The organism is Planomonospora corallina (assembly GCF_042650625.1).
Classification (GTDB): domain Bacteria; phylum Actinomycetota; class Actinomycetes; order Streptosporangiales; family Streptosporangiaceae; genus Planomonospora_B; species Planomonospora_B corallina.
In genome coordinates this window covers 1-44,694 of sequence record NZ_JBHSBM010000004.1, presented here as the reverse complement: position 1 = coordinate 44,694, position 44,694 = coordinate 1, and the positions used below count along the sequence as shown (strand labels likewise).

Annotated in this window: 36 protein-coding genes; 14 read left to right on the top strand and 22 right to left on the bottom strand. The window is 72.5% G+C overall.

Annotated features, from left to right (window positions below; translation table 11 throughout):
- The first annotated feature begins 597 nt into the window (after positions 1-597).
- The 3 genes from ACFOWE_RS00670 (at position 598) to ACFOWE_RS00660 (ending at position 10,776) form a co-directional block, all read left to right on the top strand.
- On the top strand, positions 598-3,933 hold the full coding sequence (locus tag ACFOWE_RS00670; protein ID WP_377284754.1) for a LamG-like jellyroll fold domain-containing protein: 3,336 nt from the start codon (positions 598-600) through the stop codon (positions 3,931-3,933).
- Between the two features lie 473 nt (positions 3,934-4,406).
- Positions 4,407-10,223 (top strand): RHS repeat domain-containing protein, encoded by a 5,817-nt coding sequence (locus tag ACFOWE_RS00665; RefSeq protein WP_377284753.1) that lies wholly within the window; start codon positions 4,407-4,409, stop codon positions 10,221-10,223.
- A 232-nt stretch (positions 10,224-10,455) separates the two neighbouring features.
- Positions 10,456-10,776 (top strand): hypothetical protein, encoded by a 321-nt coding sequence (locus ACFOWE_RS00660; protein ID WP_377284752.1) that lies wholly within the window; start codon positions 10,456-10,458, stop codon positions 10,774-10,776.
- A 66-nt stretch (positions 10,777-10,842) separates the two neighbouring features.
- On the opposite strand, the gene ACFOWE_RS00655 is transcribed toward ACFOWE_RS00660, so the two are convergent.
- Positions 10,843-11,499 carry a TetR/AcrR family transcriptional regulator gene (locus tag ACFOWE_RS00655; protein ID WP_377284755.1) on the bottom strand — a complete coding sequence of 219 codons (657 nt, stop codon included), beginning with the start codon at positions 11,497-11,499 and terminating at the stop codon, positions 10,843-10,845.
- A 176-nt stretch (positions 11,500-11,675) separates the two neighbouring features.
- On the opposite strand from ACFOWE_RS00655, the gene ACFOWE_RS00650 reads away from it, so the two are divergent.
- Positions 11,676-12,911, top strand: a complete 1,236-nt coding sequence (locus tag ACFOWE_RS00650; RefSeq protein ID WP_377284751.1) for an oxygenase MpaB family protein — start codon at positions 11,676-11,678, stop codon at positions 12,909-12,911.
- Between the two features lie 187 nt (positions 12,912-13,098).
- Positions 13,099-13,965: a hypothetical protein gene (locus tag ACFOWE_RS00645; protein WP_377284750.1), complete on the top strand. Its 867-nt coding sequence runs from the start codon at positions 13,099-13,101 to the stop codon at positions 13,963-13,965.
- A gap of 115 nt (positions 13,966-14,080) precedes the next feature.
- Here the strand turns inward: ACFOWE_RS00645 and ACFOWE_RS00640 are convergent, their stop codons facing one another.
- A complete protein-coding gene (locus ACFOWE_RS00640) occupies positions 14,081-14,482 on the bottom strand; it encodes a VOC family protein (RefSeq protein WP_377284749.1) in 402 nt (133 codons plus the stop codon).
- A gap of 141 nt (positions 14,483-14,623) precedes the next feature.
- Here ACFOWE_RS00640 and ACFOWE_RS00635 point away from each other — a divergent pair, with 141 nt between their 5' ends.
- Positions 14,624-15,016 carry a hypothetical protein gene (locus ACFOWE_RS00635; protein ID WP_377284748.1) on the top strand — a complete coding sequence of 131 codons (393 nt, stop codon included), beginning with the start codon at positions 14,624-14,626 and terminating at the stop codon, positions 15,014-15,016.
- A 141-nt stretch (positions 15,017-15,157) separates the two neighbouring features.
- Positions 15,158-17,266: a DUF4132 domain-containing protein gene (locus ACFOWE_RS00630; RefSeq protein ID WP_377284747.1), complete on the top strand. Its 2,109-nt coding sequence runs from the start codon at positions 15,158-15,160 to the stop codon at positions 17,264-17,266.
- A 202-nt stretch (positions 17,267-17,468) separates the two neighbouring features.
- Here the strand turns inward: ACFOWE_RS00630 and ACFOWE_RS00625 are convergent, their stop codons facing one another.
- Positions 17,469-17,894: a hypothetical protein gene (locus tag ACFOWE_RS00625; RefSeq protein WP_377284746.1), complete on the bottom strand. Its 426-nt coding sequence runs from the start codon at positions 17,892-17,894 to the stop codon at positions 17,469-17,471.
- 401 nt (positions 17,895-18,295) lie between these two features.
- Between ACFOWE_RS00625 and ACFOWE_RS00620 the strand changes: the two genes are divergently transcribed.
- A complete protein-coding gene (locus ACFOWE_RS00620; RefSeq protein ID WP_377284745.1) occupies positions 18,296-19,861 on the top strand; it encodes a pectate lyase family protein in 1,566 nt (521 codons plus the stop codon).
- Positions 19,862-20,138: 277 nt separating this feature from the next.
- On the opposite strand, the gene ACFOWE_RS00615 is transcribed toward ACFOWE_RS00620, so the two are convergent.
- From ACFOWE_RS00615 to ACFOWE_RS00590, 6 genes are all read right to left on the bottom strand, one after another.
- Complete coding sequence (locus ACFOWE_RS00615) at positions 20,139-21,389, bottom strand: AI-2E family transporter (protein ID WP_377284744.1); 1,251 nt, start codon at positions 21,387-21,389, stop codon at positions 20,139-20,141.
- Positions 21,390-21,574: 185 nt separating this feature from the next.
- Complete coding sequence (locus ACFOWE_RS00610; RefSeq protein WP_377284743.1) at positions 21,575-22,327, bottom strand: L-threonylcarbamoyladenylate synthase; 753 nt, start codon at positions 22,325-22,327, stop codon at positions 21,575-21,577.
- 185 nt (positions 22,328-22,512) lie between these two features.
- Positions 22,513-22,767: a hypothetical protein gene (locus ACFOWE_RS00605; protein ID WP_377284742.1), complete on the bottom strand. Its 255-nt coding sequence runs from the start codon at positions 22,765-22,767 to the stop codon at positions 22,513-22,515.
- 35 nt (positions 22,768-22,802) lie between these two features.
- Positions 22,803-23,921 (bottom strand): low temperature requirement protein A, encoded by a 1,119-nt coding sequence (locus tag ACFOWE_RS00600; RefSeq protein ID WP_377284741.1) that lies wholly within the window; start codon positions 23,919-23,921, stop codon positions 22,803-22,805.
- Between the two features lie 65 nt (positions 23,922-23,986).
- The gene (locus tag ACFOWE_RS00595; protein WP_377284740.1) at positions 23,987-24,748 is read right to left on the bottom strand and encodes a globin domain-containing protein; all 762 of its coding nucleotides are present in this window, start codon (positions 24,746-24,748) and stop codon (positions 23,987-23,989) included.
- Between the two features lie 145 nt (positions 24,749-24,893).
- Positions 24,894-25,067: a hypothetical protein gene (locus tag ACFOWE_RS00590; protein WP_377284739.1), complete on the bottom strand. Its 174-nt coding sequence runs from the start codon at positions 25,065-25,067 to the stop codon at positions 24,894-24,896.
- On the opposite strand from ACFOWE_RS00590, the gene ACFOWE_RS00585 reads away from it, so the two are divergent.
- Entirely contained in the window at positions 25,043-25,255 is a 213-nt protein-coding gene (locus ACFOWE_RS00585; RefSeq protein WP_377284738.1) for a hypothetical protein, read from the top strand. The two genes, ACFOWE_RS00590 and ACFOWE_RS00585, sit on opposite strands and share 25 nt — an antisense overlap.
- 40 nt (positions 25,256-25,295) lie before the next feature.
- Here ACFOWE_RS00585 and ACFOWE_RS00580 read toward each other — a convergent pair whose 3' ends face one another.
- Positions 25,296-25,637, bottom strand: coding sequence for a hypothetical protein (locus ACFOWE_RS00580; RefSeq protein ID WP_377284737.1), 342 nt, complete (start codon positions 25,635-25,637; stop codon positions 25,296-25,298).
- Positions 25,638-25,651: 14 nt separating this feature from the next.
- Here ACFOWE_RS00580 and ACFOWE_RS00575 point away from each other — a divergent pair, with 14 nt between their 5' ends.
- Positions 25,652-26,164 (top strand): hypothetical protein, encoded by a 513-nt coding sequence (locus tag ACFOWE_RS00575; protein ID WP_377284736.1) that lies wholly within the window; start codon positions 25,652-25,654, stop codon positions 26,162-26,164.
- A gap of 133 nt (positions 26,165-26,297) precedes the next feature.
- On the opposite strand, the gene ACFOWE_RS00570 is transcribed toward ACFOWE_RS00575, so the two are convergent.
- Together ACFOWE_RS00570 and ACFOWE_RS00565 are read right to left on the bottom strand one after the other, a co-directional pair.
- Positions 26,298-26,969, bottom strand: coding sequence for a response regulator (locus ACFOWE_RS00570; RefSeq protein WP_377284735.1), 672 nt, complete (start codon positions 26,967-26,969; stop codon positions 26,298-26,300).
- Positions 26,970-26,978: 9 nt separating this feature from the next.
- Complete coding sequence (locus tag ACFOWE_RS00565) at positions 26,979-28,175, bottom strand: sensor histidine kinase (RefSeq protein ID WP_377284734.1); 1,197 nt, start codon at positions 28,173-28,175, stop codon at positions 26,979-26,981.
- A 254-nt stretch (positions 28,176-28,429) separates the two neighbouring features.
- Here ACFOWE_RS00565 and ACFOWE_RS00560 point away from each other — a divergent pair, with 254 nt between their 5' ends.
- Positions 28,430-29,128 (top strand): hypothetical protein, encoded by a 699-nt coding sequence (locus ACFOWE_RS00560; protein ID WP_377284733.1) that lies wholly within the window; start codon positions 28,430-28,432, stop codon positions 29,126-29,128.
- A 127-nt stretch (positions 29,129-29,255) separates the two neighbouring features.
- Here the strand turns inward: ACFOWE_RS00560 and ACFOWE_RS00555 are convergent, their stop codons facing one another.
- The 7 genes from ACFOWE_RS00555 to ACFOWE_RS00525 all read right to left on the bottom strand — a co-directional run bounded on the left by ACFOWE_RS00555 (position 29,256) and on the right by ACFOWE_RS00525 (position 37,262).
- Positions 29,256-29,822 (bottom strand): NADAR family protein, encoded by a 567-nt coding sequence (locus ACFOWE_RS00555; protein WP_377284732.1) that lies wholly within the window; start codon positions 29,820-29,822, stop codon positions 29,256-29,258.
- 158 nt (positions 29,823-29,980) lie between these two features.
- Positions 29,981-30,988 (bottom strand): sugar phosphate isomerase/epimerase family protein, encoded by a 1,008-nt coding sequence (locus ACFOWE_RS00550; protein ID WP_377284731.1) that lies wholly within the window; start codon positions 30,986-30,988, stop codon positions 29,981-29,983.
- 31 nt (positions 30,989-31,019) lie between these two features.
- Entirely contained in the window at positions 31,020-32,192 is a 1,173-nt protein-coding gene (locus tag ACFOWE_RS00545) for a Gfo/Idh/MocA family protein (RefSeq protein ID WP_377284730.1), read from the bottom strand.
- A 15-nt stretch (positions 32,193-32,207) separates the two neighbouring features.
- Positions 32,208-33,266: an ABC transporter substrate-binding protein gene (locus ACFOWE_RS00540; protein ID WP_377284729.1), complete on the bottom strand. Its 1,059-nt coding sequence runs from the start codon at positions 33,264-33,266 to the stop codon at positions 32,208-32,210.
- Positions 33,267-33,395: 129 nt separating this feature from the next.
- A complete protein-coding gene (locus tag ACFOWE_RS00535) occupies positions 33,396-34,436 on the bottom strand; it encodes an ABC transporter permease (protein ID WP_377284728.1) in 1,041 nt (346 codons plus the stop codon).
- A complete protein-coding gene (locus tag ACFOWE_RS00530; RefSeq protein WP_377284727.1) occupies positions 34,433-35,959 on the bottom strand; it encodes a sugar ABC transporter ATP-binding protein in 1,527 nt (508 codons plus the stop codon). The genes ACFOWE_RS00535 and ACFOWE_RS00530 overlap by 4 nt, the downstream gene beginning before the upstream one ends.
- 121 nt (positions 35,960-36,080) lie before the next feature.
- Complete coding sequence (locus tag ACFOWE_RS00525; RefSeq protein WP_377284726.1) at positions 36,081-37,262, bottom strand: ROK family protein; 1,182 nt, start codon at positions 37,260-37,262, stop codon at positions 36,081-36,083.
- 208 nt (positions 37,263-37,470) lie between these two features.
- On the opposite strand from ACFOWE_RS00525, the gene ACFOWE_RS00520 reads away from it, so the two are divergent.
- On the top strand, positions 37,471-38,679 hold the full coding sequence (locus tag ACFOWE_RS00520; RefSeq protein ID WP_377284725.1) for a cytochrome P450: 1,209 nt from the start codon (positions 37,471-37,473) through the stop codon (positions 38,677-38,679).
- Here the strand turns inward: ACFOWE_RS00520 and ACFOWE_RS00515 are convergent.
- Genes ACFOWE_RS00515 through ACFOWE_RS00505 form a run of 3 tightly spaced genes read right to left on the bottom strand, consistent with a single transcriptional unit; the run spans position 38,646 to position 42,476 of the window.
- Positions 38,646-40,190, bottom strand: a complete 1,545-nt coding sequence (locus ACFOWE_RS00515; RefSeq protein WP_377284724.1) for an MFS transporter — start codon at positions 40,188-40,190, stop codon at positions 38,646-38,648. The genes ACFOWE_RS00520 and ACFOWE_RS00515 overlap by 34 nt on opposite strands.
- On the bottom strand, positions 40,187-41,050 hold the full coding sequence (locus ACFOWE_RS00510) for an SDR family NAD(P)-dependent oxidoreductase (RefSeq protein WP_377284723.1): 864 nt from the start codon (positions 41,048-41,050) through the stop codon (positions 40,187-40,189). The genes ACFOWE_RS00515 and ACFOWE_RS00510 overlap by 4 nt, the downstream gene beginning before the upstream one ends.
- Positions 41,051-41,099: 49 nt before the next feature.
- The gene (locus tag ACFOWE_RS00505) at positions 41,100-42,476 is read right to left on the bottom strand and encodes a flavin-containing monooxygenase (RefSeq protein WP_377284722.1); all 1,377 of its coding nucleotides are present in this window, start codon (positions 42,474-42,476) and stop codon (positions 41,100-41,102) included.
- Positions 42,477-42,680: 204 nt separating this feature from the next.
- On the opposite strand from ACFOWE_RS00505, the gene ACFOWE_RS00500 reads away from it, so the two are divergent.
- Both ACFOWE_RS00500 and ACFOWE_RS00495 read left to right on the top strand, forming a co-directional pair.
- Complete coding sequence (locus ACFOWE_RS00500) at positions 42,681-43,922, top strand: PucR family transcriptional regulator (protein WP_377284721.1); 1,242 nt, start codon at positions 42,681-42,683, stop codon at positions 43,920-43,922.
- A gap of 287 nt (positions 43,923-44,209) precedes the next feature.
- Positions 44,210-44,694 (top strand): hypothetical protein (locus ACFOWE_RS00495; protein WP_377284720.1); only part of this gene is annotated, 485 nt, incomplete at its 3' end.

Below are 44,694 nucleotides of genomic sequence, written 5' to 3'. Positions count from 1 at the left end.
ACGGGGGTCGGCTGCGTCAGCCGGGTCTACACCGACCACGCCGTGTTCGAGATCGCTTCCGGCGGCGTCCGCGTGCTCGAGACGTTCGGCACCTCCGTCGAGGAGCTCCGCGCCCGGCTGGAGGTCCCGCTCACGACCGGCGACCGCTGACCGTTCCCGCCCGCCGCCGGCGAGGGGCCGTACGGAAACACCGAAAAGCCCTGGTAACACAACTTCCCCAATTGCTTCGTCACGGCACGCGTTGTCAACGCTACGGTCTGACGACATTCTCGTAGGGCCTCGGCATCGCGTATGCGAGGCATACCGCACGGGTTTACCACCGAATTGCGAGTACCGCTGTCGTTGCACTTGGAATCAACCCAGCGCCGAATGTTCTTCTGCCAAATCGCCCTCTAATTTCTGATCAATTAAGCAAACGTGTGGCGGAGTGGGGTCGCGATGCTGATGGTGCTCAGCGGCAGGAACAGGCGGCGTTTGAGACGCGCGGCGGCGATGGGCACGGCGGTCCTCACCGTGGCGACCTGCTTGGGCGCCGGAGGGCCCGGCGCGAGAGCCTCCTCGATCACCGAACCTTCCACCAGGTCCGCCGATGACGGTGTGGCGACCGCAGCCGAGGCCTCGGCGCTGGCCCGGTCGTCGGGCCGGCCGGTGGAGGTGCTGTCGCAGCGGGCGGAGGCCCGGGAGGTACGGGCTCTGCCCTCGGGTGCCTTCGAAGTGGTGGAGCACCTGCGTCCGGTCCGCACCCGTAAGCACGGAGCATGGACGGAGGTGGATCCGACGCTGACCCCGCTCCCCGGCGGGGGGTACGCGCCGGCGGCCTCGACCGTCGATCTGCGCCTGTCCGCCGGAGGCGACGAGCCGTTCGTCACGATGGGCAGAGCGGGACGGGCGTTCAGCCTCTCCTGGCCGAAGACGTTGCCCGCCCCCGAGGTGAGCGGTGACACGGCGACCTACTCCGAGGTGCTGCCCGGAGTGGATCTGCAGGTGCGCGCCGATGTGGACGGATTCGCCCAGCTCCTGGTGGTCAAGACGCCGCAGGCGGCCCGCGACCCCGCTCTCGCCCGCCTCCGCCTGCAGATCAAGACCGAAGGGCTGACTCTGGGCGCCGACACGTCCGGTGTGCTGCGGGCCCGTGACGCCGTGTCGAAGAGCGAGGTGTTCGAGGCTCCCACGCCGCTCATGTGGGATTCCGGGCCTTCTCCGGTTGCCGGGAGAAGCATCGCCCAGAGCGCCACGCAGGACGCGGCCGAAGGGCCCCTGGAGGGCTCGCGGTTGGCCCGGATCGGGGTGGAGCTGGCGCCCAGCGAACTCGGGCTGGTGCCCGACCGCAAGATGCTCACGGCAGCCGGCACCCGTTTCCCGGTCTACATCGATCCTGTGTGGAAGACCGTCACCAGGTCCGCCCGCCTGATGGTCTCCAGCGGATATCCGACAACCTCCTACTACAACTTCGACGGCGCCCAAGGCGTCGGGCTCTGTGACGTCCAGTTCGACGGGGCCTGTGTCAAGGACCAGAAGAAGCGGCTCTTCTTCCGCATGCCGATCGGATCCGTCGCCGGCAAACATGTCATCTCCGCCGAGTTCGTCGCCTACGAGACGCACGCCTACGACTGCAAGAACCCGACGGTGGTTCAGCTGTGGCACGCCAGCGGCTTCGGCTCCTCCTCCACCTGGAACAGCACCGACGACAACTGGGTCAAGCAACTGGCCTCGCGTGATGTGGCGTACTGCTCCCGTACGCCCGTCGAGTTCGGCGGGACCGCCCTGCGCGATGCCGTGAAGGCGGCGGTGAGCCGCAAGGACGCCAACATCAACTTCGGGCTGCGTGCCTACTCGGAGTCGACGATGAGCTGGTGGAAGCGCTTCGCCAACGACGCGTACCTGCGCATCGAGTACAACACCCCGCCTCCGCAGCCGCTGATGAAGAACCTGTCGATGAGCCCGGGCGGGCCGTGCGTCTACTCGGCGCCCCCCACGGTCAACCGGCCGCCGACCATGTACGCGGTCCTGACCGACCCCGACTCCGGGTCGGCCGCCAAGCTGCAGGCGCAGTTCCGCATCCTCTGGGACGACAACACCGGGATCTGGACCGCGCCGCTGACGGCGGCCAAGACGACCGGCTCGACCTTCCAGACGACCGCTCCCGCAACCATCCCGCAGAACAAGACGCTGAGCTGGATCGTGCGCACCTGGGACGGCCACCAGTGGAGCCCGTGGAGCTCGGCGGGCGACGCGACGGGCTGCTACTTCTCCTACGACGCAGCCGCCCCGCCGGCGCCGTCGCTGACCTCGGCCGACTATCCGCCGTCCGATCCGGAGAACCCCGGCGACCCGTGGCACGACGGCGTCGGCCGCTACGGCTCCTTCACCGTCAGCACGACGCAGAGCGACGTCAACCGCTACTGGGTCGGGGTCAACGCCACGCCCACGGCGGCGGGCGAGTACCGCCCGGCCACCCCCGGCGGCCCGGTCACCGTGAAGGTCGCGCCGACCAGGGCCGGGGTGAACTTCCTGTACGTCAAGGCGCTCGACGCGGCGGGCAACGCCAGCGCGCCCACCACGTACATGTTCCGGGTCAGCGCGGGCACCGCCCCCCGGGCGCGCTGGACGCTGGACGAGCCGGCCGGGGCCACCTCGCTCTCGGCCGCCGTGCGACCGGGCACCGCCGCGGTCTCCACGCGCGTCTCCGGCGGCGTGACACTGGGCGTGGACGGCCAGGTGGGCACCGCGATGCGCGGCGACGGCTCGACGGGCCACGCCGAGACGTCCGGGCCGGTCGTCGACACCTCCAGGACGTACTCGGTGGGCGCCTGGGTCAGGCTCGCCGACACCGACGGCTTCGCCACGGTCGTCAACCAGGACGGCAACGTCGTCAGCGGCTTCTACCTGCAATACGTCCACGACGACAACCGCTGGTCCTTCAGCCTGAGCAACGCCGACGCGGTGCAGGGCGGGGTGCGGGTGCTGTCCACCACACCGCCGGAGGTCGGCGAGTGGACCCACCTGCTGGGCGTGTACGACGCGGTCGCCAAGACCGCCCGCCTGTACGTCAACGGCGCGCTGCAGCAGGAGAAGCGGTTCACCGTGACCTGGAACGCCACCGGCCCGATGGCCATCGGCCGCGCCAAGCACAGCGGCAACAAGGTGGACTTCTTCCCCGGTGAGATCGACGACGTCCAGGTCTTCGACCGCCTGGTCAGCGCCGAGGAGGCCGTCGACCTGCACAGCCGGCACCCCGTGCTCTCCGGCCGCTGGACGCTCAACACCGGCGGCCAGGACGGCTCCGGCCGCGGCAGACCGCTGACGTTCGGTGACCAGGCGCACGTCTCCCAGAGCGCGGGCTGGCTGGGCGACCCGATGGGGGGCCTCGTCCTCGACGGCTCCGGCGACTACGCGGCGACCTCGGGCCCCGTCGTGGGAACCGACCGCAGCTTCACGGTCGCCGGTTGGGTGACCTCCGCCGGACGGCCGTCGGCGAAGGCGACGGTCTTCTCCCAGGCCGGCGCGGCCAACAGCGGTTTCATCCTGCGCTACAACCCGGCCGCGGCAGGCGGCGCGGGTGGCTGGCAGGTGGACATGCCCGGCTCCGACGCCGCCGGCGCGGGCAGCCAGGCCGCTGAGCACTCCGCGTACCAGCTCCAGCTGGAGTGGGACCACGTGGCCATCGTGTACGACTCCTTCGCCGACGTCCTGCGCCTGTACGTCAACGGCTGGCTGGAGGAGACCGAGACCGCCGTCTCGGCCCGCTGGCACACCATCGGTTTCAACGCGACCAGCGCGCTGCAGCTCGGCCGCTCCAAGACCGCGGGCACATGGGGCGAATACTGGCCCGGCGTGATCGACGACGTGTGGGCCTTCTCCGGGGTGCTCAGCGAGGAGCAGATCCAGACCCTCGCCGGATACACCGAGATCCCCTCCGACTCTCCCTTCTGACCACAACCCACCCCGAACCGACGAAGGGAGCCGCAGTGCTGACCGTCACGGCACGGACGATCGCGGGGGCGACGGCATCGGCGATCATGGCCGCGCACCTGTACGGCGCACCGGCACAGGCGCAGACGGCCACTCCTCCGGGAAACAGCCGGCCTGATGTCGTCGACACCACCCGCGCGGTGCGCGGCGCACCGGTGCCACCCCGGACACGCAAGCCCGACCCCGCCGCGGTGACACGGGCCGAGCCGCCGAAGTGGCCGACCGGTTCCGCGGACGTCACGCTGACTGCCGACGCGATCACGGCTCAGCGCGTCGGCAGTCTGCCTGTCTGGCTGCGACCGGCGGCCGAGAACGGGCATGGCGGCACCATCCGGGTTCGCATGCTGAACCCCACCGAGGACGGCGCCTTGCTGACATTGGATCCCGCGACGGCACCCGCACGGGCCGGCACGGGACAGCCCGATACGAAACAGATGGACGCGGAACGGAACGACGGGGAACAGACCGGGCCAGGCCATGTGTCGATCGAGATCGGCTACGACGGCTTCGCCGCCGCGTACGGCGGCGGATACGGCTCGCGGTTGCGGCTCGCCCGCCTGCCGTCCTGCGCGCTGGACACCCCGGAGCGGCCCGAATGCCAGGTCCTCACGCCGCTGCCGACCCGCAACGACGGCGAGCGGCGCACACTCGGCGCCGAGGTCACGATGGAGAGCGGCCAGGCGACGGTGCTGACCGCCACGGCGGCTCCGCAGGGCGACAAGGGCGACTTCACCGCGACCGCGCTGTCCCCCTCCGCGACCTGGCGGGCCGGCGGCCAGTCCGGTGACTTCACCTGGTCCTATCCGCTGCGGGTCCCGCCGGTGCCCGGTGGTCTGGACCCCGACCTGGCCATCGGTTATTCCTCGGCCTCCGTGGACGGCCGCACCTCCAGCACCAACAACCAGCCGTCCTGGATCGGCGAGGGCTTCGACCTGTGGCCCGGATTCGTCGAGCGCAGCTACAAGCCCTGCTCCGAGGACGGCGCGCCGAAGTCCAACGGCGTCAGCCCCGGCGACCAGTGCTGGTCCTACGACAACGCCACGGTCACGTGGAACGGCAAGGGCGGCGAACTGCTGAAGACCGCCGACGGCACCTGGCGAATGAAGGGCGACGACGGCACCCGCTTCGAGCACCTGACGGCCGCTTCGGCGGCCAACGGCGATGACGACGGCGAATACTGGAAGGCCACGACCACCGACGGCACCCAGTACTTCTTCGGCCTGCACCGGCTACCCGGCTGGACTTCCGGCCGGGCACAGACCAACTCCACCTGGACCACCCCGGTGTTCGGCGACGACGACGGCGAGCCTTGCCACAAGTCCGGTTTCGCCGAGTCGTGGTGCCAGCAGGCCTGGCGGTGGAACCTCGACCACGTCGTCGATCCCAACGGCAACGCGATGGCCTACTACTACACCGCCGAGACCAACCGCTACGGACGCAACGTCTCCACCTCGGCCGACACCCTGTACGAGAGAGGCGGGCACCTGGAGCGGATCGAGTACGGTCTGCGCACCGGCGACCTCTTCGCCGCCCCGCCGGCCAAGGTCCTCTTCACCACCGCCGAGCGATGCATCCCGACCTCCTCCTTCGACTGCGCCACGAACAAGATCGGCGACAACCCGGAGCAGTGGCCGGACGTGCCCTGGGACCAGAACTGCACCTCCGGCTGCGCCAAGAACGGCAAGATCGCGCCGACGTTCTGGTCGCGCAAGCGCCTGACCGGGATCACCACTCAGACCCTCCGAGCCGGCGGCGCCTACGCCGACGTGGACCACTGGAGCCTGACGCACGCCTGGGGCGACGCCGACATCGACAAGGCGCTGCTGCTGCAGTCGATCCAGCACACCGGGCGGGCCGGCGCACCCGCCATCGCCCTGCCGAAGATCACTTTCAATCATGTGCAGCTGATGAACCGCCTCGACAAGACCGGCGACGACATCCCGCCGTTCATCAAGTACCGGCTGGGTGCCGTCTTCGACGAGTACGGCGGGCAGATCGACGTCGCCTACTCGGCCCCGGATTGCACGTTGTCGGACCTGCCCACGCCCGAGACCAACACCCGCCGCTGCTTTCCGACCTACTGGCAGCCGCCCGGGCACGAGAAACCCATCAGGGACTGGTTCCACAAGTATGTCGTCACCCAGACGATCGTCTCCGACCGCACGGCCAGATCCCCCGACATGGTCACCTCCTACACCTATCTCGGCGGAGCGGCCTGGCACTTCGATGACGATGACGGGCTGACCAAGACCAAGGAGAAGACCTGGTCGCAGTGGCGGGGCTACGGCCACGTGCGGGTCGCGACCGGAGGGATGAACCAGCCGCTGACCCGGACCGAGCACACTTACCTGCGCGGCATGGACGGCGACCGGCGCGACGCGGCCGGAGGGGAGAAACGCGTTAGCGTCACCGACGACGAGGGCGGCACCCACGTGGACCACGAGGCCCTGGCCGGCTTCGAACTGCAGCGGACGGTCTACACCGGCCCTGACGGCACCGTGCACAGCCGCACCGTCAACACCCCCTGGCGCCGGCAGACCGCCTCGCGCGCCCGCTCCTGGGGGACCAGCACCGCCAACCTCACCGGCGTCGCCACCAGCAGAACATGGACCGCCTTGTCCGACGGCGGCCGTCGCCAGACCCGCGTCGACACGACCTACGACACCGTGACCGGTCTGGCCGTCCAGGAGGACGACCAGGGGGACACCGCCACCAACGCCGACGACAAGTGCACCCGCACCCAGTACGCCGTCAACACCACCGCCTGGATGCGCTCGCTGCCCTCTCGCATGGAGACCGTCTCCGTCCGCTGCTCTACGGCTCCCGACCGTACCCGGCAGGTCATCTCGGACACCCGCACGTTCTACGACGACCGCGGGTTCGGCCAGCCACCGGTCAAGGGCGACGTCACCAGGGTCGAGGAGATCTCCGCCCATGACGGCACCACCGCCTCCTACCTGCCCGTGTCGCGTACCTCCTACGACGGCTACGGCCGGCCGGTGCGCGTCATCGACACCGCCGGGAACACGACCACGACCGCGTACACCGAGACGGCGGGGTTGACCACCAGGGTCACCACGACGAGTCCCGCCGTCGCCGCCGGCGCGCACGTCACCGTTCAGGAGCTCGACCCGGCTTGGGGATCGCCCACCGCGGTCACCGACGCAGGCAACCGCACCACCACCGCCTCCTACGACGCACTGGGCCGCACGTCGAAGGTCTGGCAGGCCGACCGGCCCACCACCATGACTCCGTCCGTCGAGTACGCCTACCGGGTGTCCGGCGACCAGATCGCCGCGGTCACCACCCGGACCCTCACGCCCGGCGGCGGCCAGAGGATCCACCATGATCTGTACGACGGCCTGCTGCGCCCGCGGCAGAGCCAGGCCGAAGGCCCCGAGGGCGGCCGGTTGATCAGCGACACCTTCCACGACAGCCGTGGCAACGTGGTGCGCACCTACGCCCCCTACTACGCCGCCGGTGCCCCCGAGACGGTCCTCTTCGGCGTGGCCGCACCCGGCGATGTGGAGTCGCAGACCGTCACCGACTACGACGGCCTGGGCAGAGCCACCGTCGAGCGTTTGCTCACGGGCAACAACGACACCCGGGAGAAGTGGCGCACGACCACCACCTACGGCGGCAACTGGGTGGCCGTTGATCCACCGCCCGGCGGCACCCCCACCCGCAGCTACAGCGACGCCCGAGGAAACACCACGGAGGTGCGGTACTACAGCGGTGACTCCCCCACCGGTTCCTACAACGCCGTCACCTACACCTACACCCCCGACGGGCAGCCCTCCACCGTGACCGACTGGGCAGGCAACGTGTGGAGCACCGTGTACGACCTGCGCGGCAGGCAGGTCAAAAGCGTCGACCCGGACCGGGGCACGACCTTGTACACCTACGACGATCTCGGCCGCATCACCACGATCACCGACGCCCGCGGCCGCAAACTCGTGCACGCCTACGACGCGATGGGCCGCATGCTGGAGACGCGCGAGGGCTCGGCCACCGGCCCCCTGCTGCGGAACTGGACCTACGACACCGTGCGCAGAGGGCAACTCGCCTCGGCCACCTCCTATCAGGGGGGGCACGCCTACACCTCCAGGGTGGACGCCTACGACAACCAGAACCGGCCGGTACGCCAGAGCGTCGCGATCCCGGCGAGCGAGGGCGGCCTGCAGGGGAACTACACCTTCACCACCGCCTACAATCTGGACGGCACGGTGCAGTCGACCGGTTTCCCCGCCGCCGGCGGCCTGCCCGCGGAGAACGTCGTCACCACCTACGACTCCGCCGCCCGGCCGATCCGGCTGACGAGCAACCTGGGCAGCTACGTCACCGCCACCGCCTACTCCAAGACGAGCAGACCGCTGCAGTACGAGCTGAGCACCGGGGGGAAGAAGGTCTGGCAGACGCTCACCTGGGAGTACGGCACCGACCGGCTGGCCTCCTCACGCACCGACCGCGAAGGGGCCGCAGGGGTGGACCGCAACGCGGCCTACACATACACCCCTGCCGGCGACGTCATCGCCGTCTCCGACGTCTCACGGTCCGGCACCGACACCCAGTGCTTCCGTTACGATCATCTCCAGCGCCTGACCGAGGCATGGACCCAGCCCACCGTCTCCTGCGCGGCGACGCCCTCCACGAACGTCGTCGGCGGGCCCGCGCCGTACTGGCACAGCTACGCCTACGACGTCGCGGGCAACCGTTCGACCGAGACCTGGCACGGGCTGGCCGGCCAGGCCGACACCCGCCGGGCCTACACCTATGACCCCCCGAACCGCGGCCACCGCCTCACCAAGGTGACGCAGAGCGGCGGAGCGGGCGAACGCACCGACGTCTACGGCTACGATGCCACGGGCAGCATGACGACCCGCGCCGTCGGCGGCACCACGCAGACCCTGGAATGGAACGTGTCCGGAGACGTGAGCACGATCACCGCGCCGGGCGCGAGCACGTCCATGGTCTACGACGCCGATGACAAGCCGCTGCTGCGCCGCTCCCCGTCCGGCACCACCCTGTACCTGGACGGCATGGAGGTCTTCCTGGCCAAGGGAGCGAGCAAGCCGACGGCCACCAGGCACTACACGCACAACGGCGAGAACATCGCCGTCCGCACCACCGGCGGGGTGTCCCTCCTCAGCCCCGACCACCAGGACACAGCCCTGCTGGCGGTCGATGCCGCCACCGGCCGGCTCACCCAGCGGCGCCTCACGCCGTTCGGCGCCGCCCGCGGTCCGGACCCCGGTGCCTGGCCGGACGAGCGGACCTTCGTCGGCGGCACCGCCGGCGACGGAACCGGCCTGATCCGCATGGGCGCGCGGGAGTACGACGTCTCGACCGGCCGGTTCATCTCGGTGGACCCGCTGTTCAACAGCGATCGCCCGCAGAGCTGGAACGGCTACTCATACGCCGATCACAGCCCCATCACGCTCAGCGATCCCGACGGACTCGACGGGCCGCTGCGCGGCAACACGGGCTGCTACTACTCGGGTAAGGGCTGCCCGAAGAAGTCCTCCTGCTGGGGCTGGGAGTGCACGGACGGCGGTGGCACGGCCCGGCGGCCGTCATCCTGCTGGGGCTGGGAGTGCACGGACGGCGGCGGCACCCGGCTCAAGCCGAAGAACCTGCGGACGAAGTGCTGGGGCTGGGAGTGCGTCAACGGACACGGCGTCGACAACGGTTCGCCGTACTACAAGGCGCCGGTGCGCACCTGCGACTGGAAGTGCAAGCTGAAGAAGACCGCGGTGGGGGCCGGACGGGTGGCGGGGAAGGGCGCCGTCCTCCTCTGGGAGAACCGGTCCGAGATTCTGGCCGCGTGCGCCATGTTCGCCGCCCCTGTCGCGTTCGTCGGCGCGGGCTGCGCAGTCCTGGGAACGATCAACTCCATCCACGCGTCCTACGCCTCCTTCCGCAAGGGCGATGTCACGGGCGGTGTGGTCAACGCGCTGGGCGCAGGGGTCGGCGGGGCCGGCCTCGGTACTCACGTCGGCTCGAAGCTGATCAAGAAACATACGGGGAACGTGCTGAGCCGGGCCGCGCGCCTGACGGAGCGGGAGACACCGAATCTCCTCGTCACCTTCCGGGCCGGCCACCGGATCAGGCTGCACTCCAGGTTGATGGGCAGGGCGGCCAGATACGATCGGAGCGCCCGGGCGCTGGACAGAGCCACCCTCAACCTCAACTACACCGGCTACATGCTCACCCAGGGATACAGGGTCCATCTCGAAGGCTATGGTCAGTGAGCACCCGATAGGTCGGCGAGTCACGGTGGCGCACCGCGCCACCGTGACTCGGCCATGCCGGTCGACTCAGCTCTGCCGGTCCGCACCGGCAGGCGAAGACCACCGCCTGGACATGGCTGGACGCTGCCGGTCCATCGGACGGATTCGGTCATGATCCTCGGCCTGTCACGCACCCGCGCCGAGGCACCGCCCGCGGAACGCCGGAGCGTCCGCCACGACCAGAGGAAAGATCATGAGCAACGGAACGGACGCCCCGGTCTGGCGGCTGCGCCACCGCGGTGAGCCCGCCGGGGAGATCCGGGTGGACGACCTGGATTTCCCCTGGATGTACGGCCGCTTCACGCCTCTGCCCGGTTTCGCCGCGGTGGCGCCGCTGTTCGCCGAGGACCTCGCCCTCGTCGAAGCGGACGACGACTTCGACGGCGACGCGTGGGAGGCCGTCCACGAACGGCTCGACGAGCACCTCACCCTGGTGAGCCCCTCCGGCGAGCCGGTCGCGGCGTTCATCCTGCACGTCGACGGCGAGCGGGCGTGGTTCCGGTACATCGGCTGATCGCCGGATCCGGGCCGTGATCCGTCCAGCCCGCTGACGCCGGCCGTACCCTCCGGCGGCGGGCCGTCAGCCCGGGGAGCCGGCCTGCTCCAGCATGGGCACGAGGAAGCGCCGGGCCACCGCGGCCAGCTGCCCGTCGTCGTCGAGGTCGACGACGTGGCTGGGGATCGCCAGGAAGGAGGCGGAGATCCGGACCATCAGCTCGGCCACGAGGTCGACGTCCAGGTCGTCCGGCACGTTGCCCGCGCGCTGCTCGCGGCGGAGCTGGCCCGCGACGAACCGCCGCACGATGGCGAGGGTCCGGCCCCCGTCGTTGATCATTGAAGGGACGATCAGGTCCGGTTCCGCGGTCATCAGCCCGCCGATCAGCGGGTTGCTCCGGAGCGCGCGCAGCGAGCTCACGAAGCCCAGGACCACCCGGTCGGCGGCGGTGCGGGCCTGCTCGATGTCGGCGAGGAACCGGTCGAAGTAACGGCGGAACTCCCGGTGGACCACGTGCTCGACCAGCGCGTCCTTGGTGGGGAAGCGCCGGTAGACCGTGACGCGCGAGACCCCGGCCCGGCGGGCGACGTCCTCCATGGTGGAGCGCCGGATCCCCATGCGGCAGAACTGCTCGTAGGCCGCGTCCAGGATGCGCGCCCGGGTCTCGTCGGTGTCGTCGGCCCGCTCGACGGCGTCGGTGTACGCGCGTTCCAGCAACGACTCCGAGTCGGACGGCGCCATGAGCGCGGACAGCACGGTTTCCACGATCACCTCCTGTGTCGATTCTGCCCGATCGCCCGCAACCGCCGTCGTGGCCTTGTGATGCACGACACAGTGTGCTCTATTGGTGATACACAGATGCATTTTGCGTCTCATTGTATCAGCAGTGATCTCGACCTCAGGAGAGGGGTGAGGGCGTGGGCGGATTCAGCAGGCGCGACGTGCTGAAGGCGGGCGGGGCGCTGGGCACCATCGGCGCGCTGAGCTTCGCGACACCCGCGCAGGCACGCGTGTGGACGTGGTCGCCCAGCGGCTCGGTGGCGGGCACGGGGGCGGGCCTCGACCCGCGGTGGGTGTGGGACGAGGAGGCCGATCCGCTGGTCGCCTCGCTGATCGACCGGGGCGACGTGCCCAGGGTCAACGCGCTGCTGCGGACCTGGACCAAGAACGGCCAGCCGCTGCCGGACGGGCTCCCGGCGGACCTGCGGGACTTCATGGAGAAGGCCCGCAGCATGCCGGCGTGGGCCGACCGGGGCAAGCTCGCCACCGCGGTCGAGTTCAACGACAAGCGGGGCCTCTACCTCGGCGTGCTGTACGGCTTCGCCAGCGGGATGATCAGCACGGTCATCCCCAAGGAGGCGCGCGCGGTCTACTACTCGCAGGGCGGTGCGGACATGAAGGACCGCATCTCCAAGACCGCCAAGCTCGGGTACGACATCGGGTCCCGGAACGCCTACGACGACGACGGCGAAATGATCGTGACCTGCGTCAAGACCCGGCTGGTGCACGCGGCCGTGCGCCACCTCCTGCCGAAGTCCCCGCACTGGCAGGGGGCCGCCGACGAGGAGATCCCGATCAGCCAGGCGGACATGATGGTCACCTGGCACAGCCTGCCCACGACCGTCATGAAGCATCTGACCTCGTGGAAGGTGCCGATCCCCGACCACGAGTCCGTGGCCTTCCTGCACTCGTGGCAGCTGGCCGGGCACATGCTCGGCATCAGGGACGAGTACATCCCCGCGTCGTGGGCCGAGGCGAACTCCCAGGCCGAGCAGGTCCTGGACCCGGTCCTGGCCCCGACGCCCGAGGGCGTCAAGCTGGCCGAGATCCTCCTCGGCCTCGGCGCCCAGATCGACGCCGGCATCCTCAGCAAGCGCATACTCGGCGCGTTCACGCGCTTCCTGCTCGGCGACCAGATCGCCGGATGGCTGAAGATCCGCAGGTACCCGTTCTGGGACGGGGTCCTCGACACGTTCTGGGAGCCCTTCATCGCCGTCCGCGAAGGCGTGCTCAAGGTGTTCCCGGGGACGGACAACGTCTACTGGCTCCTCGACGAGCTCATCCGCAAGCTGGTCCTGCTCTACCTGTCCGAGCTGAAGGAGATCAGCATCGAGATCCCGCTGACCAACAACCCGAACTACCCGAGCAGCTGACCGGGAGCGGTCCGGGCCGCCCCGCGCGGCCCGGACCGCCGGGTCCCGCACACCCGTGGGCCCGCTCCGGCCGATCACCGGCGTCGTGGCCGGCCGCCGTCCCCCCGGGGCATCGGCTCGCCTCGCCATGCTCTCCTGCGCCTACACTGATCAGCGCGCCGGATGGGAAAGGGCTCGCTGATCCGCTGTGTCACGACTGCTCCGCTTTCGCTGGTGGATCGCCCTGGGAATGGCGGTGCTCCTGTTCGTCCTGGCGGTGCCGCAGTTCAGCGGCACCGCACCGCTGCCGGAGGATCCCGCGCGGGAGCGCGAGTGCCCCACGGCCATGGGGCTGGCCCACCCTCCGGGAGCCGCGGTGGTCGCGCCGGAGGACCGGCAGTGGATGTACCTGTGCTACGCGCACCGGCGGTTCGGCGACCTGCCGGACGAGGAACTGCTCGCGCGCGGCGGCGCCCTGTGCGACTCCGGCACGACCGACGAGGAGTTGACGAGGCTGCTCGAACTGCGCTGCCCCGGCCTGTACGAGCGCAACCAGCGGGCCTACCTGGCCGAGCGGGACGCCGCTGAGGCCGAGGAGAAGCGGCGGCTGGCGGTGGCGAGGGCCCGGTGCCCGCGCAGGGCCCCGCTCGCCAGGCCGGTACGGCAGAGCAGGGCCGCCATGTGGGTGCGGACGGGCGGCATCCAGGCGTGGGAGGAGGGCTACGCCGGCCTCGACCACTCGGGCGCGTTCCTGGCCAAGGGCAGGGGAACGGTCCACCTCACCTGGGGAGGCGACGAGGAGGGGCCGGTCTGCGTCACGGGAGAGGCGTACCGGACGCGCCCGCCGGAGGCGAAGGGCTGGCAGCGGTCGGGAGAGATGCGATTCCACAGCCCGACCGGTGTGCTGGAGTTCTTCGGCGACGGCGGCGACCTGCTGGGCGACGTGACCGCCGCGGGAGCGGGCTCCTACCGGATCCGCGCCTACGTCCGGGGGTCCGGGCACGCCCCGGGCCTGGCCAGGGCGGAGGCGGTCCGGGAGGTGCTGATCGTCGTCTTCCCCGCCTCCAGGCGGTAGCCCTCCACGCGGACCCCGCCGCCCGTCCGCGCCGACCGCCGACCGCCGACCGCCGACCGCCGACCGCCGAGGAGGATCGCCTTCCGGAGCGGGGACCGCCGGGGCGCGGGCGCCCCTACGGGGCCGTGGAACCGGCGCGCCGTCCCTCGACGCAGAACCGGTTGCCCTCGGGGTCGGCGAGCACGACGTACGCCGGTTCCTCAGGCCGCGGGTCCTTCGGATAGTGGGGCCAGTCGACACGCCGCGCACCCAGCGCCAGCAGCCGGTCGACCTCCTCGTCGAGATCGCGGTCGCCCGCGTCGAGATCGAGGTGCACCCGGGGGAACTCCTCGGCGGGGCTCTCGCTCACGTCCAGCGCGATCGCGGCCCCGGGCACTCCCGGCGGGGGCTCCAGGACGATCCAGCCATCACCCTCGAAACGCGGTGGCCGCCGCACGTACCCGAGCGCCTGGCGCCAGAACTCCCCCGCCCGCACGTCGTCGGTGACGCCCAGCGAGATCTGCCTGATCGTCGTCATCCGCCGAGGCTACCAAGCCGCCCCCGAAGCGGTCGGCCCGAGGAGCCCTCCGTCCCGGCGGCGGCCCGCGCCGGCCGCGGTTCTGTCGGCCCGGGCTGCTTGGATGGCGCTGTCACCCCCCGACGATCAAGGGATCCACTGATGGCGCCGGCCACCTTCCGCGACGAGACCGCGACCGGCAGGGCACTGGAGGAGTTCACCCTGCCCGATCTGCCCGAGCGGATCTCAGCCCGGGAGCTGGTGCGGCTGCGCGTGCGCGAGGAGGTCGCCCGCCACAACGCCGCCCCCTCCCCCCGCTTCCGCGGCCTGGTCAAGCCCACCGACGCCGAGGCCGAGCTGAACGGCTACCGGATGCGCACCGCCCGCAGGCTCGACTGGGAGAAGCAGGCCGACGCCGCCGAGGCCGCCTTCGCCCGCAACGGGTTCCTGCTGCTGGTGGGCGACCGGCAGATCGAGGACCTGGACACCGTGGTCGACCTGACCGTCGACCCGGTCATCTCCTTCGTCAAGCTCGTCCCCCTGGTCGGGGGCTGACGCGGGAGTCGCCGACGGCCCTCCGGCCGGGCCCCGCCGCCGGCCCGGCGAGCCGGCCCCGCCGATGTCCCGCCGCCCCGGCACCGCCGTCACCGACCCGCCCGCCACCCCCCGGACCCACCCCTGACAGGAACCCCCGGCATGGACCTCTCCCCCCTCGCGCAGCGCCTGCTCAGTCTGCTCACCGGGACCGCGGACGGTCCCTCCCACTGGCCCGGCGCCTCGCGGCTGAGCGTCGGACTGGTCGGGCTGGGCGACGGGCGGATCCACGTCGACGACGGCGGCCCGCTGTCCGCCCGGTACGCGATCAGCGAGCAGGCCAGGCGGCGGCTGGTCGCGCCCGCCCGCGAGGTGGTCGCCTTCCTGCTGCCGGAGGGCAGACCCGTCTACGACTCCCTCGCCGCCCTGGTGGCCGCGGGGCTGGCGGGCATGGACGCCGAGGTGCGCGCCCGCCTCGCCGAGGAGCGGGGGCCGATCTCGGTCGCCGAGATGGACGTGCTGCTCGGCTGGGACGTGGAGCCGCGGGCGCTGTTCGCCGAGGCGCTGCGGGGACGGCCCCACCCTGCCGCCCCGCCGCTGACCCGCGTGTGCGAATGGCTCGGCGGCCTGCCCGGCTACCCGGACTTCGCCCGGGCGGCCCTGGAGGCGGCCGGAGCCCGCGTCGCGGCGATCCACGCCGGCGAGATCCCCTACCGGGCGGAGAAGGCGTTCGCCCGCGAGGAGACGGCGACCCTGGGCCGGGCCGTACGGCTGGCGCTGCTGAGGGACGAGCCCTGGCTGCCCGCGCTCCTGGACGACCTGCTGCCCGGGGTCGCGGTGGCGCCCTCCCAGGCCAGGACCCTGCCCTCCCAGGCGCTGCTGTTCGAGATCGCCCGCGCGGCGGAGGAATATCCGACCCCGGAGGCGGTCTCCGCGCTGTACGCGGCCCGCCGGGCCACCCGGCACGCCGGGGTGCCCAAGCAGCTGGACCGCAAGTTCAAGCGCATCGGGCCCGCCCTGGCCGACCGGCTGGAGGTGGCGTTCCGGCTGCCCGACGGGCGGCTGCGGCAGGCCGTGGGCGAGCACACGGCGGTGATCTCGGTCGACGGCGGGGTCGAGCTGTCGTGGTGGCACGGGGGCAGGAAGCTGAAGGGGGTCCCGGCGGCGGTCAGGCGGGAGCATCCCGAGGAGGTCAAGCGCCTGCGCGAGCTGGCCGAGCAGGCCCGGCAGCGGCAGATCACCCTGAGCAGGGCGCTGGAGGCCGGGTTCACCGGAGAGACGGCTCCGCCGTACCGGCAGCTGGAGGGCAACCCGGTCACCGACCGGCTGATCTGGGAGTTCGAGGTCTCGCCCGGCGTGTGGCGCGCCGAGCCGGGACTGACCGTGCCGGACGTGCCGGTGCGGCTGTGGCACCCGGCCCGCGCACCGCTGGAGGAGGTGCGCGCCTGGCGGGAGACGGTGCAGGACAGGGAGCTGCGCCAGCCGTTCAAGCAGGCCTTCCGCGAGGTCTACCTGCTCACTCCCGCCGAGGAGGCGGCCGGGACCCGCTCCGGCCGGTTCGCCGAGCACGTGGTGGACTACCGCAGGCTCCGTGCGCTGTTCAAGGACCGGGGCTGGCAGTCCGACTTCATGGGGCCGTGGGACGGCGGCCACGACAACGGGAACGCCCGGCGGGTGCTGGCGGGCGGGCGGTGGCGGGCGACCCTCGACCACCATCTGTACGACGAGGGCCACGCGATCACCGGCGAGGTCCGCTTCGACCGGCTGACCGGCGGCGCCTGGCGCCAGGCGCCGCTGGCGGAGGTCCCGGCGCTGGTGTTCAGCGAGGCCATGCGGGACGTCGACCTGTTCGTGGCCGTCGCCTCGATCACGGTCGACCCCCGGTGGGCCGACCAGGGTCCGGACCTGCTGCAGGACTACTGGCGGGCCGGCTCGTTCGCGGCGCTGCCGCCCTCGGCGGAGGTCCGCCGCGACGCGCTGTCCCGGCTGATCGCGCGTACGGCCATCGCCGACCGGTGCACCCTGACGGACCGCTTCCTGGTGGTCCGGGGGGACATCCGCACCTACAAGATCCATCTGGGGTCGGCGAACATCCTGATGGAGCCCAACGACGCCTACCTGTGCATCGTCTCCGCGCGCGACTCCCACGCCGGGCTGTTCCTCCCGTTCGAGGAGGACGGCCGGCTGGCGCTCATCCTCAGCAAGGCGTTCCTGCTGGCGGACGACACCGCCATCACCGACCCTTCCATCACCCGCCAGCTGCGGGCGTGATCCACGCGGGAGAGGGGCCTCCGCGGTCGCACGCCGTCCGTCGCGGGACCGCTCACCGGACCACCGCGGGCTCCCGCGCGGCCCGTCCCGGGGGGCGCGGCCGCCTCCCGGCTCACCCGGAGCTGGAGCGGTCCAATACTCCTCTCCGGGGAGAAGCGGCCCGATTCCCCTCTCCGGGGGAAGCCGGGCCGCGGCATCGCGCCTACCCGGGGAAATGCTCGTCCAGGACGACTCCCGCCTCGTCCCCCTCGAGCCATTCCATGCGCAGGCGGCCCCGGCGGCCGTCGTAGCACCCGCTCCCGAGTTCGGCCAGTTCCCGGTCGAGCTCCTCAGGAGTCGAGGCGAAGTCGACCGTGTCCTCGTACTCCCACGAGCCGTCCTCCCGCCGGGTGACGATGTGCCAGTGCGGCAGCTCACGGCCGTTGACCATGCGGCGTCTCCAGAAGGGGCCTGTCAGCTCCCACCACCTCTCGGTCGTGATGAGGAGGAAGCCGGTCCGGCGGGGGCGGTCGTGGCGGACGGTCCCGGACCGGTCCAATTCCGGTGGCCGCGTCTCCGGTGGCGCCCCGCCCGGCGCGGCGTCCACCGGCGCGGTCGGCCCGGCGGCGTCGCCGGGGATTGCTGACACGGCACTTGACCTGGCCGTATGAATTTCAGGTTTCCACACCCTTGCCAATCGAAGAGACGCCCGCCTATTCTCCCGATCGGAAAACGCTTTCCTGACTCACGAGGATCGTTCTGGTGGAAGCGACCACCGCGACACCCGAAGCGACTTCGCACATGAGCCGCTACCGATCCGGCGCTGGGCTGCACCCGGGATGCCGACGCGCCATGGAACGACCGGCGACCTAGAAAGGCCCAGGTCGCACCGGAACCGCCGACCCTGTCCACATCGAGAAGAACACCCCCCGCCGGGCCGACCGGCCGGGCGACGACCTGCCCGGTGGCGGGTCCGCGGCCCCGACGGCCCGCCGCGACGACCACGGTACGCGGCAGCGGCCCGGCACTCGAAGACGAAAGAAGGCAAGGATGAGACGACGACTCTACGCGGCGCTGGCCACGACGGCCGTGGTGGCCGCGACCGGCACGGCCCTGTCGGCACCCGCGGCGTCGGCGGCGGCCGGTGGCGCCACCGGCTACGCGTCCCAGAACGGCGGGACCACCGGCGGTGCGGGCGGGCAGAAGGTGCGGGCCACCACGGGGACCGCGATCCACGCGGCCCTGTGCAACCGGGCCAGCAGCAGCACCCCGATCATCATCGAGGTCGAGGGCACCATCAACCACGCCAACACCGCCAAGGTGTCGGGCTCCAGCTGCAACACCGCCGCCGGTCTGATCGAGCTCAAGCAGATCAGCAACGTCACGATCGTCGGAGTCGGCAGCGGAGCCGTCTTCGACCAGCTGGGCATCCACATCCGCGACTCCAGCAACATCATCATCCAGAACGTGACCATCCGGAACGTCAAGAAGTCGGGCTCCCCCACGTCCAACGGCGGTGACGCCATCGGCATGGAGAGCAAGGTCCGCAACGTCTGGGTCGACCACGTCACCCTGGAGGCGTCGGGCGGGGAGTCGGAGGGCTTCGACGGCCTCTTCGACATGAAGGACGACGTCCAGTACGTGACGCTGTCCTACAGCACCCTGCGCAACTCCGGCCGCGGCGGCCTCGTCGGGTCCAGCGAGAGCGACACGGGCAACAGCTTCATCACCTACCACCACAACCTGTACGAGAACATCGACTCCCGCACGCCGCTGCTCCGCGGCGGCATCGCGCACATCTACAACAACCACTACGTGAAGCTCAACGAGTCCGGCATCAACTCCCGGGCCGGCGCCCGCGCCAAGGTGGAGAACAACTACTTCAAGGACTCCAAGGACGTCCTGGGCACCTTCTACACCGACGCGGCCGGCTACTGGCAGGTCAGCGGCAACATCTTCGACAACGTGACCTGGTCCAGCCCCGGTAGCGAGAACAAGCCCGCCGGGCCCAACCCGCAGTCCAACACCACCGTCAGCATCCCTTACTCCTACAGCCCTGACGCGGCCAGCTGCGTGCCGAGCATCGTGAGCCAGACGGCGGGCGCCGACAAGGGACTGAAGGTGTCGAACGGCAGCTGCTCGCCGCAGACGCCGTCGCCGACCCCCACCACCCCCACCCCGACTCCCACCACCTCGACCCCGACCCCGACCCCGACCACCCCCACGCCGACCCCGACGACCCAGCCCAGCGGGACCAACCTCAGCCTCAAGGCCGGCGCCGACGGCTCCAGCAAGGCCAGCGGGACGAGCTACGGCAACGTGCGGGACGGCAGCCTGAGCACCTACTGGTCGCCGGCCGGATCGACCGGTTCCATCTCGATCAAGTGGGACTCCGCCACCCCGGTGTCCAAGATCAACATTCGTGAGGCGTCGGGCTCCGCGGGCAGCATCAAGACCTGGAAGCTCGTCAACGGCGACAACGGCGCCGTCCTGACCTCCGGCAGCGGGGCGGGGGTCATCACCTTCCCCAAGACCTCCCTGCGCAAGCTCACCTTCCAGATCACCGGCTCGACCGGCACGCCGAAGGTCGCCGAGTTCGAGACCTACGCCGGATAGACAGCGGCACGGTGCCACCGTCCGTCCGAGGCCGCCGTCCCCCGGCCCCACCGGGCGGCGGCGTCGCACCCGGCGGCGGTGCCGTGACCGCCGCCCACGGCTGATCGCCTGGACCGGGGGCCGTCGGATCCGACAGATCCGACGGCCCCCGGTCTCGCACGCCAGAACCCCGCACACCCAAGTCCCGCACACCAAAGTCCCGCACGGCGGTGCCGCGCCTGGCGGCCGGGCTTCCCGGAGGTGCCGGCCGAGGACCTCCCGAGCGGGCCCGGGCGTCCTATGCCGGTGCCGGACCGCTGTCCGGCTCACCCGCCTCCGGCTCCCGCCCCGGCTCACCGCTCCTCGCTCCACCCTTCGCCGCGTCCCGGCCCGGCCCGCCGCCCCTCGCTCCGCCCTTCACCGGATCCCGCCCCGGCCCGCCGCCATCGGGTCCACCCGCCTCCGGCTCCCGCCCCGGCTCACCGTCCGACCGGCCGAGCTGCTCGCGCAGATAGTTCCAGGACACGGCGAGCAGCGCGGCCGCCGGCACCGCGAGCAGGCTGCCGACGATGCCCGCAAGGCTGCCGCCCAGCGTGACCGCGAGCAGGACCACCGCCGCGTGCAGGCCCAGGCCGCGGCTCTGCACCATGGGCTGGAAGACGTTCCCCTCCAGCTGCTGCACCACGATGATGATGGCCAGCACGATGAGCGCGTCGGTCAGGCCGTTGGACACCAGCGCGATGAGCACGGCCACGAACCCGGCGAAGAGCGCGCCGATGATCGGCACGAACGCCGCCACGAACGTCAGCACGGCCAGCGGGAGCACCAGCGGCACACCGACGATCCACAGGCCCAGCCCGATGAAGACGGCGTCCAGCAGGCCGACGAAGGCCTGGGAGCGGACGAACGCCCCCAGGGTGTCCCAGCCGCGCTCGGCGACGGCCGGCAGGTCGACGGCGAGCCGGCCGGGCAGCTGGCGGGTCAGCCAGGGCAGGAACCGGGGGCCGTCCTTCAGGAAGAAGAACATCAGGAACAGGGCCAGCACCGTGGTGACGACGCCGTTGAGCACCGTGCCCACACCGGTGACGGTGGCGTTGACGATGCTGCCGACGCTGTCCTGGAGGCGGGCCGCCGCCGTGTCGAACGCCTGGGAGAGCTGGGCGTCGCCGATGTTCAGCGGCGGTCCGGCGGCCCACTTCCGCATCTGCTGGATGCCGTCGACCACGCCGGCGGTGAGCTCACCGGACTGGGAGGCGACCGGCACGGCGATCAGCACCACGATGCCCGCCGCCACGATGAGGAACAGCACGGTCACCACCGACGCGGCCAGCGCCGGAGGCCATCCGCGCCGGCGGAGGAAGCGGGTGGGCGGCCACGTCAGCGTGGTCAGCAGCAGCGCGACGATCACCGGCCACGTGACCGACCACATCCGGCCCAGCAGCCACAGCGCCGTGGCGACCATCAGCAGGACGAGGAGGAGTTCCAGGGAGATGCGGGCCGAGGTGCGCAATGCCGCTCGGGTCTTCACGGGGCTCAGCGGGGCAGGCATGAGATCACCCTAAGGCGCTCGGCGAGCCGTGTGCGGCGGGGAGGTCCGGCGCGCGCGGCAGCGCACCGCGGCACGGCGCGCGGCCCGGCGTCACGCGCTCCGGCATGGCGCGCTCCGGCGTCATCAGGTACGGCGTGACGCATTCCGGCGTCACGCCGTACGGCACCGCGGAGGGCGCCGGCCGCCTACTCGAAGAGGGCCGGATCTCCGGCGCCCCGGCGGAGGATCTCCGGCTCGCCCTGCGAGAAGTCGACGACCGTCGTCGGAGTGGCGCCGCACTCGCCGGAGTCGATGACGGCGTCCACCGCGTGGTCGAGCCTCTCCTTGATCTCCCAGCCCTGCGTGGGAGGCTCGGTCTCGTCGGGCAGCAGCAGGGTGCTCGAGAGCAGCGGCTCACCGAGCTCGGCCAGGAGCGCCTGCGTGACGACGTGATCGGGGATCCGGACGCCGACCGTCTTCTTCCGGGGGTGCAGCAGCCGCCGCGGCACCTCCTTGGTCGCGGGCAGGACGAACGTGTAGCCGCCGGGGGTCGCCGCCTTGATCGAGCGGAACAGCGCATTGCTCACATGAACGAACTGGCCGAACTGGGCGAAGTCCCTGCAGACCAGCGTGAAGTGGTGGTCGTCTCCGAGGGCGCGGATCTCCCTGATCCGGTCGATGCCCTCCTTGTTGCCCAGCCGGCATCCCAGCGCGTAGCACGAGTCCGTCGGGTACGCGATCAGGCCGTCCTCCCGCAGGAGATCGACCGCCTGGCCGATCAGCCGGGGCTGCGGATTGTCCGGATGCACATCGAAGTACTTCGCCACACGTCGGAGCCTAGACCCGGGTCCGGGGCGGAGGTCCGCCGGGGAGGCCCCGTCAGCGCCGGGCCGCTCGTAGGTGAGGTCCTTGAGCCGGCGGAGGGTGAGCGCGGTCTCCACCGTCCGGACGCAGGTCATGGCGGCCACCCGGAGCCGTGCCGTGGTGCGCGGCCGCCTGAACCGGCGCGCGACGGTTCTGCCACCACTTCGCCGCACGGCACGACGACGGCGCCGACCAGACCGTCCACGACCTGCTGCGCCTGAATCCGTTCCGAGTCTCCGACGTTCCTGTGAGATGGATCACGGTTGAGGTTGACCTTGGGTCAGGGTGAAAGCTCGGCGCAGCGGCACGACGCCGGCCCGGACATAACGGATTCCAAGGAGCACACCACCATGCCCATCACCTCCTCCGACCAGGACAAGAGCACCCTGCGGATCGCCGCGTACGGCGCCGTGTCGCCGAGCTCGCCACCGCCATGGCCGGCCATTTCCTCGCCGATCCCGCACACCTGGAGATCGTGACCGGTCTGCAGGCCCGTACCGACACCGCGACCAGGTACGAGCTGATCGCCCTCCACGGCGAAGAGCAGGGATCGGCCGCGGCCTACCCTGCTCAGGCAGGATGCGCCGGCCGGGAGGAGTCCCAGAGCGCTGCGCCGCCGACGACCGCCGCCGCCAGGACGGCCAGGGCGAGAGGCGGCACGAGCGACGGCGCCGCCAGGACGACCGGTGCGACGATGACGAGCACGGCGATGGCGACGAGCCTGCTCGCCGGTACCCGGCCGAACACGACGCGTTGGAACACCGCGTGCCCGGCCAGGAACAGCGCGGGGCCGCCCAGGACGGTGAGGGCGGTGCCCGCCGTGACGGGACCGAGCGGGTGCGCGATCGCCAGTTCGTCGCCCACGGCCGCGATGATGATCCCGGCCACGATGGGGATGTGGCCGTAGGTGTAGGCCGACCGGCCGAGACGCCCGGTGTCATCCGATTCGGCCACCTTCTCCGCGGCGGCCTCCGCTGATCGGTCGAAGTAAGTCCACCACATCGCCACGCTGGTGAGGAACGCCACGGCGAACGCGCCCGCCGTCGCGATGGACAGGTGATCGCCCTCGGCCAGCGTCAGGCCGGTGAGCAGGATGGACTCCCCGAGGGCGAGGATGACGAAGAGCTGGCAGCGTTCGGCCATGTGGGCGCCGTCGATCACCCAGTCGGCGGTGGTGGCCCGGGGCAGGAACGGCAGCCGGTAGCCGTGCCAGGGCGCGGCGTACTCCGCCGCCAGCGCCGCCACCCACAGCGCCGTCTGGCCCGCCCCGCCGGCGAGCGCACCGGCGATCCACAGTACGGCGCTGATCACGTGCCAGCCGAGGATGAGCCGGAAGGTGTGCCCGATGGGCTCGTGGCGGGCTGCGAGCACCGCCACCAGCGATCGGCCCACCTGCAGGACGACGTACGCGATGGCGAACCACAGGGCGCGCGGGCCGAACGCCTGGGGCAGGGCGGCGGCCATGGCCAGCCCGGCCGGCATCATGCCGACCAGTGTCAGCCTCATGGTGGCGTGGTCGGGGTCCAGATAGTTCGTGGTCCAGGTGGCGTACATCCAGGCCCACCACACCGCCAGCGTCAGCAGCAGCGTCTGCGCCGCTCCGGCCGCTCCCAGATGGTTCAGGAGGAGGTGGGAGAGCTGGGTGATGGCGAACACGTAGACGAGGTCGAAGAAGAGCTCGATGGGCATGACCTTCGCGGTGTGACCGCGCGGTCGGAGAATGCCGGCCATGGCCGTCCTTTCGGTGGGGTGTCTCAGCCCTGGTACGGCGGGGCGACGCCCCAGCCCCACCGCGGCACCGGCGCCTGCCGCATGGGCGTGGCATCGGGCTGGGAGTTGGCCAGTGCCAGGCGGGTGCCCCACTCGATGTAGCCCATGAACGCGGCGCGGAACTCCGGGTCGCCGGGCAGGCCGACCTCGTCGGCGGCGTCGGCCAGCAGGTTCACCCAGCGGCGGCGCTGGGCCTCGGTGATCCCCCTCTTCAGGTGCATGCCCAGCATGTGGGCGTAACCGCCCCGCTCGCCGGTGTAGCGCGCCGGGCCGCCGAAGACCTCCGCCAGCCACATGGCCACGTACCGCGGGTGTCCGGGGTCCATGTGCGCGAACAGCGGCCCGACCAGCTCGTCGGCCTTGACCGTCTCGTAGAAGCGTTCGGTGAGGCGTTCCAGCGCCTCGCTGCCGCCGGCCCACTCGTAGAGGGTGGGGACGGAGCCTCCGGCGCCGCGCACCGCGGTCGGCTCGTAGTGGCGCATCTCCTCGATCATCCCGACGTAGGGGCGGATCTCCGCCAGGAAGGCGGGGAACAGCTCCCCTCCCCGAAACCCCTCCAGGTGGTCCTCGGCCGAGGTCCAGGTGATCCGCAGGATGTGGCAGGCGGGCTCGTCCGCGCAGCGGGTGAGCTCGTAGTCCACGCACTGCGGCGCCCTCGCCAGGACGGCGGCCACCCTGCCGTAGGCCTGCTCGAACTCCGCCGAGCGTTCGCCCGGAATGCGGTAGCGGATGTACTCGACGATCATGGGATCCTTCCCGTGGCCGATCTCGATTTCTGCACCGAACCTGTCGATAAGACGGTAATCGTGTAATTAAGCATGGTGAAGGCGTTTTGAGGATCTTCTGGGGTGTCGCCGGACCGGGCGCGCCCGCCGTCCCGCTGCCGGCAGGTCAGGCGGCGGGGCGGAACGCCGCGTCGAGGACGTCGGCGAACAGGCCCAGGGGAGGCATGCCCCGGTCGCCGTTGACGTTCTGCACGGCGATCAGGCCGCCGTCGCGGGTGCCGTACAGGTAGGACCAGTACCGGTGATCAGGCCGCCGTGGCCGTAGACGGTGGTGCCGCACGGCAGGGTGACCGCGGAGACGCCCGGGCCAACGCCCACCTGGCCGACGCCGCTCAGCGCAACGCCCGTCTCCTGGGCCCGGCCACTCCGGTCGGAGTCCGCCTGCAGACCATGAGCGACTTCCTCACCCGGGTCGGCCGGGACCTGACCCGCTCGGCCGAGCACTGGCGCCAGGTCTACTCCACGTGACCGCACAGGGCCCCGCCTTCGCGGCCCTGACCGAACTCGCTCAGAGACCGGTGTGGATGTCCGGGTTCAGCGTGCCCTTGTAGTGCTCGGCGAAGATCTTCGCCACGAGGCCGCCGCGGGTCGACACCCCGACCTTCTCGAACGCCTGCTTGAGGTAGTCGCGGACGGTGTGGGTGGACAGGCAGAGGCTCGCGGCGATCTCCGCGGTGGACAGCCAGCGGCCGTGGACCAGCAGCCGTGCCCGCGCGGTGCCCGTGTCGCGGCCGGCGGCGATGGCGCGGGCCTTGTTCACGACCGCGCGCAGTTCGGCGGGGATGGGCATGACGCCGTGGTCGTCGTCCACGAGGACGTCAACGACGGCGTCGGCGGTTCTCTGCCGCACGCAGAAGACAGAACATGATGCATCATCCCATTCGCCGCCTCCTCGGCCTGACCGCCGCCTGCGCGATCGCCGTAGCGGGCGGGTCGGCCGTCCTCTCCCCCGCCGGCGCGGCGACCGCCCCGGTGACCGCGGCCTTCCAGGACGACCCGTCCGGCCGCTGGGGGCCGATCTACTCCCGTCACTACGGCGGCTCGCGGGCCCATGCCGTCGGCCGCTACGAGCTGGACGAGGAGCACGGCGACAAGTTCACCGTCCAGGCCCGGCTGTACGACCGGGGCTCGCCCTCCCGGCTGTGCGGATATCTCGAGGTCAAGTTCGAGACCGACGACGACGAGAGGGTCGGCGGGGCCAAGAGGTGCGGTCCCAAGGGCTTCGCCCCCTACGGACTCGTCCTCACCGGCTCCGACGTCCCCATCCACCTCTCGGCCCGGGTCTGCTACTGGGACACCGTGACCGAGAGCAAGAAGTACTGCGGCAAGTGGGTCTACGTCTACAGCGCGAGCGAGGAGGAAGAGGAGGAGGAGTAGGAGCACGGCTCCCGCCGCTCCCGCAGACCCGCACCACGAGCGCCGAGAAGGAGCGATCACGCGGACATCCGCCGGACGTACGAACGGGACGGCTTCGGGGCGGCGATGGCGAAGTTCGCCGCGGTCGCCCCTCCTACCGGCTCTCTCCGGGGCGGACCAGCCCGCTCTCGTAGGCGAAGACGACCGCCTGGACGCGCGTGGTCAGATCGAGCTTCATCAGGACCCGGGACAGATGGGTCTTGACGGTCGCCTCGCCCAGGTGGAGCCGGGCGGCGATCTGGACGTTGGTCAGGCCCTGCGCCAGCAGTCTCAGCACGTCCGTCTCCCTGCCGGTGAGCTTGTCGAGCTCTGCGGCCCGGCTCACGGTGCGGGAGGGGTCCGGCTGCCCGGCGAAGGCGGCGATCACCCGCAGGGTCACGGCCGGGTCGAGCAGCCCGCCCCCGGCCGCGACCGTGCGCACCGCCTCGACCAGGTCCTCCGGAGGGGCGACCTTCAGCAGGAAGCCGCTGACCCCCGCCCGGAGCGCGGCGGCGACGTGCGCGTCCTCGTCGAACGTGGTCAGCACGATGACCTTGCTGTCCGGATGGTCGCGCACGAGGCGCCGCGACGCCTCCAGCCCGTCCATGCGCGGCATGCGCACGTCGATCAGGACGACGTCGGGGCGGGTGCGCGCGACGAGGTCGAGGGCCTCCACCCCGTCGGCCGCCTCCCCGACCACCTCGATGCCGGGCTCTCCGCTGAGCACCATCCGCAGTCCCGCGCGGATCATGCCCTCGTCGTCGACGAGCGCCACGGAAATCGTCATGTCGTGTCCCTACCTGGTCCGGGGAATGGGGAATCGGGCGCGTACGGCGAAGCCGCCGTCCGGTTCGGGACCGGCGTGCAGGCTCCCGTGCACCATCGCCAGCCGTTCCCGCATGCCGACCAGGCCATGACCGGTCCGGCCGCTCTCCGCTCCGCGCGGCGCGGACTCCGGCGTCCCGCGCGGGCCGGCGACCGGGTCCTCCGGTCCGCGCGGCGCGGGCCCGTTCCGCACCTCCACGGTGAGCGCCTGGTCGGTGCAGCCGATGGCGACCGCGGTCGGCGCGGCGTCGGCGTGCCGCAGCACGTTCGTCAGAGCCTCCTGGAGCACCCGGTAGGCGGTGAGGTCCAGCACCGGCGGCAGCCGGGGCAGGTCGGCCGGGGCGTCCAGCGTCACCGCGAGACCGGCGGCGCGGACATCCGCGATCAGCTCGCCGAGCCGGGCCAGCGAGGGCCTGGGGGCGGTCTCCTCCCCGTCGGCGCGCTCGCGCAGGATGCCGACCAGGCCGCGCATCTCCTCCACCGTCTGCCGCCCGAGGCGTTCCAGCCCGGCCACGACCTCCTGCTCGGCCGGGCGGTCGGCGAGGATCCGGCGCAGACCGCCCAGCTGCAGCGTCATCACGCTGACCGAGTGCGCGACCGCGTCGTGCACCTCCCGGGCGATGCGTGTGCGCTCCCGCGCGACCGCCGCCCGCGCGTTGATCTCGCGCTCCGCGTCGAGGGCGGCGGCCAGCTCCGCCAGCTTCACGGCGCGCTCACCGCTGCGCCGGGCCAGCAGCCCCATGGACCAGCCGGGCAGCAGGACCGACGGCACGAAGAACAGCTCCCACAGCGAGGCTCCCACGAGCGCCGTACTGGTGAAGGACGCCACCGAGACGCCCAGCGCCACGGCCGACCGGCGCGGAGGCTCGCGCCAGCCCGACCAGGCGACCGCCCCGATCATGCCGATCATCGTCGCGCCGCTCACCCCCGGGGCCCCGAACACGACCGTGCCCACCGGCAGGCAGACGGCCGCGATGACCGTGCCCGCCAGCGGGCGCCAGGCCATGACCGCCAGGCCGGCTCCCATCGCGATCCCGGACAGGCCCGTTGCCGTGGCCGCGGCGCCGAAGAAGTCGTCGAGCCCGGTCTCCAGTACGGCCAGCGCGCCGACCAGGGGCCCGAAGACCAATGGGATGAGGCGTACGTCCCTCAGCCGGGTCATCGTCATCGATCGCCTCCAGGGTGGAACCCCGGACTCCGGACCAGGGTCTTCGACAGCCACCGATCGTAATCGCGGCCGGAACCGCACGATTCCCCCGAATGGGGGACCCGGCCAGCTCACCGGGTCCGTCGAACGGCGGAACCGGCCGGGATCCGCTCCACCGGAGCGCGGACCGATCACGGTGCGCGATGGCTGACGCGCCGCCGCACCCCTGCGCGGGAGGGTTCTTCCCGTACGGACAAGACTCCAGGAGGTACCGCATGACCCCCCTCGCCCCCGCCGCGCCGGCCGCCCCCGCGCCGGAGACCGACCCCGCCGACCGCACGGGCCGGTTCCTGCGGCGCGCCGCGGGCGTGGCCCTGATCGCCGCCCCCGTGCTGCTGCTCGCCGGCATGCTGACCTGCCCGCCGCAGGACTCCGGCTCCGCGGCGGACTACATCACCTCGCTCGCCCGCGACAGCTTCCTGACCGAGCTCTCGGCGATCCTGCTGCACTACGGCCTGATCGCCGGCGGGCTCGGCGTACTGGCCGTGCCCGGGCTGGTCCGGGGCCGCCGGGGCCGCGGGCTGGTGCTCTTCGGCGCGCCGGCCGCCGCGCTCGGCATGCTGAACGTGTCCGGGGCCGTGCGCGACGACTGGTGGCGGATGGTCCTCGGGCAGCGGCTCCCGCTGGACTCCGCGACGCGGATCTCGGACGCCGTGGACGCGGCGGCGTTCATGCCGCTGTGGAGCGGCACGGAGCTGCTGGCCTTCCTCGGCCTGCTCGCCCTGTCCGCCGGGCTCGCCCGCGCGGGCGTCGTCGGCTGGTGGCTGACCGCGGTCTACGCCGGCGCCTTCGCCGCGATGTCGTTCATCCCGATCCACCTGACGTACGCGGTCGGCCTCGCTTTCACGCTGCTGTTCCTGCCGCTCGGCGTCGCCGGTGTGCGTGTGCTCCAGCGCGACCGCGCGGCCGCCTGACGCCGGCGGGAGGCCGGACGCGGCCCGCCCCCGCCGAGCGCGGCCTGTCCTTCCGCGGGGAGTAGCGCCTCCTCACCACACCGGGCACCGGGCGGGCGACCGGCGGCGGAGCCGGTGAACCGGGCCGTCACGACCGGCGGAGCGCCTGCCGTACCTCCATCAGGGCGAAGCCGAGGAGGTTCGGCCCCCGCCACAACTCCGGATGCCCGGCCCGCTCGTCGTCGGCCGCCAGACCGATCCCCCAGACGCGGTCCACCGGGCTGGCCTCGACCAGCACCCGCTCCCCGGTGCCGAGCAGGAACTCTCCCAGGTCGGGGTTCTGGCCGAACTTGGCGAGGTTGCCCCGGACCACGAGGTCGAAGCGGGCCGCCTCCCACACCCGCTCGTCGAAGCCGCGCACCCGCCGTCCCAGGTCCTTGGCCTGCTTGGGATGACCGGCCGCGACGATCTCCGCCGCGGTCTCCTCGTCACCGAACAGCCGTGCCTTGCCGGCCATCATGAAGTGCTCCGCGGTGCGGTAGACGACGCCCTCCACGGTGAAGTCCGCCGGCCACCACTGCGACAGACACCCCGCCCCGATCCCGCCGGAGCGCGGCGGCCGGTGGCCCCAGAACATCAGGTACCTGACCCGCTCCCCCCGCCCGACCGCCGCGACCAGGCTCGCCACATCACGCACGTCCGCCGTCTCCGCCATACCGTGCACCCTGCCAGTCCCTCTCCACCGCAGGCCACCCGGTTTCTCCCCGCCGCCCGGGGCACCGGCCTTCCACCGGCAGACCCCCGCCGAGACCGGCGACCGCCGCCGGACCGCCCCCCGGGCGGGGGCGATCCGGCCTCCGGCCGGGGAGCGCGTCAGTCCGAGGAGAAGGCGGCGTCGAACGAGGCGGCCGGCGGGGTGATCGCGTTGAGCGCGCGGATGTACGCCAGGGCCTCCGGCGCGCCGTGCAGGCGGTCCATGCCCGCGTCCTCCCACTCGATGGAGATCGGCCCGTCGTAGCCGATCGTGTTGAGCGCGCGGAAGCACTCCTCCCACGGCACGTCGCCCCGGCCGGTCGAGACGAAGTCCCAGCCGCGCCGCGGGTCGGCCCACGGCAGGTGCGAGGAGAGCCGCCCGCGCCGGCCGTTGCCGGTCCGCACCTTGGCGTCCTTGCAGTCGACGTGGTAGATCCGGTCGGCGAAGTCGAGGATGAACCCGGCCGGGTCGAGGTCCTGCCAGACCATGTGGGACGGGTCCCAGTTCAGCCCGAACGCCGGGCGGCGCCCGACGGCCTCCAGCGCGCGCACGGTCGTCTCGTAGTCGTAGGCGATCTCGCTCGGGTGGACCTCGTGCGCGAACCGGACGCCGACCTCGTCGAACACGTCGAGGATCGGGTTCCACCGGTCGGCGAAGTCCCGGTAGCCCGCCTCGACCATGGACGGCGGCACCGGCGGGAACATCGCCACGGTGTGCCAGATCGACGAGCCGGTGAAGCCCACCACGGTCGACACGCCCAGCCGGGCCGCGGCCCGGGCGGTGTCCTTCATCTCCTCGGCCGCGCGCCGCCGTACCTCCTCCGGGTCGCCGGAGCCCCAGATCCGGGCCGGCAGGATGCCCCGGTGCCGCTCGTCGATCGGGTGGTCGCAGACGGCCTGGCCGACGAGGTGGTTGGAGACGGCCCACACCCGCAGGCCGTACTTGTCCAGCACCTCGCGCCTGCGCTCCACGTAGGAGTCGTCCGCCAGCGCCTTGTCGACCTCGAAGTGGTCGCCCCAGCAGGCGATCTCCAGCCCGTCGTAGCCCCACTCCGAGGCCAGCCGGCAGACCTCCTCGAAGGGCAGGTCGGCCCACTGGCCGGTGAACAGCGTGATCGGTCGCGTCATGCCACACCCGCTCTCATGATTCCGTGCATGGTCAGGGCACCGCCGTCCACCGGGACCCGGAGGCGGCGCTCTCCTCGACGGCGGCGAGGACGCGCTGCACGCGCAGCCCGTCCTCGAAGGTCGGCGAGGGGTCGGTCCCCGCCGCGATCGCCTCCAGGAAGTCCTTCACCTCGTGGACGAACGTGTGGTCGTAGCCGAGGCCGTGCCCGGGCGGCCACCAGGCCCCCGCGTAGGGATGGTGCGGCTCGGTGACGAGGATCCGCCGGAAGCCCGCCTCCGGCTCGGCCGCGTCGTGGAACCACAGCTCGTTCATGGCCTCGAAGTCGAAGGCCAGGCTGCCCAGCGCGCCGTTGACCTCCAGGCGCAGGGCGTTCTTGCGGCCGGTGGCGAAGCGGGTGGCCTCGAACGAGCCCAGCGCGCCGCCCTCGAACCGGCCGATGAACAGCGCCGCGTCGTCGACCGTGACCTCGCCCCGCTCCCCGGTGCGGCCGGCGCCCGCCAGCCCGCTGGAGTCCTCGGCGAGCGGCCGGTTCCTGACGAACGTCTCGGTGAGCGCCGACACGCCGGTCAGCGCCCGCCCGGTGACGAACTGGGCGGTGTCCACGATGTGCGCGCCGATGTCCCCGAGCGCCCCGGAGCCGGCCTTGTCCTTGCGGAGCCGCCAGACCAGGGGGAAGTCCGGGTCGACGATCCAGTCCTGCAGGTACTGGGCGCGGACGTGCCGGATCTCGCCGAGGCGGCCCTCGGCGACGAGCCGCCGGGCGAGGGCCACGGCGGGCACCCGGCGGTAGTTGAACGCGACCATGGCGCGCACGCCCCGCCCGGCGGCCTCGCGCGCGGCCTCGGCCATCGCCTCGGCCTCCGCGACGCTGTTGGCCAGCGGTTTCTCGCACAGCACGTGCTTGCCGGCGGCGAGCGCCGCGATGGCGATCTCCGCGTGCGAGTCGCCCGGCGTGCAGACGTCCACGATCGCGACGTCGTCGCGGTGGACGAGCCGTTTCCAGTCGGTCTCCACGGCGGCCCAGCCCAGGGACGCGGCGGCGGCGGCCGTGCGTTCCCCGGACCGGCCGCAGAGGACGGCCATGACGGGCCTGACGGGCAGGTCGAAGAAGGCGCCGACGTTGCGCCATGCCTGCGAGTGGGCGCGCCCCATGAAGGCGTACCCGACCATGCCGACCCCGAGTGCCGGCCTGCTGTCTGACACGTGATCTCCCCCGGATCAGGATTCGAAGCCCAGCGGCAGGTATCTGTCCACGTTCTCCTTGGTGACGGTCTCGGAGGCGAGGGTGATCGACTGGGGCACCTCGTTCTCCACCAGGTCGCTCATTCCCCTGCCCTGCGCGATCAGCCGGGCCAGCTTCACCGCCGAGGCGGCCATCGACGGGCTGTAGGTGACCGTCGCCTCCAGCACGCCGCCCGCCTGGATCTCCCGCATCGCGTTGGCCGAGCCGGCGCCGCCGACCATGAAGAACTCGTTCCGGCCCGCCTCCTTGATCGCGGCGAGCACGCCGACGCCCTGGTCGTCGTCGTGGTTCCAGATCGCGTCGATCTTCTTGTGGGCCTGCAGCAGGTTGCTCGCGACCTGGGTGCCGGACTCGACGGTGAACTTGGCGTCCTGCTGGGCGGTGACGGCGTAGCCGTACGTCTTGAGCGCGTCGGCGAAGCCCCTGCTGCGGTCCTGGGTGAGCGGGAGCGTGGCGATGCCCTGGATCTCCAGGATCACCGGGTCCGTCACGCCCTTGTCCTTCAGCTTCTTGCCGATGTAGTGCCCGGCGGCCACGCCCATGCCGTAGTTGTCGCCGCCGATCCAGGTCCGGTAGGAGAGCTTGTCGGGGAAGACGCGGTCGAGGTTGACGACCGGGATGCCGGCGTCGGTGGCCCGGCGGGCGACCTGGTTGAGCTGCTCGCCGTCGTTGGGCAGGATCACCAGGGCGGCGACCTTCGCCTGGATGAGCGTCTCGACGGCGGAGATCTGCTGGTTGACGTCGTTGGTCGGCTCGACCGGCTTGAACTCCACGTCGGAGTGGCGGGCGGCCTCCTCCTGGGCGTTCTTGGCGATGGCCGCGATCCAGCCGTGGTCGGCGGCGGGCGCGGAGAAGCCGATCACGACCCGGGTGCCGGGCCGGTCGTTGTCGGTGCCGCCCGCGGCCGTCTGCTGCGGCGCCGGGGCGGAGGCGGGCTGGGCGGGCTCGTTGCTGGTGCAGGCGGTCAGCAGGACCCCTGCGCCGGCGGCGGCTCCTCCGAGGAGGAAACCGCGCCGGGCGACGCTCTTGTCCATGGAACGTGCCTTCCTTCCGGTGGGGGGTGCCGGCCGGGCCGCGGGACCCGGCCGGGTGCGTGCGCTGAGGCCCGGATGCGTGGTCCGGGTCCAGGTGCGTGCGCTGAGGCCCGGATGCGTGGTCCGGGTCTAGGTGCGTGGTTCGAGGCCGCGCCGCTGGAGGAGCACGGCGGCGACGATGATCAGGCCCTTGGCGATGAGCTGGTCGCTGGTGTTGAGCCCGTTGAGGATGAACAGGTCGGTGATGACGGTGAAGATCAGCAGTCCGAGGATCGAGCCGGCGATGGTGCCGCGGCCACCGGTCAGCAGGGTGCCGCCGATGATCACCGCGGCGATGGCGTCGAGCTCGTAGAGGTCGCCGTGGGTGCTGGAGCCGGTGGTGGTGCGGGCCATGATGATGATCGCCGCGATGCCGCAGCACAGGCCGGACAGGGCGTACAGCAGCACCGTGTGCCGGCGCACGTCGATGCCGGCGAGCCGGGCGGCCTCGGGGTTGCCGCCGACCGCGTAGGTGCGGCGGCCGAAGGTCGTGCGGTTCAGCACGAGCCAGCCGGCCACGACGACGAGGGCGAAGACGTAGACCAGCAGCGGCAGGCCGAGCACCCGGGTGGTGGACAGCTCGACGATGGCGTCGTTCTCCGGGCGGACGAGCTGCGTCTTCCGGTCGGACATGCGCTGGGCGAGGCCGCGCGCGGCCACCAGCATCGCCAGCGTGGCGATGAACGGCACCAGCCTGCCGTAGGCGATGAGCAGCCCGTTGACCAGCCCGGCGCCGGTGCCGACCAGGATCGCGCAGACCGCCATGACGAGCGGGCCGTACGACTGGGTGGCCAGCGTGGTCGCCCAGACCGAGGCGAGGGCCATGATCGCGCCGACCGACAGGTCGATGCCGCCGCCGATGATGACGAACGTCATGCCGACCGTGATGACGCCGATGGTGGAGGCCAGCGCGAGGATGCTGACGAGGTTCGACGACGTGGCGAACGTCTCCGGGGTGGTCACCAGGCCCACGGCGGCGAGCAGGAGCAGCGCCGCGACCAGTCCGAGGTGGTGGATGCGGCCCAGCCGCGCGAGCAGGGACGCCCCGGCGGACCGGGCCGCCCCGGCGGGCGGGCTCTGCCGCGGTGGTCCGTCCACGGGCGGTACGGCCCCTGCGCGTGCGTCCGTCACAGCGCACTCCCTTCCATGATCATGTCCAGTACGCGGGCCTCGTCGAGCTCGCCGGCCGGGGCCTCGTGGATGACCGAGCCCTCCCGGAGCACGAGCACCCGGTCGGCCAGGCCGAGGACCTCGGGCACCTCGCTGGAGACCAGCAGCACGCCGATGCCCTCGCCGGCCAGGCGGCGGATCACCGCGTACAGCTCCGCCCTGGCCCCGACGTCGACGCCGCGGGTGGGCTCGTCGAGCAGGAGCAGCCGGCGGCCGCGGCCGAGCCAGCGGGCGAGCACGGCCTTCTGCTGGTTGCCGCCGGACAGCGTGCGCACCGGCCGGTCGGGGTCGGGCGGCCGGATGTCCAGCTCCCGCACCAGGCGCTCGGCCTCCGCGCGCTCCCGGCGGCGGTCGATCCAGCCCAGCCGGGCGAAGCGGCCGAGCCCGGCGATCGTGATGTTGCGCGCCACGCTCTGGTCCAGCAGCAGCGCCTGCGCCTTGCGCTCCTCCGGCGCCAGCCCCATGCCGAGCCGTACGGCGCGCGCCGTGCTGCCGGGCCGTACCGGCTCGCCGTCGAGGAGCACCCGGCCCGCGCTGGGGCGGCGGGCGCCGTAGACCGTCTCGACGATCTCCGAGCGGCCCGAGCCGACCAGCCCGGCGAGGCCGACGATCTCGCCCTCCCGGACGGTGAACGAGACGTCGGCGAAGCGGCCCGGAAGCGTCAGGTCCTCCACCCGGAGCACCTCGCGACGGCCCCCGGAGGCGCTGCCGGCGCCGTGGGCGCCGGGCTCGGGCCGGGGCGGGAAGACGTACTCCACGTCCCGGCCGGTCATGAGCGAGACGATCGCGGAGGTGGGGGTCTCGCGGGCGGGCAGGCCCACCGCGGCCGTCCTGCCGTCCTTGAGCACGGTCACCCGGTCGCCGATCTCGCGGATCTCCTCCAGCCGGTGCGAGATGTAGACGACGGCGACGCCGCGGGCGGTGAGCTCCCTGATGACCCGGAAGAGGTTGGCCACCTCGTCGTGGGCGAGCGCCGCCGACGGCTCGTCCATGACGATCAGGCGCGCCCGGTGCGAGAGCGCCCGCGCCATGCTGACCACCTGCTTGGCGGCGGCGGGCAGCCGGCCCACCTCGGTGGTGGGCCGCAGCTCGCCGTGGCCGAGCCTGCCCAGCAGCTCGGCGGCGGCCCGGTTCGCCCGGCGGGGCCGGGTGAAGCCGAGCCGGGCGGGCTCGTGGCCGAGGAAGACGTTCTCGGCGATCGTCAGCCCGTCGACCAGGTCCAGTTCCTGGTAGATGGTGGAGACGCCGGCCCGGATGGCGTCCACCGGCCCGGCGAACCGGATCCGCTCGCCGCCGAGCTCGATCGTCCCCTCGTCGGGCCGGTGGGCCCCGGCGAGGATCTTGATGAGGGTGGACTTGCCCGCGCCGTTCTGCCCGAGCAGGCAGTGCACCTCGCCGGCCCGCACGTCGAGGTCGACGCCGTCCAGCGCGCGCACGCCGGGGAACCGTTTGACGATCCCTCGCATGGTCAGCAGTTCGCTCATGGGACCTCCGTCCCGGCGGGCGCGCCGCGGTCACGGCGCGCAGAAGCGGTTACGGCGAAGCGGTTACGGACGAAACGGTTACGGACGAAACGGTTACGGCGAAGCGGTCACGGCGAAGCGGTCACGACGCGGAGAAGACGTGGTCGCTGACGAGCCGGGCACCCCCGATGACCCCGGCGGTGTCCCCCAGCTCGGAGAGCACGATGGGCAGGTTTCCGGTGGCCAGCGGGAGCGACCGGCGGTAGACGACGCTCCTGATCTCCGCGAGCAGCACGTGGCCGATCCGGGACACCCCGCCCGCGATGATCACCAGACCGGGGTTGAAGAAGCTCACCAGGCTCGCGAGGACCTGGCCGACCTGCCGCCCGCCGTCCCGGACGAGCCCGACCGCGGCGCCGTCCCCCAGCGACGCGGCGGCGGCGACGTCCTGGGCGGTGAGCTTCCCGGCGGCCGCGAGGCGCTCGGCGAGGTACGGCGAGCGCGGGGCGATCCTGACCGCCTCCGCGGCGAGCGCGGCCCCGCCGAAGCACGCCTCCAGGCACCCGATGTTGCCGCACGTGCAGGTGGGACCCTGGTCGGCCACCCGGATGTGGCCGATGTCGCCGGCGCTGCCGGACACCCCGCGGTAGATCTGGCCGCCCACGACGATCCCGCAGCCGATGCCGGTGCCGATCTTCACGAGCAGGAAGTCCTCGACCTGCCGGGCCAGGCCCGCGTGCAGCTCCCCCACGGCCATGAGGTTGACGTCGTTGTCGACCACGGCCGGGCAGCCGAGCTCCTGGCTGATCGTCTCCCGCACCGGGTAGCGGTCCCAGCCCGGCATGATCGGCGGGGCGACCGGGACGCCCTCGCGGAAGCTGACCGGGCCCGGCACCCCGACCCCGGTCCCGTGCAACGTGGTGAACAGGCCCTGGTCCTGGAGCTTGCCGAGGAGCGTCAGGGCGCGGTCGAGCACCGCCGCCGGGCCGTCCCGCACGTCGCACGGCTCGGCGACGTGGCCGAGGATCCCCAGCTCGCCGTCGGTCACCGCGACGTCCACCGAGGTGGCGCCGATGTCGATGGCGGCGAACCTGAGCTGGGGCGAGAGCCGCACCATCCTCGATCGCCTGCCCCCGCGCGAGGCGGCCAGCCCGGCCGGCTCGACCAGGTCCATCGCGATGAGGCGGTCGAGTTCAGAGTTGATCTTCGCGCGGGACAGCGCCACGACGTCGTCGACCTCGGCCCGGGACCGTGCCCCGTCACGGAGCAGGCGGAGCAGGGTCGCCTGGTGGACGTTCTCCGGGCGGCTGGAGATGCGCTTCACAGGTCCTCCCACGGCGGGGTGATTGACCAGAAGGTAAGCCGGTTCGGTCGGCTTGTGAAGAGCTTCCCTCAAAAATTTCTCAACTTTCGGCGGCATCAACGAAAGACGGTACGGCCCGGTGGCCCGCCATGCCTGACCGCGCGGCCCCCGATATGTAGGGTCGGAGGCAGGGAAGGACGATCGGTCGCCGGTGACCCGAGGAGGTCGCGTGCACGACGTGTCAGCACCGCCCCTGCACATGCGCCGGAACGGGTTCGATCCCGTTCCCGAGCTCTCCGCGCTGCGCGACGCCGAGGGGGTCGCCCGGGTCCGCACCGTGTTCGGCGTCGAGGCCTGGCTGGTGACCAGGTTCGAGGACGTCCGCACGGTGCTGAGCCACCCGGAGCTGTACAGCAACGCGCGGGTCCCGCCGCTCCTGCGGCCCTCCGGCGCGGAGGAGGGCGGCACGGATGGAGACGGCACGCAGGCCGCCGGGACGCGCGACGGCAACCTGATCGGCTCCGACCCGCCCGAGCACACCCGGCTGCGCCGGATGCTCGCCCCGGAGTTCACCTCGCGCCGGATCCGCAGGCTGGAGCCCCGGATCCGGCAGATCGTCGAGGAGCACCTGGACGCCATGGAGCGCGGCGGCCCGCCCGCCGACCTGGTGGCCGACTTCGCCCTGCCGGTCCCCTCCCTGGTGATCTGCGAGCTGCTGGGCGTGCCGTACGCCGACCGGGACGACTTCCAGCGCACCTCCCGGAAGATGCTCGACGTCTCCCTGCCGCCCGAGGAGCGCATGGCGGCCGCGGAGGAGTCCCGCGCCTACATCGCCGAGCTGGTCTCGGCCATGCGCGAGGACCCCGGCGACGACCTGCTCGGCATGCTCGTGCGCGAGCACGGCGACGACCTCACCACCGCCGAGCTCGCCGGGATCGGCAGCCTGCTGCTGATCGCCGGGCACGAGACCACCTCCAACATGCTCTCCCTGGGCACCCTGGCGCTGCTGCGCCACCCCGACCAGCTCGCGCTCGTCCGCGACGAGCCGGACCGGGTGGAGACCGCAGTCGAGGAGCTGCTGCGCTGGCTGAGCATCGTGCACTCCGGCACGTTCAAGACCACCACCACCGAGGTACGGCTCGGCGGGCGCACCCTCGCCCCCGGCGAGCTGGTGATCTGCTCTCTGCCCGCCGCCAACCGCGACCCCGCCCTCGTGTCCGCCCCCGACACGCTGGACGTCGGCCGGAGCGCCCTCGGGCACGTGGCGTTCGGTCACGGCGTGCACCACTGCCTGGGCGCGCACCTGGCCCGGATGGAGATGCGGATCGCGTTCCCCGCCCTGCTCCGGCGGTTCCCGGGCCTGCGGCTCGCGGGCGAGCCCGTCTACCGCTCCCTCACCGTCGTCTACGGCCTGGAGACGATGCCGGTGGCCTGGTGAGCGCCCGCCGTCCGGTCGAGCGCGTACCGGCTCTGGAAGGCGACGGCCACCGCCATCAGCGCGGCCGGCACCAGGGTGAAGCCCGCGACCAGCGCGGTCAGCGCGGAGTCCGGCTGGGCCACGGCGGTTCCCCCGGTCGTGGAGACGAAGCCTCCGACGGCGAGGACCGCGGAGTACACGTAGGGGCCGACGGCGGTCCCGGTCGCGTCGGTCGCGGTCCACACCCCGGTGTAGGCGCCGGCGCGGGCGGACCCCTGCGCCGCCTCGGCGGCGGCCACCGTGTCCGGGACCATCGAGAAGGCCAGCAGCTGGAGCCCGGCGAAGGCGGTGCCGAGGAAGACGACCACGACGACGGTCGCGGCCACCCCGAGCATCTCGCCGAACAGCAGCGCCAGGGACCCGGCGATGAAGACGCCCTGGGCCGCCAGCAGCCCGCGCTGCTTGCCGATCCGCCGCGAGGCCTGCTGCCAGGCGGGCCCGGCGACCACCGCCGGGCCGAGGAAGCAGCCCATGAGCAGCGCGGTGAGGCCGGTGTCGTGGAAGACGTACTCGGTGTAGAACGGCAGCGCCGCCAGGAACAGGTGCGTGGTGGTGCTGGTGAACAGGTAGGACAGCGCCAGCGCCCGGAAGTCGCGGTCCCCGAGGGCGGCGCGGACGTCGGCGAGGGTGGAGTGGTCCCGCCGGTCCGGCATGCGGAACCCGCAGGTCTCGGTGAGCCGGCGGACCCCGCGCAGCGCGACGAGTCCCGAGACGACCATGAACCCGGCCAGCAGCAGGGCCATCCGGGAGTAGTCGCCGCGCTCCCCCGAGGCCGCCAGGGCCGGCGCCGCGACACCCGCGCCGAGCAGGCCCAGGGTCAGCAGGAGCATCCGGAACATGAAGACGCGGGTGCGCTCGTGGTAGCCGACCCTCAGGTCGGACGGGGTCGTCAGGTAGGGCACCTGGAAGGAGGCGAACAGCACGTTGCCGGCGATGTACCAGCCGCCGACCCAGAGCGCGGCGGCCGGGCCGGTCAGGCCGGCGGGGACCGTGAACATCGCGGCCATGGCCGCCGCCAGCAGCAGCCCCCAGCGGAGCATGCCGCGCCGGTGCCCGGTGCGGCGGGCCTCGCGGTCGGAGAGCGTGCCGAGCAGCGGGTGGACCAGGACGTCGATGGCCTTCGGCAGCAGCAGGGTGAGGCCGGCCAGGGAGACCGGGACGCCGAGGGTGTGGACCATGAAGTAGAGCAGGAGCAGGCCGGGGACGGTGACCCAGACGCCCATGCCGAGCGAGCCGGCGGCGTACGCGGTCAGGTCGAGGGCCCGGGCGCGGGGCGAGCCGCCCCGGACCGCCGTCCCCGCCGTCCCCGCCGTCCCCGCGGTTTCAGCCGTCCCCGCTGTGTCCGCCGTCCCCGCCGTCCCCGCGGTTTCAGCCGTCCCCGCTGTGTCCGCCGTCCCCGCCGTCTCCGCGCCCGGGATCCGGGCGTCCGTCTGCGTGCCGCCCGTCCCCGGGCCGGCCGGTGTGCCGCTCATCCCCGGTCCCGGTGGCGCCGGACGACGCCGGCGGCCAGACCGGCGCCCTCGAACGCGCCGGAGCGGACCCGGCCGGCGAGGGTCCGGGCGACGATCCGGTCGGTCACCGCGGGCAGGTGGCGGGCCAGGAAGAACTCCACCGCCCCCCGGCGGGTGGTCGTCAGGTCGCGGTGCGCCCGGCGGCTCAGCGCGGCGCGGAGCACCGTGCCGACCACGCCCTCCAGCGGCTCGTAGCTGCTCATGCCCTCCAGCGACAGGCCCGCCGCGGCGGTCGAGTCGTGGATGGGGCTGCGCACCGCCGACGGGTAGACGCAGGTGACGCCGACGTGGGTGCCGAGCTCCAGCCGGAGCGCGTCGGCGTAGGCCACCAGCGCCCGCTTCGAGGCTCCGTACGCCGCGGCCAGCGGCAGCTGCATGACGGCCATCCGCGAGGAGAGCATGACGACGCGCCCGCGGGAGGCCACCAGGGCGTCCACGCACGCGGCGGTCACCCGCCAGGTGCCGAGCAGGTTGATGTCGAGCTGGCGGCGGACCTCCTGGCCCGGAGGAAGCTCGGCGGGGGCCGGGCCGCCGATCCCGGCGTTGTTGACGAGCACGTCGAGCCCGCCGAGCCGGTCGAGCGCGGCGGCCACCGCGACCGGCACGCCCGCGTCGTCGGTGAGGTCGCAGGCGAGGACCTCGACCGGGTCGTCCGGGCGCGGGGCCACGTCCAGGCCGACGACGTGGGCGCCGAGCCCGGCCAGCCGGGCGCTGATCGCCCGGCCGAACGTGCCGGAGGCGCCGGTGACGAGGACGCGCAGGCCGCGCGGGTCGCGGAGGCGGCCGGACGGTACGGCGCGCCGGGGGTTCGGGCTGCTCATCGAATCTCCTTGGGTGGGGAGACCCCCGCCTTCAGGCGTGGGGAGGGGGTCAGGCGGAGGTCTCCTCGCGGCGGGTCGGGGTGAACGGCCGGGCGGCGCCGCGGGCGAGCCGGGCCCGCCCTGCCGCGATCTCCCGGGGCAGGCCGGCGACGTACCGGTCGAAGTCGATGCGCATCATCGGACGCCGGTCGGCGCCCCACCGCTCGGTGGCGGAGCGCAGGCCGCGGGCGACGGAGCGCCGCTGCTCCTGCGCGGAGGGCAGCGCGTAGGCCCCGGAGAAGTAGGCGGCGGCCAGCTTCGCCTGCACCTCCAGGACGGGCAGCGCCGCGCCGGTGGACTGCATCAGCCCCACGAAGGCCAGGCTCGGGTCCTTCAGGTGGAAGACCCGCTTGTACAGCGGGAGCCGCTCCGGGTCGGCGCCGAGCCAGTCGGAGGACAGGAAGGGGATGCTCACCCGGTAGCCGGTGGCCCAGACGATCACGTCGACGGGGTCGGCGGAGCCGTCGGTGAAGACGACCCGCTCCCCGTCGAGGCGCTCGATGCCGGGCCGGGCGGCGACCTCGCCGTGGGTGAGGCGGTGCAGGATCGTGTCGCTGATCGTGGGGTGGTTCTGGAAGAGGCCGCCCGAGGGCGCCGGCAGGCCGTAGCTCTGCGGGGTACCGACGGCCAGCCGGAGCAGGGTCTCGGCGACGGTCTGGCGGATCCTCCAGGGCAGCGCGGCCAGCGCGCCCGCGGTCGCGTCCGACGGCCGGCCGAACAGGTACTTCGGCACGATGTGCACGCCGTGTCGGGCGGACAGCAGGACCGGGCCGCGCGCGACGTAAGAGGCGTCGACGGCGATGTCCATGGCGGAGTTGCCCATGCCGACGACGAGCACCCGCCTGCCCCGGAAGACCTCGGCGGTCCGGTAGTCGTGGGCGTGCATCTGGGCGCCGGCGAAGTCACCGGGGTAGCCGGGCTCCGGCCATCGCGGATCCCAGTTGTGGCCGTTGGCGACCACGACGGCGTCGTACCTCTCGGTCTCGCCGGACTCGGTCGTCACGGCCCACGGCCGCCCGCCCTCCCCCCGCCCGGCCTCCTCCCGCTCGACGGAGGCGACCGCGCTGTGGAAGCGCAGGTGCGGGGTGAGGCCGAAGGTCTCGGCGTAGTCGGCGAGGTAGCCGGCGACGAGGTCCGCCGAGGGGTAGTCCGTCCACTCGCGGGGCATCGGGAAGTCGGCGAACTCGGTCCGGCCCTTGCTGGTGTTGAGGTGCAGCGACTCGTAGGCGGGCGACAGGCCGCTGCCGTTGTCCCGGGCCCACAGCCCGCCGGGCCGGTCGCCCTTCTCGTAGGTGACGACCTCGACGCCCGCGCCGAGCATGGCCTTGGTGGCGGCCAGGCCGGCCGCTCCGGCGCCGATCACGGCGACGCGGCGGGAAGTGCTCATGATGCTTCTCCTCGGGGCGGGACCGCCGCGGTTCGCGGATCTCCACGGGCACCGGGCCGCGCCTGGGCGTGCTCCACCCGGGGAACGGCGTCGTTGTACCGCTCCCCAAACCGTAGGGCCTGATCAGGGGCCCGGATATGGTGCGGGTCACGGGTTTTGGTGATCCACTTGTGCGGGCCCACAACGTAGGGGCAGTATCGCGGGGTGCACTCCCGTGACGACTGGACCGCCGTGATCGAGCTCATCGAGCGGGTCCTGCGCGAGGCCGACCTGCTGCCGTCCGTGGTCACCGGCGTGCGCACGATGGTGCGGGAGATCTCGGTCCTGCCGTCCACGGACATCACCGGGCACACCCGGGCGCTGCTGGCCGCGGCGACCCGGGCGCTGGCGGCCAGGCGCGGGCCGACGGAGGCGGAGCTGTCGTTCGTGGAGGAGCTCGCCGTCACCCGCGCCCGGCAGGGGGTGCCCGTCGAGGCGGTGCTGGGCGCCATCCATGTGGCCGAGCGCACGATCTGGTCGAGGGCCCGGGAGCTGGCCGCCGCCCACGGGGTCGGGTCCGACCTCCTGCTCGACGCGCGGGAGCTGTACGACGACTGGGCGGAGGCCGTACGGGCGCGGCTGATCAGGGCCCACCGCGCCACGGGGGTCGGCGAGGGCCCGGACCGGGCCGGCCGGGACGCGGTGCTCGTGCGCCGCCTGCTGGAGGGCGGCTCGGCGGCGGCGCTGGCCGCGGCCGAGGCGGGGCTGCCGGTCACCGGCGGGCTCTGGGTGCTGGCCGCCCGGGCGGGAGAGGGCTCGGCGGGCCTGGAGCGGGCGCTGCGCGAGCACGCCCCGGTGCTGGCCGCGACCGTGGACGGCCTGCTGGTCGGCGTGCTCTCCCGGGCACCCTCGCCGCGCCTCTCCGAGGCCGCGGCCAGAACCGGGACCGGGACCAGAACCGGGGCCGGGACCAGAACCGAGACCGGGACCAGAACCGAGACCGGAGCCGGGACCGGGACCGGGACCCGTGTCGTGGCCGGGACCCGTGTCGTGGCCGGGCTCGCCGGGCCCGCCGAGCCCGAGGAGCTGGCCGCCGTACGGCCTCTGGCGGTCGCCGCGCTGACGGCGGCCGAGGCGGCGGGACGGACCGGTGTGGTGCACATCGCCGGCGTCGCCGGGCTCGCCGCGGTGCTCGGCCGGGCCGATCTGACCGCGGCGCTGCGCGAGCACCACCTGCCGGCGTGGCACGCCCTCGGCGCCAACGCCGAGCCGGTCGCCCGCGCGGTCTGCGCCTGGCTGGACGCGAACCGGGACGTGACGACGGCGGCCGGACGGCTGTTCGTCCACCCCAACACGGTGCGCAACCGGATCCAGCGCTTCACCGACGTCACCGGGATCGACCCGCTCACCACCTTCGGCGCCGTGAACGCCTGGTGGTTGTGCCGCCTCTGGCTGACGCGGGACTGAGGCCTCCCGCAGGACCTCTCACAGGACCGGGACCCCTCGCAGGACCGGGACCACCCGACCGGTCGGAAGCGGGGCCGTCCCCTCCGGAAGCTCCGCGCCACGGGTTCTCCCAGGTCATCCCCTCCGGGACCGCCCCCTCCACAGGACGGCAACGGCCCGGCGTGGCGGCTTCACTTTCCCGGATCGCCACTTATGGTCGATATCACCGCCTGCCGGTGACACGCTCCCAGCCCCCTCGCCCGAGCCGCCGCGCGCGGCGGGCCGCGAGGGAACGAGGGGGTGCTGCGATGGTGCGCGCGGACGCACCGGGGACGGGGCCGGCCCGGCGCTCGGAGCCGATGGTCGCCAAGGGCTGGGTCCAGGGGGTCGCCCTGGTGATGGTCTTCGGGTTCTTCGTGATGGGGCTGCTGGCGCTGCGCACCTACACGGACGCGATGCCGCTGCCCGGGCGGGTCGTCGACGAGCGGGGGCGGACCGTCTTCACGGATGCGGACATCACCTCGGGGCAGCAGATCTTCCTGCGCCGGGGACTGCAGCAGTACGGCTCCATCGTCGGCCACGGCGGCTACCTCGGGCCGGACTACACCGCCGACTACCTGCGCCGCTCGGCCGTCCTCATCGAGGAGGACCTGCGCGCCTCCGGCACGGCGGACCCGAAGGCCGCGGTCACCGAGATGCTCCGCGCCAACCGCTACGACGAGGCCACCGGCACGCTGCGGTTCACCGACGCCCAGGTGCGGGCCTTCGAGGGGCTCAAGCGGCACTACACGGG

Coding starts and splice junctions, on each gene's coding strand:
- ACFOWE_RS00665 (WP_377284753.1), top strand. CDS start 4,407: ATGGACGCGGAACGGAACGACGGGGAACAGACCGGGCCAGGCCATGTG.
- ACFOWE_RS00660 (WP_377284752.1), top strand. CDS start 10,456: ATGAGCAACGGAACGGACGCCCCGGTCTGGCGGCTGCGCCACCGCGGT.
- ACFOWE_RS00655 (WP_377284755.1), bottom strand. CDS start 11,499: ATGGCGCCGTCCGACTCGGAGTCGTTGCTGGAACGCGCGTACACCGAC.
- ACFOWE_RS00640 (WP_377284749.1), bottom strand. CDS start 14,482: ATGACGACGATCAGGCAGATCTCGCTGGGCGTCACCGACGACGTGCGG.
- ACFOWE_RS00635 (WP_377284748.1), top strand. CDS start 14,624: ATGGCGCCGGCCACCTTCCGCGACGAGACCGCGACCGGCAGGGCACTG.
- ACFOWE_RS00630 (WP_377284747.1), top strand. CDS start 15,158: ATGGACCTCTCCCCCCTCGCGCAGCGCCTGCTCAGTCTGCTCACCGGG.
- ACFOWE_RS00620 (WP_377284745.1), top strand. CDS start 18,296: ATGAGACGACGACTCTACGCGGCGCTGGCCACGACGGCCGTGGTGGCC.
- ACFOWE_RS00615 (WP_377284744.1), bottom strand. CDS start 21,389: ATGCCTGCCCCGCTGAGCCCCGTGAAGACCCGAGCGGCATTGCGCACC.
- ACFOWE_RS00610 (WP_377284743.1), bottom strand. CDS start 22,327: ATGACCTGCGTCCGGACGGTGGAGACCGCGCTCACCCTCCGCCGGCTC.
- ACFOWE_RS00600 (WP_377284741.1), bottom strand. CDS start 23,921: ATGCCCATCGAGCTCTTCTTCGACCTCGTCTACGTGTTCGCCATCACC.
- ACFOWE_RS00595 (WP_377284740.1), bottom strand. CDS start 24,748: ATGATCGTCGAGTACATCCGCTACCGCATTCCGGGCGAACGCTCGGCG.
- ACFOWE_RS00575 (WP_377284736.1), top strand. CDS start 25,652: ATGATGCATCATCCCATTCGCCGCCTCCTCGGCCTGACCGCCGCCTGC.
- ACFOWE_RS00570 (WP_377284735.1), bottom strand. CDS start 26,969: ATGACGATTTCCGTGGCGCTCGTCGACGACGAGGGCATGATCCGCGCG.
- ACFOWE_RS00565 (WP_377284734.1), bottom strand. CDS start 28,175: ATGACGATGACCCGGCTGAGGGACGTACGCCTCATCCCATTGGTCTTC.
- ACFOWE_RS00560 (WP_377284733.1), top strand. CDS start 28,430: ATGACCCCCCTCGCCCCCGCCGCGCCGGCCGCCCCCGCGCCGGAGACC.
- ACFOWE_RS00555 (WP_377284732.1), bottom strand. CDS start 29,822: ATGGCGGAGACGGCGGACGTGCGTGATGTGGCGAGCCTGGTCGCGGCG.
- ACFOWE_RS00550 (WP_377284731.1), bottom strand. CDS start 30,988: ATGACGCGACCGATCACGCTGTTCACCGGCCAGTGGGCCGACCTGCCC.
- ACFOWE_RS00540 (WP_377284729.1), bottom strand. CDS start 33,266: ATGGACAAGAGCGTCGCCCGGCGCGGTTTCCTCCTCGGAGGAGCCGCC.
- ACFOWE_RS00530 (WP_377284727.1), bottom strand. CDS start 35,959: ATGAGCGAACTGCTGACCATGCGAGGGATCGTCAAACGGTTCCCCGGC.
- ACFOWE_RS00515 (WP_377284724.1), bottom strand. CDS start 40,190: ATGAGCGGCACACCGGCCGGCCCGGGGACGGGCGGCACGCAGACGGAC.
- ACFOWE_RS00510 (WP_377284723.1), bottom strand. CDS start 41,050: ATGAGCAGCCCGAACCCCCGGCGCGCCGTACCGTCCGGCCGCCTCCGC.
- ACFOWE_RS00505 (WP_377284722.1), bottom strand. CDS start 42,476: ATGAGCACTTCCCGCCGCGTCGCCGTGATCGGCGCCGGAGCGGCCGGC.